The following is a 55,654-nucleotide window of genomic DNA, read 5'->3' as shown; positions in this document are numbered from 1 at the left end:
GCGCGGAGCTCGTCGAAGCGGACGCCGGACGACCTGCGCCGCTCGTCGGCGGACAGGAGAGCGTCGACGAGCGCGACGTCCTCTCCACGGGCGCGCTGGGACGCGCGCACACGGTCGGGGTCCTCACGGAGCAGGCGAAGGTCAATCACGCGGTCAAGGCTACCGGTGCGGCGTGAGCGCTCACGACTCACTATTCCCCGCGGTGGCGATTCGCGGCTTACGGGCGGGTGTGAGGCAATTGCCGAACGAGTCAAGGGAAAGTGTCTCACTCCCTGGGACGAGGCAGGCCCCGCTCGGCGCGTTGACCCGACTTCCTTGCGTGGGGGGCGACTTGGGCCGTCGTTGTCCACAGGGAATGCAGGCTGGGGGAAAGTTATCCACAGGGTGTGCGAAAGATCTGTGGACACTGGAATTGATCATTCCGAGAGCGGGTCGAGTGGTGCGGAATTCCCGTTCCGTACCGACTGCACCCCCACTTTCGAGTGGAAATGGGTCACCCTAAAGGCTTGATCGAGGGAAACAGATGGACTAAGGGTGACGTGTGCCGCCCTGGCCGCGCGTGCGGCCTGTAGGGCGATTTGTCGACCGGACGGCCCATCGATGTCGACTTGTCCCCAGGTCGAGAAGCCAACCTGTGGATAACGCCTGTGGATAACGAAGATATGCAGAACGGATCTAGAAACGGCCGTCCTGGCAGCGTGCCACCCAGTCCGCCGCCGCGACGAACTCGCTTTCCGAGGTTCCGGGCAGCGGCGCGGGGATGTCCGCCGCCACCGCGTCCGCGCGCGGGTACGAGCCGAGGAACCGCACATCGCGGCAGATCCGCTTCAGCCCCATCAGCGCCTCGGCCATCCGCCGGTCGGTGATGTGGCCGGCGGCGTCGATGCAGAAGCAGTAGTTGCCGATGCCGGCGCCGGTCGGCCGGGACTGCAGCACCATGAGGTTGATGCCGCGGGTCGCGAACTCCCCGAGCAGGTCGCGCAGCCCTCCCGGATGGTCGTCGCGCTGCCAGAGCACGACGGAGGTCTTGTCCGCCCCGGTCGGCGCCGGGGGCCGGGCCGGACGGCCCACCAGCACGAACCGCGTCTGCGCGTTCTCCGCGTCGTGGATCTCCGTCTCCAGGGCCTCCAGGCCGTACCGGGCGGCCGCGAACTCGCCCGCGAAGGCGGCGTCGTAGCGGCCCTCCTGGACGAGACGCGCACCGTCGGCGTTGGAGGCGGCCGACTCCCAGACGACGTCCGGGAGATGGGCCTTCAGCCAGTTGCGCACCTGCGGCTGGGCGGCCGGGTGGGCGGTGACCGTCTTGATGTCCGCGAGCTTCGTGCCGGGACGGACCAGCAGCGCGAAGGTGATCGACAGCAGGACCTCGCGGTAGATCATCAGCGGCGTGCCCGCGACGAGCTCGTCGAGGGTCGTGGTGATCCCGCCCTCCACGGAGTTCTCGATCGGCACGAACGCGGCCTCGGCCTCGCCGGTGCGCACCGCGTCCAGCGCGGACTGCACGGACACATAGGGGACCAACTGCCGGGTGGCCGTTTCGGGAAGCGTGCGCAGGGCGACCTCCGTGAAGGTGCCCTCGGGGCCGAGATAGGCGTAGCTCGCTGGCATGACCTCACCCTAATGGGCCTTGCGGGATCGGGTGGACCCGTCTCTCACACCGACCCCTCAGGCGAGTGAACCCGCGTAACCCCGCACCGGCCACGGCGGTTCGCGGGGATCCTCACGCCTCCAGCAGCCGCTGACCTACGTACTCGCCCTCGGCGGCCCCGCCGGGCACGGCGAACAGCCCGCTGGTCTCGTGCCGGATGTACTTCGACAGCGCGTCCCCGCGGTCCAGCTTGCGCTGCACGGTGACGAAACCGCGGAGCGGATCGGCCTGCCAGCAGACGAAGAGCAGGCCCGCGTCCGGGGTGCCGTCCCGGTCGATGCCATCGTGGTACGAGAACGGGCGTCGCAGCATCGCCGCGCCACCGTTCTGGTCGGGCCGGGTGATGCGCGCGTGCGCGTTGAGGGGGACCACCAGATCGCCGTTGGCGTCGGTCTTCTCCAGGTCCATCTCGGTCGTCTCGGAGCCCCCGGTCAGCGGCGCTCCATCGGACTTGCGGCGCCCGATGACCTGCTCCTGCGCTGGGACCGACAGCTTCTCCCAGTCGTCGAGGAGCATCCGGATCCGGCGTACGACGGCGTAGGAGCCGTGGGCCATCCAGGCCGGGTCGTTCGACCCCGAGGCCGGCACGAAGATCCGCTTCTCGAAGTCGGGCTCGGCAGGCTTGGGATTGCGCGTGCCGTCCATCTGACCCATCAGGTTGCGGGCCGTCATGGGGTGGGCGGTCGCGCCCGGCGTGCGGTTGAAGCCGTTCATCTGCCAGCGCACACGGGCCGCGCTGCCCGCGTCCTTCTGGATCGCGCGCAGGGCGTGGAAGGCGACGAGGGCGTCGTTCGCACCGATCTGCACCCACAGGTCGCCGTCGCTGCGGGACCGGTCGAGCTGGTCGGAGGAGAAGGCGGGCAGGGGATCCAGGGAGACAGGACGCTGCTTCTCCAGACCGGTGCGGGTGAAGAAGCTGTGGCCGAAGCCGAAAGTGATCGTCAGCGAGGACGGGCCGGCGTCGCGGGCCACGTCGGTGTCGTCGTGCGGGGCGGATTCTCCCGCCATCAGCCGCTGCGCCGTCTGCGACCAGCGGCGCATCAGCGCGGCGGCCTCCTTGCGGCCCGCGCCCGCCATGAGGTCGAAGGCGACGAGATGGCCCCGGGCCTGGAGCCCCTGGGTGATGCCGGGCTGGTGTTTCACGTGAAACAGCGCCTGCTCCGACCCGATCGAGGACAGCGGGGCCGCCTGTGCCGGCGCGGCGGCATAGCCGGCGGCGCCGCCCGCGGCACCGAGCACGAGCCCGGTGGCGCCGGCGGTGCCGAGCAGCTTGCGCCGGGTCAGGCCTTCGGCGGAGGGCTCGGCGGAGGGCGACTTCTCGGCGGACGCCTTGGTCGCGGGGGCGGGGGTCACCGGGCTGGTCTGTTCGGGCATGGTGGGGTTCAGCCGATCTGCGCGTTCTTGGAGACGGTCACCTGGTCGATGTCGGAGGTCCGGACGGTGACGGCGACCTGCCATTCGCCGCCCACAGGGATCTGCACTCCGTCGGCCGACCAATGGCCGGTGGTGATGTGGTCGGGGGTGACGGGCAGCGGCCCGATGCTCTTGGCTTCGAGGGTGAAGGCGACCTTCACCTCGGGGACGTCGTAGGCGCGGCCGTCGGGGCGGGTGACGTAGACGTGCATCTCGTTGGCGCCGATCCGCGCCGGGTCGATGTCGACGCTGACGACGCCCTTGCCGTTGGCGCCGCCGGTGTCGAAGGACATGTCCAGGGTGACGGCTCCCGCGGCGTCCGACGACGCGACGGCGGCCGTGGCGGCCTTGGCGTCCAGCTCGGTACGGCCGGGCTCGGTGGACGTCAGGGCGGTGGTCACGGCGAGCAGCACCACGGCGACGCCGGCCTCGGCCAGCACCGAGCGGCGCAGCCCGGAACGGTTCGGGTCGGCGTCCCGCAGCCGCTTCTGCCGCGCGGCGTCGACGGCGGCACGCTGCCGCGCGAGCTGCGCGGCCCGCCGGGCATCGGCCGTGCCGGCGTCGCCCGAGCCGGAATCACCCGCACCCGAACCGGACTCCGCCTCGCTCGGGGACGCCTTCGCCGCACCCGTGCTCGACCCTGCCCGCTCGGCCGCCCCTGCCCCCGGGTCAGACCCGGTCCGCTCGGCCGCACCGGCCGCCCCGGCCTCCTCGCTCGACGCCTTCCCGGCGGCCTCGGCCTCGAGGGAGGCGGCCTCGGTCAGCTCGGCCGGCTGTTCCTCTGCCGCCGGCCTCTCGCGCCCGGGAGAGTCCGTGCGCCCGGCAGCCGCCGCCCCCGCCCGCTCCTCGAGCGCCGCCGCCCCCGCGGTCTCCTCAGCCGTCGCCGCCTCCTGCTGCCGTGAGGCCGACGGTTCGGCCAGCCGGGCCGTCCAGCGGCGGGAGATCCAGGCGATGCCGACGAGCAGGGCCACGAGGCCGATCTTGACGAGCAGGAGCTGCCCGTAGCGGGTCTCGGTGAAGGCCGACCAGGAGCCGAGCTGGCGCCACGACTGGTAGACGCCCGTCGCGAGGAGGGCGGTCACGCTGCCGAAGGCGACCTTCGAGAACCGGCGGACGGCCGACGGCTCCACCGGGTTCTCCGCCCGGTACAGCGCCGTGAGCAGTGCGCACAGTCCGCCCAGCCAGGCGGCGACGGCCAGCAGGTGGACGATGTCCACCGGCATCGCGATGCCCGGCTGGAGCCCGGTGGAGGCGTGCTCGGCCATCGCCCAGCTCGCCGCGAGCCCGCCGGAGACGACGGTCCCGCCGATCGCGAGCCCGAAGGTCAGGTCCCGCTTCTCGTCGTCCTCGCGCTTGTCGTAGGCGCCGAACAGGACGGCGATGAAGAGCGCGGCCGCCGCGAGCAGCAGCAGCCGGGAGACGAGGGCGGCGCCGGTCTTGGTCTGGAGGACCTGCCCGAGCAGGTCGAGGTCGAAGACGTCGCCGAGCTTGCCGGACCCGGTGTAGGAGCCGCGCAGGAGCAGCAGGAACAGGGTGGCCGAGGTGAGCGCGAGCCAGCCGGAGACGACGAGCCGCTGCAGAGCGCGCACCCCGGTGCCGGCCGGCCAGCAGGCCAGCACGAACGCGGCCCCGCCCACCATGACGATGAACCCGGCGTAGGACGCGTACCGTCCGAACCCGTACAGCCCGCCGACGACCCCGCCGCCGGCCTCCTGCGCGGACGCCGGGACGCTGGTCGCGGAGGGGGCGCCGATGGAGAAGGTGTAGGCGCCGGCGACGGGATGGCTGTCGGCGGACACCACCTGGTAGGTCACGGTGTACGTGCCGTCGGGCAGCCCCGGGTGCAACCGCACGGCGTACGTGGTGCCGCTGACGTTGGTCGGCTCGCCGGTGTCGACGCGTGTGCCCTTGGGGTCGAGCACGCGCAGCGAGGCGCCGCTCAACGCGACCTGTTCGGAGAAGGTGAGCGACACCTGGGTGGGCGCCTTGTCGACCACCGTCCCCTGCGCGGGGTCGCTGCCGGTCAGCGCGGCGTGCGCGGAGGCCGGCCCGGCGGCGGCGAGGAGCGCGCCGGCGACGGCCAGGAGCAGCAGCACCAGCGTCCGGAGTCGGGGAGCGGTGGTCTGGTGGGTCAAGGCGGTCCTTCCCTCAGGGGCGCTCAGGGGCCCTCGGAGCCCTTCAGTGCCCGGTCTTCGGGGTGTAGGTGGCGGATTCCACCGGCATCGCGACCTCGACGGTCCCGGACTCGGCGAAGTGCAGTTTCAGGCTCACCTTCTCGCCCTGCCTCGGCTTGCGCTTCAGCTTCTCGAACATCAGGTGGTTCCCGCCGCTGGCGAGCACCACTTGCCCGTGGGCGGGGACGTCGAGCGAGTCGACCTCCTGCATGGCGCCGTCGACCGTCTCGTGGACGGTGACGCTGCCGGCGACGTCACTGGTGACGGAGGTCAGCTCGTCCTTGGCGCCGCCCTCGTTGGTGATCGTGAGGAAGCCGGCCGCCATGCTGTCGGAGACCGGCTGCGGCATGTAGGCGGCGCTCACGGACAGTTCGGCGGCGGACGCGCCGGAGCCGCAGCCCGCGAGGACCAGGGCGCCGGTCAGAGCCGAGACGGCGACGGTGGCGGTGGCGAACCGTTTCACGGGGTCTGCCCCTTGATGATCTTGGGCAGGTCCTTGGCGTACTGGTCGACGGTGACGCCCTCGCGGTAGAGAAGGTACCCGCCGTTCGTCTTCGGGGAGAAGGCGATGACCTGGGTGCCGTGCGTCGACACCGTCTTGCCGTTCTTGTCCTTGTGCGGCGGCTCGATGGTGATGCCGAGGGTGCGCGCGGCGGCCTGGATGCCGGCGAAGTCGCCGGTGAGGCCGACGGTCTGCGGGTCGATGCCCTTGAGCCAGGAGCCGAGCGCGGCGGGGGTGTCCCGCTGGGGGTCCGTGGTGACGAACACGATGCGCAGCTGGTCCTGTTCCGCCTTGGGCAGCTGCTTCTTCGCGACGGCGATGTTGCTCATGGTCAGCGGGCAGACGTCGGGGCAGTGGGTGTAGCCGAAGTACACCAGTGTCGGGCGCCCGGCGGTCTCCTTGCGGAGGTCGTACTTCTTGCCCTGGGTGTCGGTCAGGACCAGGTTCGGCTTGGTGAAGGGCTGGTCGAGGACGGTCGCGGCCTGCTGGGGACCTTCCTGTGAGACGACGGCGGCCGGGCCGGCGTCGTCCTTGTCGCTTCCGCAGGCGGAGAGGGTCAGGGTGGCCGCGGCGAGCAGAGCGGCCGCGGCGAGCTTCTTCTTGCGCATGGGGAGAAGTCCTGGGTGTGGTGGAGTCCGGCGCGTGCCGGGCCGCGCCGGCCCGGCACGCGCCGCGGACGGCCTGGCGTCAGGAGGCGGAGGAGTCGCCGCGGCGACGGCCGGCGAGCACGCCGTACGCCACACCGGCGGCGCCGACGACGATGCCGACGACGCCGAGGACGCGGGCGGTGGTGTCGCTGCCGCCGGATGAGTCGGAGGCCTCGGTGGCGGCGGCGGCCGGCTTGGCGTCGTCGGCGTCGTCGGAGGAGTCAGCGGCGGCCGCGCCGTGGGAGTGGCCGTCGGCGGCCTCGGACAGGGTGAGCGCCGGGGCCGGGGTGTCGGGCTCCTCCTTGCCCTTCTCCTGGACCTCGATCCAGCGCACGACCTCCTTGTTGGAGTACGTCTGGATCGCCTTGAAGACGACCTGGTCGGCCTTCTCGGGCAGCGCGCCCATGGAAACAGGGAACTGCTGGAGGCGGCCGGGCTCGATGCCCTTGCCGTCCGCGGTCCAGGTGACCTTGGAGACGACCTCGGAGATCTGCCGGCCGTGCAGGTCGAGCGGCTTGGCGAGCTTGCTCTTGGTGACGGCGATCTTCCAGCCCGGCACGTCCTGCGGCAGCACCGAGGCGAGCGGGGCGTCGGTCGGGAAGTTGACCTCCAGCTTGACCGTCGAGGCGTTGTCGCGCTCATTGGGGACGCGGAAGTTGACGACGGCGTATCCGCCCTTGGCGGCGGTGCCCTCCGGCTGCACGGTGACGTGCGCGAAGGCGGGCGACGACAGGGCGAACACGGCGACGGCGGAGCCGGCGGCGACGGCGGCGAGACGAGAAGCCTTCATGACAGCGAAGCACTCCACTCTGAGTGAGAGGTGACGGTGGTGGGACGTGAGCACGCGAGTGTGCGCACGCGCGCGTGCCGCGACGACGGCGGCCGCCCCCCGTGTGGTGGAGTGCTGGTCGCGTCGCGTCAGGCAGCGAGGACGAGAGCGGCGGCGGCCGGCGGGCCGCGCCTGATCACCGTGTGCTGGAGTGCGTCGGCGGGCGGCTTGGGAAGCGTGGACGCAGTGGGGCGCGGGGGGCGGGGGCCTTCCTGCGGCGCGGCGCCCAGTCCCGCGTACAGGGCGCGTGCCAGGGCGAACGCCCCGCGCAGGGACCGTATGAGCGCCCCTTCGGCGACGCCCTGCGCCGACAGTTCCGTCAGGCGCAGCAGGGCGGTGTCGCCCCGCCGCAGCATCCAGCCCGCGGCGACGGCCGCGAGGAGGTGCGCGAGCATCATCGGCAGGGACGGCAGCAGCGACGTCGTCGAACCGGCGGTGGACAGGGCGTCCGCGGTGTGATGCGCGGAGCTCATGCCCATGCCGCCGCTCATGACCGTGCCGCCGCTGTCGGGGCCGGCACCCGCGCCGCCGGCCGGGCGGACCCGCGCCTCGACGAGGATCCTCAGCGCCTGGGAGGGCGTGATCGCCGCTGCGGTGCTCCCGCACACCAGGCGGGCGGCCTGTTCGACCAGCGCGGCGTCGGAGACGGTCCTCGACGTGGACGCGACGGCCGTCGTCCCGTGCTGGCCCAGTCCGAACAGCGCGTGCAGCACGGTCTGGCCGAGGGCGAGCAGCGCGGCGATGCCCGGCAGTGAGCGCTCGCGCCCGGCGAGCGGCGCCACGACGAGGAGGACCCCCAGGAACCCCGCGCCCAGCGTCCACAGCGGGACCGTCGCGCAGGAGGCCATGGTGTGACCGGCCGCGGCCAGCACGACGCAGACCGCGGCGAACATCGCGGCCCGCAGCAGCCGGAGATCGTCTCCGGAGCGCGTCGTGCGCAGGGGGCGGTGGAACATGGCGGGCTCATCATCGCACTGGCCTCACCGCGGCCACACGGCAGGTCCACAAGGTCCCGGTCACGCGGAAGATCACCCTCTGGTGTGACAGCCGCCCCCTGTTCCCCCGGGCCCCCACATACACCGGATCCGGCGGCCCGCGCGCCCACCGTATGGGCGGCATCACGCGGGATCCGCGCTTACTCAGCGCCCATGGCGGCAATACGTAGGGGTATGTCGAGCCGCGGCCGGGAGGCTGGAGCATGAGCATCTGGTGGTCACTCCATCTGCGGCGCGAGGCCGCGAGCGTGCCGCTCGCCCGGCGCCTGCTGCTCGGCACCATGGAGACGGCGGGCGTCGATCCCGACGTCTCCTACGACCTTTCCGTCGCGCTGAGCGAAGCCTGCGCCAACGCGGTCGAGCACGGCGGGGACACCGCTCACGGCGACTGTTCGCAGGCGTACAGCGTGACCGCCTACCTCGACGGCGAGAAGTGCCGCATCGAGGTCGCCGACTCCGGTCCCGGCTTCACCCCCGAACGCCCCGCCCCTCCCCTCGCCGCGGTGCCCACCGCTGCCCCGGCACCGGCGCCCGCTCCTGCCCCCGTGCCGGTGAGCGTCGACGCCGAGCAGGGCCGCGGCCTCTACCTCATCCGGGAGCTCGCCGACCACGTCCACATCGGCAACAAGCCGGGCCGGGCCGGAGCCGTGGTGAGCTTCGACAAGATCCTCAAGTGGCGGAAGGACGCACCGCTGATGGCGGTCTGAGGGGTGCGCGGGGAGATCGTCCGGGCGCGGGGAGCCACTCACAGGCGTCCCACAGCGGCGGCCCATGCACCTGACGGGCAGCGCTTCTACGTTGCGTGTTCTATGACGGGAAACCACAAGGACAAGACCCTCATCCGGCGCCGCGCCCTCGTCGTCCTCCTGAGGCGCTGGCGATGACCAGCCGTGAGGACGAGACGCTCGCGCAGGCCGCGGTGGCCGCGCTCACCGGACAGCTGGCCCTGGCCCCCAAGCCCGGGCTGCCCGACCCGCGCGACCTCGCCGCCGGCGCGACCCGGCGGGACCACCGCGGGCTGCGCTGGTCGGCCAAGGCGCTCGCCCCCGGCCTCGCGGCCATGGCTGCCGCCGCCCGCCGCACCGGCGAGCCCTCGCCCGGGCTGCGCGCCGAGCTGGGCGCGATCGGGCGGTGCGCCGAGCACTCGGTGGGGCTGACCGGCGGCGGGCACCGGGGCGCGCTGTGGACGCTCGGCCTGCTGGTCGCGGCGGCCGCCCTCGATCCACGCGCGCGGGGGGACGAGGTGGCCGCGACGGCGAAGCGGATCGCCGCCCATCCCGACCGGGGCGCTCCGCGTCGCCCGTCGCGGGGGTCGACGGTGTCGGCGAAGTACGGGGCGGCGGGGGCGCGGGGGGAGGCTCGGGCCGGCTTTCCGCATGTGAGGCGGGCGGTGGGCGCGCTCGGGGCGGCTCGGTCGGCCGGGGCGACGGAGACGCAGGCCCGTCTGAACGCTCTGCTGACGGTGATGTCCACGCTGCAGGACACGGAGCTGCTGCATGTCGCGGGACCGGTGGGCCTACGGCATGTGCAGGCGGGCGCTCGGGGCGTGCTGGAGGCGGGCGGTGCGGCTACGAGGGAGGGCTGGGAGGCGCTGGCGGTGTTCGACGCGGATCTGGTGGCGCGGGGATGGAGTCCGCGGGGGAGTGCGGGGCTGCTGGCCGGCGCGCTGTTCGTGGACGCGCTGCCGGTCGGTGCGCGGGGGGTGTGACGCGACCCGGCGCGCGTGGGTATGGCGGCTGCTGCGAGGCGGCTCCGGCGGGGTGCTGCCGTTACACCCGAGCAGCGGCGTAGGAGCTTCTTCGGTTGTTTCACGTGAAACGCTCAGCTGCGGTCCTCCCCCGTCCTCCCCCAGCGGCACGACCGCCCCGACTCCGAGCGGAAGTCAGCAGCGAGGCGTCACCACGCTCGCCGGTGTCAGCCCCCGCGTGCGGCTCACCTCGCCCGCCCTCGCCGCGTGGCGGGACGCCGGGCCCATGGCGTAGGACGCCGCCAGCATGGCCGTCCCCAGCAGGAGCCAGCCCGGGGTGCCCCATTCGACGAGGAGCCAGGTCAGGAGGAGCGGACCCAGGGTGCGGGCGACGGTGACTCCGGTGCCGAAGAGACCCTGGTACTCGCCGACTCGGTCGGCGGGGGCCAGGTCGAAGGAGAGCTGCCAGGACCCCGCCGACTGCCCCATCTCCGCCACGACCTGCAGCAAGGCCCCCAGCACCAGCACGCCCGCCGCGACCCACGGCGAGGTTCCCGCCGACAGGGCGAACACCGCGCACGCCGCGCACATCACCCACCCCGAGCGGCGCAACACGCGTGTGGCGCTGTCCAGGCCGGTCACCCCGCGCGCCGCCCGCACCTGGAAGAGCGTCACCACGGCGGTGTTGAGCACGAACAGCGCGGAGACCAGCCACGCCGGCGCCCCGGTCCGCGACGTGATCCACAGCGGCAGCACGAGACTGAGCAGCGGAAGCCGCAGCAGCAGCACGGTGTTGAGGAGCGCGACCACCGCGTACGGCCGGTCCCGCAGCACACCGCCGAGCCGCCCACGCCCCTCGGTCGCAGAGGCGATGGAGGCCGCAGACACGGCGGACACGGCAGACTCCGCCGAGGACGGTACCCGGGGCAGCCCGAGCAACAGCAGTGCGCACACCAGGAAGCTCACCGCGTCCACCACGAACACCGCGACGTACGCCGACCTGCTCCCGGCGTGCAGGGCGAGCCCGCCGAGGCCTGCCCCGACCGCCAGACCGGCGTTGAGCGTCGCCTGCAACCGCGCCAGCAGCCCGGTCCGCTCCCTGGCGGGCACCAGCCCGGCCAGCAGCGCCTGCCGCGCCGCCGCGAGCCCGGACTGCGCCGCTGCGTACCCGCACGCCACCAGCACGAACGGCAGGAAGTCCCGCACGAGCGTGAAGGACGCCACCGCCAGCCCGGTCGCCAGCGCCAGCAGCACCGCCGTGCCGCGCGGCCCGCGCCGGTCGGCGAGCCGTCCGAGCGGCACCCCGGCCAGCGAGCCGACCGCCCACCCCACGGTCAGCCCGAGTCCCACGCGCGCGGGAGCGAGTCCGGCGATCTGCGTGAAGTAGAGGGCCGACGTCGTGTAGTAGGCGCCGTCCCCGACCGAGTTGCTCAACTGGGCCAGGGCGAGAAGGCGTTGCGGGGGAGGAGTCCTCATGCCGACGACGCTAGAAGCCGGGTGGACCTGTCGACAGCACCAATCCGACGACGTCTCAGTGGTCCAATCAGGGCCGCCGGCGCGCCGCGCCCAATCGGCCGTCTCGCGTCAGCCCCCGCCCAGCACCCTCGCCAGTACCTCCAGCGCCTCCGGATAGACCCGCTCGCGGGGCGTCCCGTAGCCGACCACCAGCCCCTGCGGGCGGCCCGCGCCGTGTGCGGTGTGCCAGTGCTCGCCGAGCCGGCCGACCGCCAGGCCCTCCGCCTCCGCGCGCGCCAGCACCTCCGCCTCGTCGTCGACCTCCACCAGCGCGTGCAGCCCCGCTGCCACCCCGCGCACGCCCCGGTGAGCACCGAGCCGGTCCAGGAGCAGGTCCCGGCGGCGCCGGTAGCGCAGCCGGGAGGCACGAATGTGGCGGTCGTAGGCGTGGCCGGCGATGAGGTCGGCGAGGGCGAGCTGGCCGATGGACTCGGTGTGGTGGTCGCTGTGCAGCTTGGCGTCGGCGACCGCGTCGACCAGCGCCGGCGGCAGCACCATCCAGCCGAGCCGCAACGCGGGCCCGAGGGTCTTGGAGGCGGTGCCGAGGTAGACGACCTGACCCGGCGCCATCCCCTGGAGCGCCCCGACGGGCTGGCGGTCGTAACGGAACTCGCCGTCGTAGTCGTCCTCGACGATCAGCGCGCCGCACGCGCGTGCCCAGTCCGTCAGAGCCCGTCGGCGCGCCGGATGCAGGGTGACACCCGTCGGGTACTGGTGCGCGGGTGTCACGACGACGGCCCGCACGCCCGCTCCCAGCTCCTCCGTGCGCACCCCGAGGTCGTCGACCGAAGCCGCGGTCACCTCCCCGCCGTTGTGCCGCACGACCTCGCGGTGGAAGGGCAGCCCGGGGTCCTCCATGGCCACCGGCCCGCCCCCCAGCACGCGCGTGAGCAGCGCGAGGCCCTGCACGGACCCGGAAGTGATCACGATCCGTTCCGGCGGCGCGATCACCCCCCGCGTCCGCCCCAGATACTCCGACAGCGCGGTACGCAGCTCCGCCCGCCCGCGCGGTTCGCCGTAGTCGTACGCCGTCGACGGCGCCGCGGCGATCGCCCGGCGCAGGGAACGCAGCCAGACCGCCGCCGGGAACGTCCCGACGTCCGGGCTGCCGGGCCGCAGGTCGAAACGCGGCGCACCCGCGTGCGCGGCCGCGCCGGACGGCTCGGCGGGGCGGTGGGGCAGGGCGGCGACGCGGGTGCCCGAGCCCTGCCGGGCGATCAGGTAGCCCTCGGCGACGAGCTGGTCGTAGGCGGCCTTCACCGTGTTGCGCGAGATGCCGGTCTCGGCCGCGAGCAGCCGGGTGGCCGGCAGCCGCGTCCCGGGTGCCAGCCTTCCGTCGCGCACGGCGTCGCGCAGGGCCCGTTCGAGCCCGGCGCGACGCCCTTCGGCGGGGTCCGCCTCCAGGTGCAGGTCCACACCGGCGCCCCCGAGGGCGAGCGGAACCGCACCGTCGGCGTGATCAGCCATGGATCACGTCCGAAAGGGCTCAGCCCTGGGACCCCTGGAGCGCGGCCATCCACGCTTCGACCTCGTCCGACCTGCGGGGCAGCCCGGCGGACAGGTTGCGGTTGCCGTCCTGCGTGACCAGGATGTCGTCCTCGATGCGCACGCCGATGCCCCGGTACTCCTGCGGGACGGTCAGGTCGTCGGCCTGGAAGTACAGCCCCGGCTCGACGGTCAGCACCATGCCCGGCTCCAGCGTCCCGTCGACGTAGGACTCCACGCGGGCGGCGGCGCAGTCGTGGACGTCCATGCCGAGCATGTGCCCGGTGCCGTGCAGCGTCCAGCGCCGCTGGAGGCCGAGCTCCAGCACCCGCTCCACCGGCCCCTCGACGAGCCCCCACTCCACGAGCCGCTCGGCCAGCACCCGCTGCGCCGCGTCGTGGAAGTCGCGGTACTTTCCGCCCGGCCGCACCGCCGCGATGCCGGCCTCCTGGGCGTCGTACACCGCGTCGTAGATCTTCTTCTGGATGTCGCTGAACCGCCCGTCGACGGGCAGCGTGCGCGTGACGTCGGCGGTGTAGTACGTGTGCGTCTCCACGCCCGCGTCCAGCAGCAGCAGGTCGCCCGGGCGCACGGGCCCGTCGTTGCGCACCCAGTGCAGCGTGCAGGCGTGCGGACCGGCCGCGGCGATGGTGCCGTAGCCGACGTCGTTGCCCTCCACGCGCGCGCGGAGGAAGAACGTGCCCTCGATGTAGCGCTCGGAGGTGGCCTTCGCCTTGTCCAGGACACGCACGACGTCCTCGAAGCCGCGCACGGTGGAGTCGACGGCCTTCTGGAGCTCGCCGATCTCGAACTCGTCCTTGACCAGGCGGGCCTCGGAGAGGAAGACGCGCAGCTCCTCGTCGCGCTCGCCGGTGACCTTGTCGGTCAGCGCCGCCTCGATGCCCGCGTCGTAGCCGCGCACGACGCGCACCGGGCCGCTCGCCTCGCGCAGCGCCTCGGCCAGCTCGCGCACGTCGGAGGCGGGGAGGCCGTACAGCTGCTCCGCCTCGGCGAGGGAGTGACGGCGGCCGACCCACAGCTCGCCCTGGCCGGAGAGCCAGAACTCGCCGTTCTCGCGGTCGGAGCGCGGCAGCAGGTAGATCGTCGCGGTGTGGCCCTCGCCCCGGGGCTCCATGACCAGGACGCCGTCCTCGGTCTGGTTGCCCGTGAGGTAGGCGTACTCCACGGACGCCCGGAAGGGGTACTCCGTGTCGTTCGAGCGGGTCTTGAGGTTGCCCGCGGGGATCACCAGGCGCTCGCCGGGGAAGCGCGCGGAGAGCGCGGCCCGGCGGGCGGCGGTCTCGGCGGCCTGGGCGATCGGCTCCAGTCCGTGCAGCTCGGTGTCGGCCCAGCCGGACTTCATGTTCTCGGCGAGCTCGTCGGACACCCCCGGGTACAGGCCGTTCTTGCGCTGCTTGACGGGCTCCTCGGACTCAGCTTCCGGGGTCTCCGGGGTGAGCTCATCGGCCACGGTCATCCTCCTAGGTAAGGCACTGGACCCCGTCCATCGTACGGTCGTACGGAAGGGGGCCCAGGAGGAGGAAGACCTCGGCCGCCGTCAGTCGAACCGAGCCGCCAGCACCACCACGTCCTCCGCGCTGTCCTGGTCGGCCGCGCCGTCCGGCAGCACCGTGCGCAGCACGTGGTCGGCGATCGCGCCGGGGTCGTGGCGCAGCGCCCGGGGCACCCCGGCCGCCGCGGCGTGCAGCCGGGAGAAGGCGCGGTCGACGCAGTCGCCGGTGCGGTGCAGCAGACCGTCGCTGTAGAGCAGGACCGTCTCGCCGGCTGCGGCCTCCACCTCGACGCTGGGCGCCTCCCAGCAGGCGAGCATGCCGAGCGGGGCGGACACGGACGTCTCGACGAACTCGGTGCGCCGCTCGCCGACCAGCAGCGGCGGGCAGTGTCCGGCTCCGGCCAGGGTGATCTTGCGCAGCGCGGGCTCGCAGTAGGCGAACAGGGCGGTGGCGGAGCGGGCGGGCTCGGTCAGCCGCAGCAGCAGCTCCAGGTCGGACAGGACGGCGACGGGGTCCTCGCCCTCCATCACGGCGTACGCCCGCAGCGAGGCGCGCAGCCGGCCCATCGCGGCGACGGCGCTGGGCCCGGAGCCGGTGACCGAGCCGACCGCCAGGCCGAGGGCCGCGTCGGGCAGCGGCAGCGCGTCGTACCAGTCGCCGCCCCCGCGCGGCCCGGTGCGGTGCCGCGCGGCGAGCTGCACGCCGGCCACCCTCGGCAGCCGGGAGGGCAGCAGCTCCTCGGTCATCGTGGCCATGGACGCGCGCGTGCGCTCGACCTCCAGGAGCCGGGCGAGGTGCTCGGCGGCGTGCCGCACGTACAGGCCGACCAGGTGGCGTCTGCGCTCGTCCGGCTCGGCGGGCTCGTCGTAGAGCCAGACCGCGGCGCCCAGCCGGCCGGCGCGTTCGCCGGCGAGCGGCAGGGCGTAGCTGGCGGCGTAGCCGAGGCGGGCGGCCACCTCGCGGTGGCGGGGGTCGAGGCCGTCCTCGGCGAACAGGTCGGGCTGGGCGATGTCGCCGTCGCCGCCGGGCAGTCCGTCGAGGATGCGCCCGTACGCCGTGGAACTGCGCGGGACGGTCTCGATGTGCCCGAGGTCCGCGCGGCCGAGGCCCAGGCCGATCGTGGTGTCCGGGCCGAGCCCGTCGGCGGGCTCCAGCACGACCAGACCGCGCCGGGCGCCCACGAGGGCGGACCCGGCGCGCAGCAGTTCCTGGAGGGCGTCCGCGAGGCAGTCGGTGCGGGCCAGACGCTCGGTGAGTTCGTGGAGGGTGGTCAGATCCGAGACCCAGCCGGCCAGACGGTCCTGGAGGAGCGCTCCCGCGGCGGGCGGGGCCAGTGGGGCGGGCGGGGCTGCGGGCGCGGGCGCGACAGTGTGTGCGGGCGGGGGAACCGTTGAATCGATTCCGGCCACTTTCGAAGGGTGGGGGGCGTTCATGGCGTCCGGCTCTCGGACCGGTGCGTATTGCTGGGAAGCATCGCAAACCCCCATGTCGTTCTGCGCCGCTAGCAGTGTCTCCACATGTACACGCACTCGAGAGGGGATGTCCAGCATTGTCCTGCTGGGATCGCCGGTGTCAGTGGGGTCGGCGACTTCGTCGGGCACGCTTCCTCCGGCTCCCTTGCGAAACAACGAAGTTGGCTTGAAACTGCCTGAGGTGACGGGTGACTGCGGTCGACTGGGCTTGCTCGACGGAGCGTCACAGCGGTCGTGATGGGTACGTACTCGGTAAGGACCAGAGGTCGTCGGGAGCCACCCGGAACCTGGTGACCGACCCGGGCGTCTTAGCCACCGACGACCGTGCCCCATCCTCCCGTGGCGGAGGCGGAGAGCAGTACGCGGAGCGCAAAAACGCCAGACTTCGCCACCCCTACGCCAGGCCCATGTTCACGATGGGCGCAGTATGGATGCCAGTGGCCGCGGAAGCAGCCGATGTTCGGCCCCCAGGGGTTCCCCTTGTCCACGACAGGGGTGTGATGCGCCAACAGGTACGCACAGTGAAGTGATCGACACACGATGTGATGTGGCCCACGGTGTTGCCAGCGGTGCAACGGAAAGGAACGAGCGCTCATGCGCGAGATCCTCGGAAGGCGACGCAGGCTCCTGTCCCAGCGCAGCGACGGGGGGCCTGAGGCGATCGACGCGGCCCTTACCTTCGCGACGGAATGGCAGTGGCCCGTGCTCCCGGGCGTGACGGCGGACCCGCAGGCGGCGTCCCGCTGCGGCTGCCCCGACCCCAAGTGCCCGGTCCCCGGCGCTCACCCCTTCGACCCCGGCCTCCTGGCGGCCACCACCGACGCGCGCATGGTGCGCTGGTGGTGGACGGACCGGCCGGCCGCCCCGATCGTCCTGGCCACCGGCGGCAGCGCGCCCTGCGCGGTCAGCCTGCCCGCCCTCGCGGCCTCCCGCGCGCTCGCCGCGCTCGACCGCGACGGCATGCGACTCGGCCCGGTCGTCGCCTCGCCCACCCGCTGGGCGATCCTCGTCCGCCCCTACGGCATGGAGCAGTTGGGCGAGCTGCTGTACGCCAAGGACCACGTGCCCGGTTCGCTGCGCTTCCACGGCGACGGCGGCTACCTCGCCCTGCCCCCGTCCGAGACCGGCCAGGGGGAGATCCGCTGGGAGCGGGCCCCGCTGCCCGGCTCGGCCACTCCGTGGGTGCCCGACGTGGAGGCCGTGGTGGACGCGGTCGTCGACGCCCTCACTCGTACGGGTGTGAGCGCGCCCGAGTTGTGAGGGTGTCGGGCGCGCGCCGGACGGAACGGACGCGTTCGCTCGTTATCTTCCGCTTCATGAGCTTGCGTCTCTTCGCCCTCGGGGGCGCTGTGGTGTGCGCGATCGTGCTTCCCCTGGCCATGGCGTCCGCGGGGTCCGTGGACGATGAAGGGGAGTTCGCGGTGAGTCCGCTGCCCCTGGCCGACGACCCTGTGACCGACGGCCGAGCGGGCGGCGGCGCCGTGGGCGCGGCGGGCGGGGGCCGCTCGGGCGTGGCCGGTGCGCACGGTACGCGTGACGCGCACAGTACCGACGACGCGCGGCCGCCCGTCGTCACGCCCTCCGCGTCCCCGCGTCTGCTGGGCCTCGGGCTGGCGACCGGCGCCCGCTGCGGTCCGGAGCTCAGCTCCCCTGAGGGTGTCGAGGCGCAGACCTGTGTGCTGACCCAGGGCGAGGACACGTGGGCGCGCACCTACTACCGCAACTCCACGGGCCGTGCCCTGAACGCCGTACTGAGCTTCATGGGTCCGCACGGGCACACGGTGCAGATGCGCTGCGCGGTGGGCGCGGACGACGAGCCGGGCGCCTGCGAGACGCCCCGTGAGCGCGCGCAGGGCGACGCGGGGGCGTACACGGCGGTCGCGGAGTTCTCGGGCGCAACGGGCGCAACGGGTGCAGCGGACGGCGCGGGTGCCGGCGGATCCACGGCGGGCGCAGGGGGCGCGGCGAGCGCCGGAGCCGCGGGCAGCGCCGGAGGCGGGCCGCTGTTGTTGCGGTCCGGCAGCAACTCCGAGGCTTTCACCGGCAGTTGATGCTCGGCCGTCGGTGCGAGAACGGCACCGGGCATGGAAAGACCCGGTTGCTGGCGACGGGGGATGCACCAGCAACCGGGCTACTCGAACGGTAACAAGAGATCGGCTCCAAGCAAATTCGATCTCCTGTTTTCCTCGGCTTTCCGGACACCGAGCGAACGGCGCATCCGTCGCCGACTCACCTTTTTCACAAGGCAGTTGTGAGGCGGGCCACGCGGGCCGCCCGGTCCGGGGCATTGACCCGTCGGTCAGCCGGACCGGGCCTTGGAGCTGCGCCTCAGCTGAGCGTGACCTGCCGGTTGGTCAGTCCGCCGCGGGCGCGACGCTCCTCGGGGGTGAGCGGCGCGTCGGTGGCCAGGGCGGCGGCGAGCCGCTCGGCGAACTCGGCGGCCGGCTTCTCCACGTCGTCCGCCGAGACGCCGCTCGGCAGGTCCCAGACCGGCACTGTCAGGCCGTGCGCACGGAACGAGCCCACCAGACGCGTGCCCTCCCCGAGGTTCGAACGGCCCGCCGCGTGCAGCCGCGCGAGGGCGTCCAGAAGCTGCTCCTCCGGGTGCGGCATGACCCACCGCAGGTGGTTCTTCTCCGGGGTCTCGCACCAGTACGCGGCGTCCACGCCGGTGAGCTTCACGGTCGGGATCGCCGCCGCGTTGGCCCGCTCCAGGGAGGCCGCCACCTCCGGGGCCGCGTTCTCCGAGTCCGGCACCCAGAACTCGAAACCGCTGTGCACAACTGGCTCGAAGGCGCCTTCGGCGTCCAGCAGGTCCTGCATCCGCGGACCGTCGGCGGGGGCGCGACGGGCCTGGATCGGCGTGCCCGGCTCCGCCTCCAGGGCGCGCTGAAGGGTGTCGGCCATGTCACGGCTGATGTCGCCGGACGCCGTGTCGTTCTGCAGACCGAGCAGGACCGAGCCGTCGTCGCGGCGCAGGGCGGGCCAGGCCATCGGCAGCACCGTGGCGAGGGTGACCGAGGGGACGCCCTCGGGCAGGCCGCCCTTCAGCGGCAGCTCGACCGTGGCGGCGGGGACCAGTTCGCGCAGCGCCACCCAGTCGCACTCGCCCGGCAGGCCCTCGAAGGGGCGCTGCACCAGCTCGGTCGCGGCGTGCGCGGCGGCCCGGCCGTGGCAGGCCTTGTAGCGCCGGCCGCTGCCGCAGGGGCAGGGCTCCCGCGCGCCGACGACCGGGATCTCGCCGTCGGTGAGCTGCGGCCGCCTGGCCGTCGTCTGGTGTCGCTTCTTGGCCATCTGGGTGTCTCCCGGGTACGGCTCGTCTGGTACGGGCGGGAGCCTAGCCGTTCGTACGGGGAGTCAGGGGGACCTGTGGACACTGACGGACGGGCCGGGGCCGGGGCGCCACCGCCGCGCCTCCGGCGAAACCGCCCCGCCCGCCGGTCCCTTCAGCCGGACCTTCAGTCCCGTGAGCCGGAACCCGGTCCGTCAGCCCGACCCTCAGTCCAAGTCGTCGAACGCGTCCGCGAAGTCCAGGCCCGGGATCGTCGACACCGCCGGGGCCGCGACCCGTGAGGCGAAGTCGTCGCGCCGGCAGCCGGCGTCGGGATCGTGGACGTCGGCGTGGACCACCACCCAGACGGTGACCTCGCCGCGGGCGTCGTCCCGCACGCCCCAGTCGTCCGACAGCGCCGTGATGATGTTGAGCCCCCGACCGCCGTGCGCGGTGACCGAGGGGGTGGCCGGGGCCGGGCGGGTCGGGCCGCCGCCGTCGGTGACCTCGACGACCAGCCGGCCGGCGGGATCCACGCACCACGCGGCACGCACGTCACCGTCTCCCGCCAGGGCGTCGCCCAGCGGCCGGCCGTGTTTGCACGCGTTGCTCAACAGTTCGGAAAGGATCAGCAGCGCGTCGTCGATGACCGCTTCGGCGACCCCGCCGCTGCGCAGTTGGTCGCGCATGCGGTGCCGCGCCTTGCCCACGCCCGCAGGGCCATGGGGTACGGCCATGCTCGACGACGTGGGCACCTCCTGTGCCACCACCAACGCCACCCCCGAGACCTCCTTCGCCCCACGCCACGGTGTGGATGCCCCATTGGCCTGTACCGGAAACCGGCCAATCCACGTCCAGGGACGCATTCACAACGATCGAATACGGACCGAACGCGCCGGAGCACACCCCGTGACGGGACGGTCCTCGTGTGGCTTGATTTCTTCGGTGTGGCCGGAAATGGAGGATGCTGCAGGGGGACGGCGCGGTCAAGAGGTGTGGATGCGACTTCTGTGACTTCTGTGATTCCGTATGGATCTTTCGCCTTACGGAATGGTTCTGTCCGCCCGGCCGATTCGACGCCGCCGGATCAGCGGCCCAGGCGCTGGAGCACCGCGCGGGGGCGGTTGGTGATGATGGCGTCGACGCCGAGTCCGACGCAGCGGTCGACGTCCTCCACCTCGTTCACCGTCCACACGTGCACCTGGTGACCGGCCCGCTTCCACCGCTCGATGTACGCGGGGTGAGCGCGCACGACCCGGATCGAGGGGCCCACGATCCCCACCCCGGCCGGCAGCCGCCCGTCCCGCAGGCGGGGCGAGACGAACTGCGTCAGGTAGACCGTCGGCAGTGTCGGCGCGGCGGCGTGCACGCGGTGCAGCGAGCGCGCGGAGAAGCTCATGATCCGCACCGTCGAGTCGGCGGCCGTGGCGGGCGCGTTGAGTCCGAACCTCCTCAGCAGCTCCAGCAGCCGCTCCTCCACCTGCCCCGCCCAGCGCGTCGGGTGCTTCGTCTCGATCGCCAGCTCCACCCGGCGTCCCGCGTCGGCGACGAGTTCCAGCAGGCGCTCCAGGGTGAGGACGGAGGTCGCCTCGCGGTCCTCGGGCCGCACCTCCCAGTCGGGCTCCTCGTCGCGCGTGGTCCACGCCTCCCGCGCCTCCCCCGTCTTCCAGGAGCCGAAGTCCAGGGCGGCGAGGTCGGCGAGCTCCAGCGCGGAGACGGCGCCGCGGCCGTTGGACGTACGGTTGACACGTCGGTCGTGCACACAGACGAGATGGCCGTCCGCGGTGAGCCGTACGTCGCACTCGAGGGCGTCCGCGCCGTCCTCGATCGCCTTCCGGTACGCGGCGAGGGTGTGCTCGGGGGCTTCCTCGGAGGCCCCGCGGTGGGCGACGACTTGAATATGGTGCTGCCGTGCTTGGGTCACCGCGTCATGGTGCCACCGGCGCGGGGTGCGCGTCCGGCCGGTGGGAAAGCCGAATGCCCGGCCGTCGGACCGGTCGTCTGAGAACCGTCTGAATGTTCCGGAGAAGTGACCGGAATACTGGAAAATGTCCTATGTAAAGAATGGCCATGGACCCACAGCCACCGCTTATGGTGCTCTGACGGCCCGTGGGAAAAGCTGAGATGTACAAAAGCACATGCACAGCTGCAGCGCGCCGGGTCGTCGACACGCGCGAACGAGCGTGATCGAAGTGCGACCGAGGACAACAGCCGTGGATCGAGGAGAAGAGCTGTGAGCACCGAGAACGAGGGCACCAACGAGGGCGCCACGGTCCCCCCGGCCCCGTCCGCACCTCCCGTGCCGGTGGAATCTCCCTCGGCCTCCCCCACATCGCAGACGCCCCCGGCCGACGCGGGCGCCCCGACCACCCCGATGCCGTCCACGCCCCCGCCCCCGGCAGCGGCGCCGGCGGGTCCCTACGCCAACGGCGCCCCGTACGGCGCCGCGCCCGCACCCGGTTCCGGCGGCGCACCCGAGGGCGACTGGCCTCCGCCCGCCGCCCCGCAGGGCGCGGGCCCCCAGCACTCCGCGCCGCACGGCGCACCCGCTCACGGCGCGCCCCAGTACCCCGCCCCGCAGCCCGCCACCGCGGCCGAGGGCGGCTGGCCTCCCCCGCCGCCGGCCACGACCGCGTCGTACGACGGCGGCTTCGGCTCCGGCGGCGACGGCGGGTGGGGTTCCTCCTACCAGCAGCCCGAGCCCAAGGCCCGCCGCGGGCGGGGCGGACTCGTCGCGGCGGTGCTGGTGGCCGCGCTGGCCGCCGGCGGCCTCGGCGGCGGTCTCGGCTACACCCTGGCCAAGAACGACGACAGCTCCGGCTCCACCACGGTCTCCGCCTCCGACAGCGGCGGGTCCATCAAGCGCGACCCCGGCACGGTCGCGGCCGTTGCCGCCAAGGCCCTGCCGAGCACGGTCACCATCGAGGCCGAGTCCAGCAACGGCGAGGGCGGCACGGGCACCGGCTTCGTCTTCGACACCCAGGGCCACATCGTCACCAACAACCACGTCGTGGCGGAGGCGGTCGACGGCGGCAAGGTGACCGCCACCTTCCCGACCGGCAAGAAGTACGACGCCGAGGTCGTCGGACACGCCAAGGGCTACGACGTCGCGGTGATCAAGCTCAAGAACGCGCCCTCGGACCTCAAGCCGCTGACCCTCGGCGACTCCGACAAGGTGGCCGTCGGCGACTCGACGATCGCGATCGGCGCGCCCTTCGGCCTCTCCAACACGGTGACCACCGGCATCATCAGCGCCAAGAACCGCCCGGTGGCCTCGTCCGACGGCTCCGGCAGCTCCTCCTCCTACATGAGCGCCCTGCAGACCGACGCCTCGATCAACCCGGGCAACTCCGGCGGTCCGCTGCTGGACGCCCAGGGCAACGTCATCGGCATCAACTCCGCGATCCAGTCCACCGGCAGCGGCGGCCTGGGCGGCGCCGGCCAGTCCGGCTCGATCGGCCTCGGCTTCGCCATCCCGATCAACCAGGCCAAGTACGTCGCCAAGCAGCTGATCAAGACGGGTGAGCCGGTGTACGCCAAGATCGGCGCGTCCGTCTCCCTGGAGGAGTCGACCGACGGCGCGAAGATCACCGACCAGGGCGCGGGCGGCGCGGCCGCGGTCGAGGCCGGCGGTCCCGCAGCCAAGGCGGGCCTCAAGCCTGGTGACGTCATCACCAAGCTCGACGACACGGTGATCGACAGCGGCCCGACCCTCATCGGCGAGATCTGGACCCACGAGCCCGGCGACAAGGTGACGATCACCTACGAGCGGGGCGGCAAGACCCAGACGGTCGACCTCACCCTCGGCTCCCGCAAGGGCGACAACTGACCACGAGGCCATGCCGCGAGACGCGGCAATGAGTGAGGCGGTCTGCCGGATCCAGGATTCCGGCAGACCGCCTCACTCGTCGCGAGCCACCGGATCAGAGGAGCGCGCCGTCGGTGATCTTTGTGGCCATGCCGTTCTTGATCACGACCTCGGCTTCCACGCCGTTCTTGGAGGCCTTCTCCAGGTCGGCCTCCTCGCACGGGGCGTCCACCTTCGAGCCGGCGGTGCCGCAGATCTGGCCACCGCCCAGAATCACCGTGTCCTCGGCGAGGAAGAACGCCTGCTGCTCACCGCCGGAGCCCTTGGCCGCAGGACCGTCGACCAGGTACTTGCCGGGTGCCACGTACCGCACGATGCCGTACCAGGTGCCGCTGACGCCCTTGCCCTTGTCGATGCCCTCCACGACGGTCTCGCCGGAGTCGGACGTGCTCCCGGACCCGGACTTGCTGCTGCCGCCGGACGTCTTCCCGGACCCCGAGGTGCTGCCACTGCCGGACGTGCTGCTGCCGCCGGACGTCTTCCCGGAACCGGAGGGAGACGCGGAGGTGCCGCTGACGCCGGTGGCACCGGACTTGCTCGCCGCCGCGGACGTGGCGGCCTTGCTGGAGGAGCTGTCGGCGGCGTCGTCGCCCTGGTTGCACGCCGTCATCAGCAGGGTGGAACCCAGGAGCGCGGCGGAGACGAGGAAGGCCTTGCGACGGTTGCGGATCATGGGTCAAGTCCCCCGAATGGTCGATCGGTTGGGGCTGAGGTGTGCTCAGTCCCTCAGTGCGTCTTCGATCATTAGAGGGGTCCGGGAACCGAACGGATGCCTCGATCTCTGAGTCAGGACAACATCGGCACAGTCCCGTTACAAGATCAACTGCAGGTCACGGACTCCGGGGGCGGACCACGTGTGGACCACACCCCCCGAGCAGTGCCCGCGCCCGGTAGTCTGTACCCGCTCCACCCCAGGTGGGCAGGGGCGCAGGTGGGTTGCCCGAGCGGCCTAAGGGAACGGTCTTGAAAACCGTCGTGGCAGCGATGTCACCGTGGGTTCAAATCCCACACCCACCGCAGATGAACGGCCCCCGACCAGGTAGTACGGTCGGGGGCCGTCGCCTTGTCCGGTGCCCGTCCGGCACCGCCGTTCCCCGTGGTTTCCCGCCCTGTCGGGCACGGATGGGGCACGGGCGGGCACGCCCTGCGGACTGGTGATCGCCGCAATCGAGGTCGCCGCAGCTGCCGCGTCGGGGCCTCGCCCCGCCGGCCTGTGCGGCAGTCGAACTGTGGGTGTTCGCGCGAAAGTTGGCGAGATATGACGGCGCGGGGGCCGCGTCGGGCGGGTGGGTGCCATGATCACTCAGCCGCTGCGCACCTCGGGCATGCCGTCCGGCACTGCCGGGCCGTGGCGTGGCGGCGTGACCAACGGAAGGGGACCGGCATGCGCAAACTCGTTCACTACATCGCCACCACTCTCGACGGCTTCATCGCGGGCCCGGACGGCGGGGACCCCACCGGTCCCGACGGCTTCTGGCCCATCACCGAGGACTACATACAGCACCTCGTGGCCGAGTATCCGGAGACGCTCCCCGTCCAGGCCCGGCAGGCCCTGTCCGTCACGGCGGAGGGCACGCACTTCGACACCGTGCTCGAAGGGAGGCGCAGCTATGAGATCGGTCTTGCGGCGGGCATCACCGACGCCTACCCCCACCTGCGTCACCTGGTGTTCTCCCGGACCCTGACCGAGAGCCCGGACCCGGCCGTCGAACTGGTGGCAGACGACCCGGTGGCGACCGTGCGCGCACTCAAGCAGCAGGACGGCAAGGACATCTGGCTCCTGGGCGGTGCCGAACTCGCGGGCTCCCTGTACGCCGAGATCGACGCGCTCATCCTCAAGGTCGGGCCGCTGACCATCGGTGACGGGATACCGCTGTTCTCCCGCAAGGCCGCTTTCGACCCCCGCTCCTGGACACTCGCCGACCACGCCGTCCTCAAGAGCGGCGCGGTGTTCCTCTCCTACACGCGCGCCGACAGCTGAACGCCCCGGACCGGTACGCCTCGCCGGGTACGGGTTCGCTCCGCTGAGGCTGTCAGGATCCCAGGGCGGGGCCGTCGTCTGTGCGGTCGCCGCCGTCGGTCCGCGGGCACAGGATGGAAGTGATGCCCTGCAAGCGGCCCGGCGCCCTCGGTGCCGGGGTCCAGCCGCGGAAGGAGGTGTGGCGGTATGCCCAAGTTCATGGACGTCCACCACGGGATGAAGGACATCACGGCCGACCGGCTGAGGGAGGCACATCAGGACGACCTCGCCATAGAGGGGCAGGAAGGCGTCCACTTCGAGAAGGCCTGGGCGGACCCGGAGTCCGGGACGGTCTACTGCCTGTCCGAGGCTCCCTCGGCCGAAGCGGTGCAGCGCATTCACGAACGCACCGGACACCCGGCCGACGAGATCCACCCCGTTCCCCTCACCGTGTGAACCGCGCCCCCGCCTGCGAAGAGCCTCAGGCGGGGGACACCGTCACCTCTCGCCGCCCGTCATCCGGGCCGCCGAAGTCACCGTGGCCTGGGCCTCCTGGGGGGACAGGCCCGTGCGCACCGCCGCCGTGATCAGGGGTTCGCTCAGGGCCGGGCCCAGGCCTGACTCGTAGGCGCGGCAGGCTGCCCAGAAGAGGCGGGTGTTGCGCTGGCCCTCGTGGGCGGTGAGGACGAAGTTGATCAGGCCGTCGCCCCGTGCGTCGCCCTGCTGGGAAGCGGCGTGGGTGCGGGGCGGGGGCAGGAGGAGGCGCAGGAGAGGGCGGGGGCAGGGCGCCGGCGGGAGGTGGGCCGTGCCGGGTGCCGTGGTGTAGACGCCGTGGGCGGTGTGGGAGCCGGGGCCCACCAGGTAGCCGCCGGCGCCGCGGATGTCGATGCCGGGGGCCAGGCGGCCGGCCGAGTTGGGGACGGCGACGTCCGGTGGGCCGGTGAGCCAGAGGTGGCGGCCGCCGGACGGGGTGCGTACGACGACCGTGGGCGGGATCGTGAACAGGTGGCGCAGCGCCAGCTCCCGCAGGGCCGACGTGGCGTCCGTGCCGGACTTCGTGTCGAGGTCGACGCCGATGAGGTGGTGCGGGGGCAGGCCGCAGGCGATGCCGTAGCCCGTGGCCCATGGGGCGCGGGCGAAGAGGTCACGGACGCGGGCCGGGTCGGTGGAGGCGTCGTGGACGCCGTGGCCGGGGCGACCGCACTCGCCGTGGCAGGGCGGGGCCGTCGGGTCGTCGCCGCGGTGCGGGGAGCGCAGGGCCGGGAGCTTCGTCCGGGACAGGGGGATGACGGCCAGGCCGCGTTCGGCGGCCGACAGGGCGTGGGCGAGGGCCAGGGTGCTGGCCTGCCGGGGGTACCGGTCGGTGGTGGCCATGCGTTCATTTTCGTATGTGTGTTCGAACAAGGCAAGAGGGTTCGCGCTGCGACGCGCCGAGGGTGAAAGCGGCGAGACGAAAGCGGGGTGGCTTGCGCCGGAACGGTTCTTCGCTTGACCGGACCGGCGATCCTGCGTCCGGGTTGCCGGGGATTGTGAGCTTGGTGAGTAGATGAGCGCCAATGGTGGTTTATCGACTTGTCCTCACGCTTGCGTGCTAATCGAGGTCCCAGGGAGGCTGCCGACGGGATTCTCTGGGCAACTCTGGCCATGCGACGCCGTCGCCGCACCGGTCGGCCGACGCACCGCTCACGATCTGCCGCGCAGCCCCTGTCCTGGAGGAACCTCATGGCAAGCACCCGCACCGCCCGCCTCATCGCCGCCGTCTCCGCTCGCAGAACGCCGTCGGCCCGGGCGTCGCGCACCAGAGCAACTCCGCACAGATCAGGGGCTCCGCCGCCACAGCCGTCAGTCAGGGCGACAGGAGTGCCGGGGTAGGGGATGTGGGGGGTCACGCGTCTGCGCGGCGATGCTTCGGCGTCGCCGCGCAGACGCGCGTGCGGGACGTGAACAACCTTGACACGGCAACGTATCTGACGGACAGTCAGAAACCTCCGCGGCACGGTTCTGCGACGCGAGGGGGCGGTGGCGAGGATGAGTGACGGGGCGGACGGTCTCCAGGCTCGGCTGAAGGCGTACGAGGGCCGGCCCGCCGCGGTCGCCGGCGTCGGCCGGGACCCCGTCAACCTGCCCATGATCCGGCACTGGTGCGAGGCGATGGGCGACGCCAACCCCGCGTACACGGGGCCGGAGGCCGTCGCGCCGGCCACCATGCTCCAGGCGTGGATCATGAGCGGGCTGGGGGGCGACGAACCTGTCGGCAAGAGCAGTTCGGGCCGGGCGCGGGAGTACGAGGAGCTGCTGGCCCTCCTCGACGAGGCCGGCTGCACCGCCGTCGTCGCCACCGACTGCGAGCAGGAGTACGTCCGCCCCCTGCGGCCGGGCGACGAGGTCGCCTTCGACACGGTGATCGAGTCGGTCTCCGCCCGCAAGACGACCGCCCTCGGCGCGGGGCACTTCGTGACCACCCGGACGGACGTGCGCGTCGACGGTGAACTGGTCGGCACGCACCGCTTCCGCATCCTCAAGTACGCGCCGGCGCAACGGAAACCGAGGGAACGCCGCCCTCGCCCGGTGATCAACCGGGACAACGCCGGCTTCTGGGAAGGCGTCCGCGAGCATCGCCTCCTCATCCAGCGCTGCACCGCCTGCGACACCCTGCGCTTCCCCTGGCTGCCCGGCTGCAACGCCTGCGGCGGGCAGGAATGGGACACCGTCGAGGCGAGCGGCGACGGCTCCGTCTTCTCCTACGTCGTGATGCACCACCCGCCCTTCCCGGCCTTCGACCCGCCCTACGCGGTCGGCCTGATCGAACTCGCCGAGGGTGTGCGGATCGTCAGCGACGTGGTCGGCGTGCCCTGTGACAAGGTGCGCGTCGGGATGCCCGTAAGGCTCGAATTCAGGCGCTACGACGAGGAGTTGGTGCTGCCGGTCTTCGAGGCGGTGGCGATGTGAGGCCCGGGGACGAGCTGGGGCCGCTGGAAGTGCCCGTCACCCGCACGCTGATCGTCGCCGGGGCGGTCGCCTCGCGCGACTTCCAGGACGTGCACCACGACCCGGAGGCCGCCCGCGAGAAGGGCTCCCCCGACGTCTTCATGAACATCCTCACCACCAACGGCCTGGTCGGCCGCTTCATCACCGACCACTTCGGTCCGACGGCGGTGCTGCGCAGGGTCGCCATCCGGCTCGGGGCGCCCAACTACCCGGGGGACACGATGGTGTTGCGGGGCACGGTGGAGGAGGTCGACGGCCGCACGGCGGTGGTGCGGGTCCTGGGCGAGAACGGCCACGGGCGGCACGTCACCGGCACGGTCACCGTCACCGTCCCCGGCGGCGGGGACGAGCGGCCGGCCGGAGGCGTCGTATGAGCGTCCGCACGCGGGACCTCCTGGGCGGGCGGGCCGCCGTCGCCGGCATCGGGGCGACCGAGTTCTCCAAGGACTCAGGGCGCAGCGAGCTGCGGCTGGCGGTGGAGGCGGTGCGGGCGGCGCTGGACGACGCCGGCCTCACGGCGGCGGACGTGGACGGCCTGGTGACGTTCACCATGGACACCAGCCCGGAGATCACCGTGGCCCAGGCGTGCGGTATGGGCGAACTGTCCTTCTTCTCCCGCGTCCACTACGGCGGCGGCGCGGCCTGCGCGACCGTCCTGCAGGCCGCGCTCGCCGTCGCCGCCGGGGTCGCCGACGTCGTTGTCTGCTACCGCGCCTTCAACGAGCGCTCGGGCCGCCGTTTCGGCTCGGGCGTACGGCAGAGGGAGCCGTCGGCGGAGGGCACGGCGCTCGGGTGGACGCTGCCGTTCGGGCTGCTCACCCCCGCCTCCTGGGTGGCGATGGCGGCGCAACGCTACCTGCACGCGTACGGGCTGACCCCGGAGGCGTTCGGGCACGTGGCCGTCACCGCGCGCCGCCACGCGGCGGCGAATCCGGCGGCGTACTTCCACGGCAGGCCGATCACCCTGGCCGAGCACGCGGCCTCCCGCTGGATCGTCGAGCCGCTGCGGCTGCTGGACTGCTGCCAGGAGACCGACGGCGGGCAGGCGCTGGTCGTCACCTCGGTGGAGCGCGCCCGGGACCTGCGGCATCCGCCCGCCGTCGTGGCCGCTGCGGCCCAGGGCGCGGGCCGGGCGCAGGAGCAGATGACCAGTTTCTACCGCGACGACCTGACCGGCCTGCCGGAGATGGGCGTGGTCGCCCGCCAGCTGTGGCGGACCTCGGGCCTCGCGCCCGCCGACATCGACGTGGGGATTCTGTACGACCACTTCACGCCGTTCGTGCTGGCGCAGCTGGAGGAGTTCGGGTTCTGCCCGCCCGGCGAGGCCGCCGCCTTCGTGGCCGAGGACCGCCTCCCGCTCAACACCCATGGGGGACAGCTCGGCGAGGCGTACCTCCACGGTATGAACGGCATAGCGGAGGCTGTACGCCAGTTGCGGGGCACGTCGGTGAACCAGGTGCCGGGCGCGGCACGCACCCTGGTGACGGCGGGCACGGGTGTGCCGACCTCGGGCCTGGTGCTCGTCGCCGACGACTGAGCAGCCGGGCGACTGAGCAGCCGGACGGCTGGGTGGTTGGGCGGCGAGCAAGCGCGAGGACTGCCACCCGGCCGGGCGGCACTGAAGCGTGAGGACGGCTGACCGGCCGCGCCGTGCACGACCGCGCCCCCTCGGGGACGCCCCGCCGCCCGTCCACCTTCAGGAGGTCGAACCGGCTCCACCCCTACAACCTGAGAGGGACCCGGCTTCGGCACCTGCGGCCGATCCGCCGGGCGGGGCGCGAACCTAGCGTGGAGGCATGACCACACCCGTCTGCACCAGCGCGTCCAACATGAGGCGGCCCGCGCCGTACCCGTCGTTCGCGTCGTACGTCAGGGCCCGTCAGCCGGTGCTGCTGCGCACCGCCCGGTCGCTGACCGCGAACCCGAGCGACGCGGAGGACCTGCTGCAGACCGCGCTGGCCAAGACGTACGTCGCGTGGGAGCGGATCGAGGACCACCGGGCGGTCGACGGGTACGTCCGCCGGGCCCTGGTCAACACGCGCACGTCGCAGTGGCGCAAGCGCAGGGTCGACGAGTTCGCGTGCGACGAGCTGCCCGAGCCGGAGCCGCTGCCGGGCGGGACCGATCCGGCCGAGCAGCAGGCGCTGCACGACGCGATGTGGCGGGCGATCATGCGGCTGCCGGCGCGGCAGCGGGCGATGGTAGTCCTCAGGTACTACGAGGATCTGAGCGAGGCGCAGACGGCGGAGGTGCTCGGCGTCTCGGTCGGCACGGTGAAGTCGGCGGTGTCCCGGGCTCTGGGCAAGCTCCGGGAGGACCCTGAGCTGGACGTTGTTCGATAGCGTGCTGAACTGGGCATTCGGGACGCGCTTCAACGGATCCTGAGCGATCCGGGCACCGATCCCTGACGAGTCCTGATCGATCATCGCCCCCCTAGTGACATACCGCGCGGTATGTGCGCAGAATCAGCGCAACCGTTACCACCGCGTAGGCAATGTCGCCGCACCTGGGAGGACGCCGTGCTGAGCACCATGCAGGATGTACCGCTGCTGATCTCGAGGATCCTGACTCACGGATCCACGATCCACGGCACATCGCAGGTGACCACCTGGACCGGCGAGGGTGAACCGCACCGCCGCTCCTTCGCCGAGATCGGCGCCCGGGCCGCCCAGCTCGCGCACGCCCTGCGCGACGACCTCGGGGTGACCGGCGACGAACGGGTGGCGACGCTCGCCTGGAACAACGCCGAACACGTCGAGGCCTACTTCGCGATCCCCTCGATGGGCGCCGTCCTCCACACCCTGAACCTGCGTCTGCCCGCCGAGCAGCTCACCTGGATCGTCAACCACGCCGCGGACAGGGTCGTGATCGCCAACGGCTCGCTGCTGCCGCTGCTGGCCCCGCTGCTCCCGCACCTCAAGACGGTCGAGCACGTGGTCGTCACCGGCCCCGGCGACCGCTCCCTCCTCGCCGGCGCGAGCGTCCGGGTGCACGAGTACGAGGACCTGATCGCCGGCAAGCCCACCGCCTACGACTGGCCCGAGCTGGACGAACGCCAGGCCGCCGCCATGTGCTACACCTCCGGCACCACGGGCGACCCCAAGGGCGTGGTCTACAGCCACCGCTCCATCTACCTGCACTCCATGCAGGTGAACATGGCCCAGTCGATGGGCCTCACCGACCAGGACACCTCGCTCGTCGTGGTCCCCCAGTTCCACGTCAACGCCTGGGGCCTGCCGCACGCCACCTTCATGACCGGCGTCAACATGCTGATGCCGGACCGCTTCCTCCAGCCCGGCCCGCTCGCCGAGATGATCGAGAGCGAGAAGCCGACCCACGCGGCCGCCGTCCCCACCATCTGGCAGGGTCTGCTGGCCGAGCTCACCGCCAAGCCGCGCGACGTCTCCTCCCTCACCCAGGTCACCATCGGCGGCTCCGCGTGTCCGCCCTCCCTGATGACGGCCTTCGACAACCTGGGCATGCGGGTCTGCCACGCCTGGGGCATGACGGAGACCTCCCCGCTCGGCACCATCGCCCGTCCGCCGGCCGCCGCGGTCGGCACCGACGAGGAGTTCGCCTACCGCCTCACCCAGGGCCGCTTCCCGGCCGGCGTCGAGGCCCGCCTCACCGGCCCCGGCGGCGAACGCCTCGCCTGGGACGGCGAGTCCGCGGGCGAGCTGGAGGTGCGCGGCCCGTGGATCGCCGGCGCCTACTACAACGGCCCCGACGCCGAACCCCTGCGTCCCGCCGACAAGTTCAGCGAGGACGGCTGGCTCAAGACCGGCGACGTCGGCATCATCTCCCCCGAGGGCTTCCTCACCCTCACCGACCGCGCCAAGGACGTCATCAAGTCCGGCGGCGAGTGGATCTCGTCGGTGGACCTGGAGAACGCGCTGATGTCCCACCCGGACGTCGCCGAGGCCGCCGTGGTCGCGGTCCCCGACGCCAAGTGGGGCGAGCGCCCGCTGGCCACCGTCGTCCTCAGGGAGGGCGCCGCCGCCGACTTCGAGAGCCTGCGCGCCTTCCTCGCCGAGGAGGGCAAGATCGCCAAGTGGCAGCTCCCGGAGCGCTGGACGATCGTCGAGACGGTCCCGAAGACCAGCGTGGGCAAGTTCGACAAGAAGAAGATTCGTGAAGCACACAGGTCGGGGGAGCTGGACGTCACCACTCTCAGCTGACCTCAACAGCAGTCAGGAGCCCCCGACCCGGTAAGTCGGGGGCTCCTGTCGTGCGCTTGCCCGAGCCGGGACGGTGACAAGCGCTCCGCGGCGGTCGGTTGACGCGGTCGGACCAGCCGGCCGGGAGCTCGCCGGGGCGACGGAGACGATTTCGCGAAGATCACCCTCTTCGAGTACGTCGGCGCCGACGACGATTCCGGGTGGGACGCGCTGCCCGCCTGGCCGAGTTGCTCAGCTTCCTTGAGGTGGACCAGCGCCGCCGGGTTCGCGGTCTGCGTGCGGGGCGGGTGCAGGGCGGCGGCGACCGGCGTCGGCGCCGCGCGGGGCCAGGCGCGTGTCCGGGCGTGCGAGGCCGCACGCGTGTGTGGGCTGTGCCGGGCCGGACACGCATCCGTCGCGCGCCGCAGGGGCGGCGGTGGACCGACGGGACCGCCCCGCACCCCTTCGGAGGGCGGGGCGGCGGGCGTCAGTTGGTGCCGATGCGGGCCAGCAGGTCGACGATCCGGTCCTGGACCTCCGTGCTGGTGGACCGTTCCGCGAGGAACAGCACCGTCTCGCCGGACGCCAGCCGCGGCAGGTCGGCCTGGTCGACGGCGGCGGTGTAGACGACCAGCGGGGTGCGGTTGAGCTGCTGGTTCGCCCGGAGCCAGTCGACGATCCCGGCCCGCCCGCGGTGCACCTGCATCAGGTCCATCACCACCAGGTTCGGCCGCAGCTGCGAGGCCAGCGTGACCGCGTCCGCGTCGCTCGCCGCCCGGGCCACCTGCATCCCGCGCCGCTCCAGCGTCGAGGTCAGCGCCAGCGCGATCTCCGCGTGCTCCTCGATGAGCAGCACCCGCGGCGGATGCTGTTCGCTGTCACGCGGGGCGAGCGCCTTCAGCAGCACGGCGGGATCGGCGCCGTACGCCGCCTCGCGCGTCGCCTGTCCGAGACCGGCCGTCACCAGCACCGGCACCTCGGCAGCCACCGCCGCCTGACGCAGCGACTGCAGCGCGGTGCGCGTGATGGGTCCGGTCAGCGGGTCGACGAACAGCGCGGCCGGGAAGGCGGCGATCTGCGCGTCGACCTCCTCGCGGGAGTGCACGATCACCGGGCGGTACCCGCGGTCGCTGAGCGCCTGCTGGGTGCTGACGTCCGGGGCCGGCCAGACCAGCAGCCGACGCGGGTTGTCCAGGGGCTCCGGCGGCAGTTCGTCGTCCAGCGGCTGCGGACGCGGCGGGTCCGCCACCTCGACGGCCCCGCCCGGCCCGTCGAGCGGCTCGGGCCCCTCGGCGGCGTTCTCGTCCGGTGCGCCTATGGCGTACGACCGTCCGATCCCCTCGGTCCCGGGCGCGAGCCGCGTCTGCCCGGCCATCGACTGCCCGGGCAGCGGCTGGCCCCCGAGGGACGGCTGCGGGGCGGGCGCGGCCTGCGGAGCGGCCGCCGGCGCCTGGGGCACGGGGGCCTGCGCCACGGCGGGCTGCTCGTTCTGCGGGTGCGGACGTGCCGTCTGCTCCGGTCGCGCGGCCGGGTCGGGCGGCGTGCCCAGCTTGCGGCGGCGGCCGGAACCGCCCGGCGCGTTCGGCGCGGGCGTGCCCGAGGGCTGGAGCGGCTGCGGCGCCTGACGCGCCGCAGCCTGCTGGACCTGGGCGGCCTGCCGGGTGAACGGCACGCCCTGGCCGAGCGTCCGCACGCTGATCGCGCGTCCCTGCGTGGAGTTGGGGTCCTCGGGCCGGGCGGCGGTCTCCGCCGGCAGCGGCTGCGCGACCCGCGGCTGGGCCACGGCGGCCTCGGGCGGCAACGGGGTGCCGGTGCTCGGAGTGGTCGTCGGCGCGGGCTCGCTCGCAGGAGCGGGGGCCGGTGCCTGGGCGGGAGCTGACTGGGCCGGGGCCGTCTGCGTCGGGAGCGGCTGCCCCGGGGCGGCGGGCTGTCCGGCTGCGGCGGCGGGCTGGCCGGCGGTCGGCTGCCCAGGTGCGGCCGGTTGCGCGGGAGCCGGCCGGCCCGGATCGGCCTGACCTGCCGCGCCCTGCGCGGGTACGGCGACCCCCGGCTGCCGCCCGTTCGGATCCGGCTGGACCTGTGCGACGGGCTGCCCCGCGGCCGGCGCCGCCGCCCCGCCGATCTCCTGCGCCTGAGCCTGCGCGGGTACGGCACCGGGCGGCACAGCGCCGGGCGCCTCGGCGGCCTCCGCCGCCGGCTGACCCACGGCACGCCTACGACGCCCCGTGGGCGCGCTCGTCGGATGCGGCTGGGGAGGCGTGTGGTCGTCGGCCTGGTCGAGCGGGGCGGCGTCATGGCGTGCGTGGTCGAGCAGGGCGTCCTCGGACGTGCCCTGCGCCGGAACCTGAGCCGGCGTCGGCTGCTGGACCGCCTGAGCGGGCGCCGGAACCTGCTGTCCCGCTACGGGAACCGGGATCGGCCCCGGCTGCCCGGGCGCGGGGACCCGCACCGACTGCCCCGGGACGGGAACCTGCTGACCCGGCACCGGAACCTGCTGACCCGGGACGGGAATCTGCTGGCCCGCCGCAGGAACCGGAACCACAGGAACCGGAACCGGCATGGGCATAGGCATCGGCATGGGCGCCGGCTGCACGTCGGTCCCCGGCACCTGTCCCACGGCCTGGACTCCCGCACCGCCGCCGGCTCCCGCAACGGCTCCTGCGGCGCCCTCAACCCCGGCGGCGGCCTCGTCCTCGGCCGGCCGGTCAGCCTCGGCCGGCGGCAGGGCGAACACCGTGCGGGGCGCGGCCTCCTGCGCGGCGGCGCGCTCGTTCGCGGCGGCCAGGGCGCGCCGACGGCGTCCGGTCGGCTGCGCGCCGCCCTCGCCGTCCGCCGCCTCGCCCGGCGCGGACGCTCCCGCCACCGCCGGCAGGGCGGGCGGCAGCGCGTGCTGTTCCTCGCCGGCGCGCCGGGCCCGGCGTCCGGCGGGCGCGGGCACGCCCTGCGGCGGAACGGTGCCGCCCAGACCCGTGCCCGAGGCCGCGGTCCCCGCCGCGTGCTCGGCGGCCGTGACGACCGCGCCCTCCGAGACACCCGAACCCGCGCCCGGGGCGGCGTTCTCCGCGTCTCCGCCCGCGGGCTCGGCGGGCCGTCCGCGGCGCCGCCCGGTGCCCCCGGAGGCGTCCGTCTGCTCCTCCGGCGTCTCAGCCTGCGGCTCCTCGGCGGCCGGCCCGCGCCGGCGCCGCCGTCCGGTCGGCGTGGCGGCCTCCGCCTCGCCGCCGTCCGCGGCCGCGCCGGGAAGGTCGCTCTCCAGGAAGGCGTCGACGGAGGACCGCCGGGCCCGCCGCCGCCCCGCGCCTGACCCCGGCGCGCCCGCGGCCATGCCGTCGGGGGCCACCGCCTCCAGCGCTCCCGCACCCGCCGCCATGTCGTCGTGCCCCGCCTGGGCGGGCAGCGCGAGCGCGGAGCCCACGGGGGCGGCCGGGGCGGCGACGACCGCGCCGGCCCCGCCGCCCAACGGGACTTCGAGGACGTAGGCGTTGCCGCTCATGCCCGGCACTTCGTGGGTCTGGAGCACACCGCCGTGCGCCCGCACGATCCCGCGCACGATCGGCTCGTGCACCGGGTCGCCGCCCGCGTACGGCCCGCGCACCTCGATCCGGACGACCTCGCCGCGCTGGGCGGCCGCCACGACGACCGTGTTGTCCATGTAACCGCCCGTCGAGACGGGCGCGTTGCCGGTGGCGTCGACGCCGGCGACGTCGGCCACCAGGTGCGCGAGCGCGGTCGCGAGGAGCCGCGCGTCGACCTCGGCCTCGATGGGCGGCGCGTGCACGGCGAACTGCACCCGCCCCGGCCCGACGAGTTCGACGGCCCCGTCGACACCCGCGGCGACCACCGCGTCGAGCATCACCTTCGTACGGCTGATCCCCTCGCCGGCGGCGTCGAGCCGCTGGTAGCCGAGGACGTTGTCGATGAGGGTGGTGATGCGCGCGTACCCGGCCGACAGGTGGTGCAGCACCTGGTTGGCCTCGGGCCACAGCTGCCCTGCGTCGTCGGCGGCGAGCGCGGACAGCTCACGGCGCAGCTCGTCCAGCGGCCCGCGCAGCGAACGGCCGAGCAGGGTGAGGAGTTGCTCGTGCCGGGCGGCGAGGGCCTCGTAGCGGTCCTTCTCCCGCTCGCCCAGCGCGGCGTAGCGCTCCTCGCCGGCGGCGAGCTCCTCCTCGTGCTTGTCGCGCAGCTCCTCCAGCTCGGCGACGTGCTGCTGGCGCAGCGCGGTGAGGTCGGAGGCGTGCTCCTCGGAGAGCTTCTCCAGCGCCTCCTCGTGCCGCTTCTCGACGGCGGCCTTCTCCTCGGCGAGCGAGTCGAACGGCCGGCGGTCGGTGAAGGTCATGACGGCGCCGACGAGCTGGTCGCCGTCGCGCACCGGCGCGGTCGTCAGGTCGACGGAGACCTTGTCCCCGCTCTTGGACCACAGCACCTGGCCGCGCACCCGGTGCTTGCGCCCGGAGCGCAGGGTGTCGGCGAGCGGCGACTCGTCGTACGGGAACGGCGTGCCGTCGGTGCGCGAGTGCAGGACGAGGGCGTGCAGCTCCTTGCCGCCGAGGTCGCTCGCCCGGTAGCCGAGGATCTGCGCGGCGGCGGGGTTGACGAGCACGATCCGCCCGTCGGTGTCGGTGCCGACGACGCCCTCGGCGGCGGCCCGAAGGATCATCTCGGTCTGCCGCTGCGAGCGCGCGAGTTCGGCCTCGGTGTCGACGGTGCCCGACAGGTCGCGTACGACGAGCATCAGCAGCTCGTCGCCGGCGTAGCCCTGGTTGTCGTAGGCCTGCTGGGCGTTCTCCAGGTTGGCGCTCGTGACCTCGACGGGGAACTCGGTGCCGTCGGTGCGCCGGGCGACCATCCGGGTCGGCTTGGTGCGTCCGCGCGGATCCATGTGGTCGGGGCGTCGCATGGAGCCGGGGATGAGCTTGGAGTCGAACTGCGGAAGCAGATCGAGCAGCCCCCGTCCGACGAGGGCGGTCCCGGGCGCCTCGAATGCCTCCAGCGCGATGGTGTTCGCGTTGACGACGGTCCCGTTCGCGTTGACCAGCACCAACGCGTCGGGAAGGGCGTCCAGTATGGCTGCGAGGCGAGCAGCGCCTCGGGATGGCCTGCTGCTCACGAGTCGCTTCCTCCCTGTTACCGCACCTTGCCGACCGCTCGGGCCATCTTGCCAACCGTCCCGCAGCGTGTCACGCGAGGGAGTCTAAGGGCTCGGGTCGGGCTGCCGGTGCCGGATGCGAGGGAGCTCGCACGACGAAGTGACGGAGAACGTGTGACCGCCCCCGACGACTCCGCGTGACCTCCTCGCGACGTCCACACCCCGCCCCGCCCTCCGTTACGGAACCCGACCGCCCGCCCCGCCGGCCATCGCGGGCGTCTGCCCGCCCACCGCGGGCAGCAGCGGTACGAAGCGGTCCCACCGCTCGATGCGGCAGCCGTCGGCGCGGTCGAACGTCGCGTCGACGGGACGGCCGGCCCAGCGGCCGGTGACACGGGCGGTGGCGGGGCCGCCGTACCGCATGGTGCACACGCTGTCGTCCGGGACGGGGGCGAAGGTGTCCGTCCCCCACCGGGCGTTCTGCTCCAGCGCCCGGCACGCCTCCGAGGCGTCCGGGTGAGTACCGCCCGCGGGACGGCAGTACAGCTCGAACGTCCCGTCCGCTCCCTCGCCCGCGTCGCGCACAGTGACGGTGAGGTGATCCCCGAACACCCGGTCCTCGTCAGGCGGAGGCGGCGGCACAAGGGGCCCGGCGGTGGCGGCGAAGGCGGCGGACGAGGTGACGGAGACGGCGAGGGCGAGGGCGGTGACGGCGAGGCGCCGGAGCGGCGCGCGCTGTGACACGACTCGTGAGGTGACCTGCGACATGACCTGACCAACGCGACCGGCGCGCGGACGTTGCGCCGCCCAATGGCTTTGCCCTGCGACCCGCCTGCCTAGTACCGTGGAGGCCGATTGGTGACACGACGCTCGACTGTGTCATCATCTGCACGCACCACTCGCACGCGAGCGAGCGGTTGTGCTGGAGGCGTCGCCTAGTCCGGTCTATGGCGCCGCACTGCTAATGCGGTTTGGGCTTTACGGCCCATCGAGGGTTCAAATCCCTCCGCCTCCGCTCGTCCTGAAGCCCCGGTCCCCGTGACCGGGGCTTCGTCGTTACCCCGCCATCCAGGCGTTTTCGCAGGTCACAAGGGGTGTGCGAATCGGATTTCACATGGCGGCGGCAGTCATGTAATGTTCTTCCTGTCGCCGCGAGCGGGCCGAAAGGACCGAGAGCGAAGACAAAAACTGAAAACACACAAGCACTCGTAGCTTAACGGATAGAGCATCTGACTACGGATCAGAAGGTTGCAGGTTCGAATCCTGCCGAGTGCACACAGGTCAAAGCCCCCTCGGGATCATCCCGGAGGGGGCTTTGTCGTGCCGTACAGCAGCGAAGTACAGCAACGGTTGATGTCAGGTCTTGATGTCAGCCCGCTTCGCTGCCGCCCATCGCTGCCGACAACTTGCCGAGTGCGGCGCGCACCTCTTCCTCGCTCGCTTCCGCGTAGACCTCCATCGTCATCGCGATCTGCGAGTGACGGAGGATCCGCTGAGCCACCTTCGGGTGGACCTTGAGGGCGACGAGCAGCGAGCTGCACGTGTGCCGGGTGTTGCGCAGCGGGATCACACGGAGGCCGGCGCGGCGGGCACGCAGGGCGAACATGCGTGTCAGGTTCCCCGGCTCGATGGGCGTCCCGTACTTCGTGGTGAAGACCAGACCGCGGGTGTCCTGCCAGAGTTCCCCCGCCGCCTTCCGATCCCCGGTCTGCTGGGCGTGGCGCATGCGCAGCGTCTTGAGGCAGAACGCGGGCAGGGGAAGGAAGTCGTCCGACTCCTCGGTTTTCGTCTCCCGGTGGAGGATCTGACGGCCCGCAGCCGTCTCAAGCCGCTGACGGCCGAGTGATCAGGCCGGATGACCTCAGCGACTTCCCCGCCCGCAGTCCGCAGCGAGGGGGTTGTGAGTGTCTATCCGCATGACAACGCAGGTGAACAACGGCGGACAAGCGCGGACGCCTGCGTGCCATCAACCGAGATAGGGCCGCTCACGTTGCTCCAGGAAGTGCCGGATTCGTAGCCGCTGCGTATGGTGCATGGGCAGTTGATCAATCTCCTCGGCCTGGACGAACCTCAGCTCCGTGGATTCATCCGAGATCGCAAGCTGGCCCCCGACCACACGGACGGTGAAGCAGACGTTGAACTGTCGACGCACCTCGCCGTCCGTATAGGCGATGACGTGGCGTGGATCCGTGTAGGTCCCGACGAGCCCCGTGACTTCCACGTCCAGGCCCGTTTCCTCCTTCACCTCGCGGACGGCGGTTCCTGGCAGGGAGTCGGTCATCTCCATGCCGCCGCCGGGCAGCGCCCATAGATCGTTGTATCGCCGGCGCTGCAGGAGGATGCGGCCCTCGTCGTCCGTGACCACCGCGGACGCGGCGACGACCAGACTGCTGGGCTTGGGGGCGTCTGGGTCGTCGTAGTACTCAGTGCGTGCCATGATCACTTCTCTCGTACTGGCGTCGCGGTCGCCCACACGGCGCCGAAACTGTCGGCGTAGGTGTCGAACATGCCGCCTTTCCCGTTTCGGCGCAGGTGCCAGACAGGGGCGCTGTAGGCGTTCACGCCCCAGACGCGTTGACCAGAGCCTGATCGTCAGCCCGGTAGATCGAGTTGTGAGGCGTCGTGCCGTGGCCGAACTTCTCTTCGTCGCCGTGCTGTTGGACGTTGGGAGTGTCCGCGTCGCCGACTGTGCAGCGGCGTACACCAACACGTCGATCTGCTCGCGTGCCTGGGTCAGCATGTTCACAAAGGTGGAGACAGGGATGTCCGCCCGCTGGTCGTAGAGGGCCACAAGTTCCGGACTGACCGCACGAGCGGGGCGTGCCTGCCTGAGCGATGGCCATGTGGATCGGTCGGTGACGGTCATACCGGTCGTGATGCGGTCTCGGGAGGGTGCTACCGGACGACCCCGGCTGCTGGGGTTGCTGTACTTCGTTGCTGTACAGCAGGCTCGGACGATGTCCCGATCAGTAGGCGCACACACTGCCGACCCGTGCCCTCAGTGCCTCGTCGAAGCGGTACGTCCGGGCTGGCCGATGACTGTTGAGGGGCGCCATGTGGTCGGCTACCTCTGCGACCACTGTCTGAACGAGTGGGCTCGTCCTGTCGCGGAGGACCTGGACGTCCACGACGTCGTCCGAGTAGACCTTCCCAGCGCCACGTTCTACGGCGAGGTCTGGCAGGTTGAAGGCGACCGGGTCCAGGTCCGCGGAACGGGCGGGGACTGGTTGCTGTGGGTCGAACGCTGGAGAGTCGTCATCTACTGAAGATTCTCCCGACGAGGGGTTGCTCACCAGTCCCGCCACCGGTCCGTGAGCTCGAACCGACCGAGCCCGTGTCTGGCGGTCAGGGCCGCGACGTCGACCCCCTGCTCGATGAGCGCCTCATCGATGTAGGCGCACAACTGCTCGCGCTCATCGGTTTCGAAGGCGCACTCGTCGTGAGTCTCGTTCACGGCGTTCAGGGCCAGGACGACGCGCTCCACTGCGGCGAAGATCCGTGCGTCGTCTCCTTCAGCGAGCGTGGGCAACTCGGCCTCGAAGACGTCGAGGACGGCATCGGTCTCCAGCAAGAGCTCTTCGGGGAACAGCTCGACCACGCACGCGCAGTCGGGATCCAGGGCGCCGGCGGCAAGCTCCGCGGCCTCCTCGGCTATGCCCCTGCGCCAGTTCGTCGTCGGTCTCTCAGCCATGGAGCGGACCGTACAGCGCACGTCTGACAGCAAGACCCGCTTTCACGAGGAGACCTCAGCTTGGGAAACTCAAGGCGTCTAAGGCTTGCTCCAGGCCTGACCTGCGGCAGCACGACACAGACGCGCGGTGGACGGCTGATTGGTTCCCCGCTGTTCCCCGCACGATCTGGCACGCGCCTGGCAGGAGTCATTCATCGTCGCACCGCTCCAAGACCAGTAGGGCGGTGAGGTGAGTCCGGCCGTGGGTCAGGGTCCAGCCGTCCACCGGGGAGGTCACGAACACGCCCCGCCGATGATAGGCCGCCTCCGTCCCCGCCTCCCGGTCCGTCGTCACCCGCCCGATCAGCCCCAGTGCGTCAGCGAGTTCGCCGCCAACGCCACCGGGCACCGCCAGCCATGGCCAGCTCTGATCTTCCTCAAGATCCTTTACGGGGCTTCTCCGAAGTCATACGTTCATTTCGACCACCGAGGCACACACCGCCTCATACAAGTGAACATGAAACACGGGGACTTGAGCATGACCATCAGTACCAGGCCGCGCAGCACGTTCCACCGCACCAGTGCCATGATCGTCGCCGCGGTGACCGCCGGCGCCCTCTTCGCCACCGCCGCCGGCGCCCATGCCGCGGAGCCGGCGCCGCAGGCCGCTGTCAGCGCCGCTGTGGCCGTCGACGACTCGGGCCTCACGCCCGCGGAGAAGGAGCAGGGCGCGGCGCTTTCGGAGAGCGTGTCCGCACTCGGCGTGACCGAGGAGCAGTTCGCCGCCGCGCTGGACATAGCGCTGACCCGCCCCGCCCCGGACGCGGAGGCCTTCCGCACCCGTCTGGCCGCGCTGCCGACGAAGCCCACCGCCCAGCAGTTGGTGCAGGCCGCCTACCCCGGCGACGCCGAGGCCCAGGCCGCGCTGCTGCCCGTCTTCGCCAACGCGGAGGTGCGCGACACCGTCCTCGCCCAGCTCACCGGCGGCAGCAAGGGGGGCCACCCGGGCGCCGCCTTCGGGTGGTGGGACAAGACCAAGTTCGTCGTCAAGTGCGGTGCGGCCATCGCGGCCGTCCTGATCAGCTTCGCGCCGGCCGGTTCCAGCATCAAGGTGGTCCGGGCCGTGGCGCTGTTCAAGAGGTACGGCGCGAAGAAGACCGCGAACATCATCTGGCGCTTCGTGAACGGCAAGCGTGTCGGTTCCGCGGAGCGTGAGGCAGTGAAGGCGTTCATCGGGATCTCGGCCATCTCCCAGGCCTGCCACAAGTGAGGTGACGGCATGACGATCGAGCACGTGGCGGTGATCGCCCTCGCGGTCGAGGTGGTGATCATGGTGCTGGCCCGGTTCGGCACCGAGCGGCGTCACTGGAACCACCACAAGCGGCGCGGTCCCGTGCCGCTGAGGAAGGACGACATCACGCTCGTGTCGGCGGCGCTGTACGCGCTCGCCGCCGTCGCCATGGCCGTCGGCGCTCTGATGGCGCGGGTGGAGTTGTCCCTGTCCGCGGTCGGGACGTTCGCGCTGTTCGGCGTCCTGCTCCCGGCGTTCGCCGCCAACTCCGTCCTGGTGATGGCGACGCGCGGACGCCCCGAGACCGTCACGTGGTGGCAGCGCGGGATCGCCTGCGCGATCGCCGCGGGCGGCGGGCTCGTGTCCGTCGGCCTCGTCGGCTGACATCCGTCTCGGCGTGTCGAAGCCCCCTCCGGGTCCTCCCGGAGGGGGCTTCGTCGTGTGCGAGCGCAGTGGCCCGGCGGCTTCCCGTCAGGAGGACTCGTCGGCCTGGTCGCGCAGTTCGTCGCGGTAGGCGTTGGCCAGGTTCGTCGTGCGGGTGAAGAAGTCGGTGAGGACGGCGATCTCCTCGGGGGCGTAGTCGGCGAAGAGGGCGTTCAGGCGGGCGTAGTACGGCTCGTAGAGGGCCTGGACGCGTGCCGCCGCGTCGGGCCGGGGGGCCACACGGACGCGGCGGCGGTCCCGGGGGTCCGGGCGGCGGGTGACGTAGCCGGCGCGTTCGAGGCGGTTGAGGATGCCGGTGACCGCGCCGGTCGTGACATGGACCCGGGTCGCGAGGTCGCCCGCGGTGAGGAGGTCCTCGCCGGCCTGGAAGACGTAGCCGAGGCAGGTGAGGTCGCTCACGTTCAGGCCCAGGCGCTGGGCCATCTCCTGCTGGCCGACCAGGTGGGCCGCGATGAGGTCGTCCATCGCGGCCAGCGCCTGGGCTGGGGTCGCGGCGGGGCGAGGGGGCTGGGCGGCTGTCATCGCGGGGGTTCGCTTCCTCTCCGGTTCCGGTGGTGCTGGCTCCTTGTTATCCGCTTTCGGTTTCTCTTACCTTGTAAGAAGTTAAGTACTGCAACTTCTTAGAGCGTGAGGGTTCTATGTCTCTGTACGACGAAGGGCACACGATCGCGGGCTGGACCGGGGTCGCCGTCACGGCCGTCGGCGGCTCGGTGGCGGGTGTCGGGGTGTGCGTCTCCTCCGGCGCGCTGGTCTCGGTCGGGCTGGTGATCGTCGCCCTGGCCGCGCTGGTCACCTGGGTGTTGCACCTGACGGGGTGGGGCAAGCCGCCGGGGGTGCGGCCACGGGAGGAGTGGGGGATGCGGGTGCGCGACCCGCACGCCCGGGGCGGCCACCCGGAGTGCCTGGGGTGCCGCCTCGCCGGGCGTGGGCGTGCGCCCGGAAGGGCGGGGGCTTTGTCAGTGGCAGGGCCTACGGTGGTGAGCGATGGCACAGGCATGGAAGTGCGCGGGGCTGCGGTGGTCGCAGCGGGGGCCCGAGCTGGTGTGGGACGGGGGGCGTCGTAGCCCGCTGTCCTGGGGGAAGCGGGTGGCCTTCGGGGTCGTGGAGGGGGGTGTGCGGGAGTGTGCAGGGGCGCGAGGGCATTCGTGTCCGGTGCGGGCGCAGGTGCCGGGGCGGAGCACGGGGGGCCGGTGCGAGGAGTGCGCGCGGCTGGACCGGGCGCACTCGGTGGCCGCCGACGGCATCGCCGACGACCCCCGGCCGTACCGGGTGTATCTCGCATGGTTCGGGCCCGGCATGGTCAAGGTCGGGATCACCGCGGTCGAGCGGGGTTCGGCCCGGCTGCTGGAGCAGGGTGCGGTCTGCTTCAGCTGGCTCGGCGCCGGCCCGCTGATGGCCGCCCGGCGCACGGAGGAACTGCTGCGGGCCGCCCTGCGCGTCCCGGACCGGATCCCGTACGCCGAGAAGCGTGCCGTACGAGCCGAGTTGCCGCTGAGGCCGGAGGAAAGAGCCGCGGAGATCAGCGCGTTGCACGCACAGGCCGTCGAACTGGCTTCCTGGCCCGAGTCGTTGCGGCGGGAACCCTTCCTCCCCGTGGACCATGTCCGCGCGTTCGGGCTCGACGGCACACCGGCACCGCTGGGGCAGGTGAGCGAACTGGTCCCCGGCGGCATGCTGAACGGCGAACTCCTGGCGGCCGCGGGCCCCGACCTCCACCTGGGGACGCCCGCCGGAGCGGTCGTGCTCGACACCCGGCTGATGCGGGGGTGGCAGCTCGTCCCGGTGGAGGGAAGTCCCGAAGTCGGACTGCCTGTGAAGGAGTTCACCAGGTCGAGCCTCCAAGACGGCTTGTTCTGAGGGAGTGACAGCCCGCGCAAAGGGCCTTCATCGGGGAGGCCATGACTTCCGGCGCCCACCCAGGGGGAGGAAAGGGGACACAGGCGTGCCTTCCGCCCCGCGCCGGCGGCTCGGCTGAGAGCCGGCTGTGCGTTTCTCAGGGAAATCACAGACAGCCGAAAGCGTGCTCTCAGAGCCCCTCGAGATCGTGTGCCGTATGACCACGACCTCGCCCCAGGGGCGCACCGAACTGCTGAGGCCGGACGGGAGCCCCGTCCGAGTGCTTGTGGTGGACGACGAGTTGTCGATCACCGAGCTGCTGTCCATGGCCCTGCGCTACGAGGGCTGGCAGATCCGCAGCGCCGGCGACGGCACCGGCGCCGTCCAGGCCGCCCGGGAGTTCCGGCCGGACGCGGTCGTCCTCGACATGATGCTGCCCGACATGGACGGTCTGACCGTGCTGGGCCGGCTGCGGCGTGAGCTGCCGGACGTCCCGGTGCTGTTCCTGACCGCCAAGGACGCGGTCGAGGACCGGATCGCGGGCCTCACCGCGGGCGGCGACGACTACGTCACCAAGCCGTTCTCCCTCGAAGAGGTCGTGGCGCGGCTGCGCGGGCTCATCCGCCGTTCCGGCGCCGCCGACCGCCGCTCCGACTCCATGCTCGTCGTCGGGGACCTCACCCTCGACGAGGACAGCCACGAGGTCTCCCGCGCCGGCGCGGACATCCACCTGACCGCCACCGAGTTCGAGCTGCTGCGCTTCCTGATGCGCAACCCGCGGCGCGTGCTCAGCAAGGCGCAGATCCTGGACCGCGTGTGGTCGTACGACTTCGGCGGGCAGGCCAACGTGGTCGAGCTGTACATCTCCTACCTGCGGCGCAAGATAGACGCGGGACGCGAGCCGATGATCCACACCCGGCGTGGCGCGGGATACCTGATCAAGCCCGCCGCGTCATGAGCGGGCGGCGGCGACCGCGCAAGCAGAGGACGGCGAAGAGACGGACCGGGCAGCCGCGCACCCTGCGGACGCGGCTCGTCGTCGTCTCCGTCACCCTGATCGCCGTGGTCTGCGCGGTCATCGGCACCGTCACCACGATCGTGCTGCGGGACCATCTCTACGGCCAGCTCAACGGGCGGCTCGCCGAGGCCGCGGCACGGGTGGCGCCGCGCGGCTTCGGGGGGCTGCCCGGCCGGCTCACGGACACCGCCGGCACGCCCACGCAGCAGGTCAGGCCGAAGGTGACCGACCTCTCCGACTTCGTCACCAAGGGACCGCAGCTCCCCGGAACGATCGCGGCCAAGGTCGTCGACGGCTCCGTCACCGAGGCCAAGCGGGGTGTGGCGCCCGCCAACGCCTTCACCATGACCGCCGCGAACCTCGACGCGGACCAGGTCAAGGCGCTCAGCTCCGTCTCCCGGGACGGAAAGCCGCACACGGCGGAACTCCCTGGCCTCGGCTCGTACCGCGTCAGGTACGCGTGGAACGACGACTCCGGCTACTACGTCGCCATCCCCACCAAGGACGTCGACAACACCATCAACACCCTGATCCTCGTCGAGATCAGCCTCACCGCCGCCGGACTCATCGCGGCCGGCCTCGCGGGCACCGTCATGGTCGGCGTGGCCACCCGCCCCCTCCGCAAGGTCGCCGCCACCGCCACCCGCGTCTCCGAACTGCCCCTGCACACTGGCGAGGTCAACCTCAGTGAGCGGGTCCCGGAGTCGGAGACCGATCCGCACACCGAGGTCGGGCAGGTCGGCGCGGCGCTCAACCGGATGCTGAACCACGTCCACGGCGCGCTGCACGCGCGTCAGGAGAGCGAGACGCGGGTGAGGCAGTTCGTCGCGGACGCCAGCCACGAACTGCGCACCCCGCTCGCCTCCATCCGCGGCTACGCCGAACTCACCCGCCGCGGACGCGAGCAGGTCGGCCCCGACACCCGGCACGCGCTGGGCCGCATCGAGTCCGAGGCCGGACGCATGACCCTCCTCGTCGAGGACCTCCTCCTGCTGGCCCGCCTCGACGCGGGCCGCCCGCTGCAGTTCGAGCAGACCGACCTCGTCCCCCTCGTCATCGACACCGTCAGCGACGCCCGTGCAGCGGGCCGCGAGCACATCTGGCGGCTCGACCTGCCCGACGAGCCGGCCATGGTGTCGGCGGACTCCGCCCGCCTTCAGCAGGTGCTGGTCAACCTCCTCGCCAACGCCCGCACGCACACCCCGCCCGGCACGACCGTCACCGCACGCGTGCGGCGGCGCGGTCCCTGGCTGTGCGTGGACGTCCAGGACGACGGCCAGGGCATCCCGCCGGACCTTCTCCCGCACGTCTTCGAACGGTTCGCCCGCGGCGACTCCTCACGCTCGCGCGCCTCCGGCTCGACCGGTCTGGGCCTCGCCATCGTGCAGGCCGTGGCGGCCGCGCACGGCGGCGCCGTGACCGTCGACAGCGTGCCCGGCCGGACCGTCTTCACCCTGCACCTGCCCGCCCTCGGCCCCGCCCTGCCCCAGCCGGCGCCCGAAACGAACTGGCAACTGGACTCACAGGACCAGCACAGGGCCGGCACACGGGTGCGACAGGGCGCCTGACGAAAGTCGTCCCCATGCGAACCGACCCTTCTCCCGGCACCCTGCCGGCGCGGGAGCACCTCCCGGCCGCCACCGCCGGTACGCCTGTCCTGGACGTAGTGATCCCCGTCTACAACGAGGAGAAGGACCTCCAGCCGTGCGTCCGGAGACTGCACGACCACCTGACGCGGACGTTCCCCTACTCCTTCCGCATCACGATCGCGGACAACGCGTCCACGGACGCCACACCCGACGTGGCGCGACTGCTGGAGACGCGGATCCCCGAGGTGAGGTCCTTCCGGCTGGCGCAGAAGGGCCGCGGCCGTGCGCTGCGGACCGTCTGGTCCGCCTCGGACGCCCCGATCCTCGCGTACATGGACGTCGACCTGTCCACCGACCTCAACGCGCTGCTGCCGCTGGTGGCGCCGCTCATCTCCGGCCACTCCGACCTGGCGATCGGCTCCCGGCTCTCCCGCAGCTCACGCGTGGTGCGCGGCGCGAAGCGGGAGTTCATCTCCCGCTCCTACAACCTGATCCTGCGCGGCTCGCTCCAGGCCCGCTTCTCCGACGCCCAGTGCGGCTTCAAGGCGATCCGCCGTGACGTCGCCCGGATCCTGCTCCCCCTGGTGGAAGACACCGGCTGGTTCTTCGACACTGAGATGCTGGTGCTCGCCGAGCGGGCCGGACTGCGTATCCACGAGGTGCCGGTCGACTGGGTCGACGACCCGGACTCCACGGTGCACATCGTCAAGACGGCGACCGACGACCTGAAGGGGGTATGGCGCGTAGGGAAGGCCCTGGCCACCGGTTCGCTCCCCCTGGACCGGCTGACCAGGCCGTTCGGCGACGACCCCCGCGACCGCGACATCATGGACGTACCCAAGGGCCTGACCCGCCAGCTCGTCGGCTTCTGCGTCGTCGGCGGCCTCTCCACGCTGTTCTACCTGCTGCTCTACAGCGGCTTCCGGCTGTTCGCCGGCTCCCAGACCGCGAACGCGCTCGCCCTGCTGGTGTCGGCGATCGCCAACACGGCCGCCAACCGCCGGCTCACCTTCGGAGTGCGCGGCCCGGGCGGCGCCGTCCGCCACCAGGCGCAGGGGCTGGTCGTCTTCGGCATCGGCCTCGCGCTGACCAGCGGTTCGCTCCTCGCCCTGAACGCGGCGACCTCCGACCCCGCGCACTCCACCGAACTGGCGGTCCTGGTCGCCGCCAACCTCGCGGCGACGGTCCTGCGCTTCCTGCTCCTCCGCGCGTGGGTGTTCGCCGACCGGCGGGGGGACGACGCCCAGCCGACGCCGGCCGCGGGTTCCGTCCGGCACGACGACCCGTACGACCCGCGTGGCTCGCACGGCCCGCGGGGCCCGTACGACCCCGCCACCCGGTTCCGCCCCGGCGAAGCCGCGGACGGCACCCGGGGAGATGCCGCTGACGCCACCATGCGACTCCAGCCGGTACGCCCCCACGACACCGACCCGGGGGACGCCCGATGACCACGCACCTCGACCCGACGACGACCGCGACCACCGCCTGGAGTCCGCCGGAGACGCCCGCGGGGGAGAACGCCGCGGACGCCGGACGCGAACCGCTCGTCCCGGCCCCCGAGTCGGGTGAGCCGAAGCAGCCCTTCGTGCGCAGACTGTGGCGCGGCCGCCCCGAGGACCCCCGCTGGGCCCGCCCCGCCTTCCTCGGCCTGCTGGCCGCCACGCTCGTCCTCTACCTCTACGGCCTCAGCGCCTCCGGTTACGCCAACTCGTTCTACTCCGCGGCCGTGCAGGCCGGCAGCCAGTCCTGGAAGGCCTTCTTCTTCGGCTCCCTGGACGCGGCGAACGCCATCACCGTCGACAAGCCGCCGGCCTCCCTGTGGCCGATGGCGCTGTCCGTGAGGATCTTCGGCCTGAGCTCCTGGGCGATCCTGGCCCCCGAGGTCCTCATGGGCGTCGGCACGGTCGCCGTGGTGTACGCGGCGGTGCGCCGCCGGTTCAGCGCCGCGGCCGGCCTGATCGCGGGCGCCGTGCTCGCGCTCACCCCCGTGGCCGCGCTGATGTTCCGGTTCAACAACCCGGACGCGATGCTCGCCCTGCTGATGGCCGTGGCCTGCTACTTCGTGATCCGCGCCCTGGAGGACGGCCGGACGAAGTGGCTGATGTGGGCCGGGGCCGCGATCGGCTTCGCGTTCCTCGCCAAGACCCTCCAGGCCTTCCTGATCCTGCCGCCGCTGGCGGTCGTGTACGCGGTCTGCGCGCCGGTGAGCGTGAGGAAGCGGTTCGGACAGCTGGCCGCGGCGACGGGCGCGCTGGTGCTGTCCGGCGGCTGGTGGGTCGCGATCGTCGAGCTGTGGCCCGCCTCCTCCCGCCCGTACATCGGCGGCTCGCAGAACAACTCGTTCCTGGAGCTGACCTTCGGTTACAACGGTCTCGGCCGCCTCAACGGCGAGGAGACCGGCAGCGTCGGCGGCGGTGGCGGCGGCAACGGCGGCGGCAACTGGGGCGAGACCGGATGGGACCGGCTGTTCGGCTCCGGCATCGGCGGCCAGATCTCCTGGCTGATCCCGGCCGCGCTGATCCTGCTCGTCGCGGGCCTGGTGGCCACGGGCAGGGCCCGGCGGACGTCCGTCACCCGCGGTTCGTTCCTGGTGTGGGGCGGCGCGCTGCTGATCACGATGGTGGTCTTCAGCTACATGCAGGGGATCTTCCACGAGTACTACACCGTCGCCCTCGCCCCCTACGTCGCGCCGCTGATCGGCATGGGCGCGGTCACGCTGTGGGAGCTTCGGGGCAGGGCGTGGGCGTCGCTGAGCCTGGCGGGCGCGACGACGGCCACCGCGGTGTGGGGTTACGTCCTGCTCAACCGCTCCTCCGACTACCTGCCCTGGTTGAAGTGGCTCGTGCTGGTGGGCGGCCTGACCGCGGCGCTCGGCCTGATCTTCGTCAGCAGGCTGGGGCGCGGGCTGGCCCTGGGCGTCGCCGGCCTCGGCGTCGCCGCGGCGCTGGCGGGTCCGACGGCGTACACGCTGACCACGGTGAACGAGGGCCACACCGGCTCGATCGTCACCGCCGGCCCGGCGGTAGCGGGCGGTCGCGGCGGCCCGGGCGGCGGGGGCTTCCCCGGCGGCGGGCGCGGGATGGGCGGGTTCCCCGGCGGGGGCCAGAACGGCCAGAACCAGCAGGGGCAGCAGAACGGGCAGCAGGGCCAGCAGGGTCAGCAGAACGGCAACGGCTTCCCCGGCGGCGGCTTCGGCGGCTTCGGCGGCGCAATGCCGGGCCAGCAGAACCAGCAGAACGGCTCGCAGAACCAGCAGAACGGCACCGGCGGCCGTATGGGCGGTATGGGCGGTGGCGGTATGGGCGGCCTGATCAACGGCGCCAGCGTCTCCGACGAGGCGAAGAAGCTGCTGGAGACCGACGCGGGCGACCACACCTGGGTCGCGGCGGCCATCGGCGCCCAGAACGCCGCGAGTTACCAGCTCTCCACCGGCGACCCGGTGATGGCTATCGGCGGCTTCAACGGCACCGACCCGTCCCCGACACTGGCCCAGTTCAAGCAGTACGTGACCGACGGAAAGATCCACTACTTCATCTCCGGCGGCTCAGGCGGCGGCATGCGCGGCAGCGGCAGCGACAACGGCACGTCCGCCCAGATCACCGCATGGGTGCAGGCCAACTTCAAGCAGGTCACGGTGGGTTCGGCCACCTTCTACGACCTGACGCAGAAGGCGAGCGGCTGACCCCGCGGGAAACGCGCACGACACGGCGAAGGGCGGTGGCCTCAGGTCACCGCCCTTCCCCGTGCCCGGAAACCCCGGAAACCCCGGCGCCCTAATACCGCGTTGTACACCGTACGAGAGCCGTTCTACGGTGTACAACATGACCACGTCTCCCCAGGAAACCGCCCCGCCCCCCGAGACCACGACCACCGGTCACCCCCAGCGCTGGCTGATCCTCGGCGTCATCTGCCTCGCGCAGCTCACCGTGCTGCTCGACAACACCATCCTCAACGTGGCGATCCCCTCGCTCACCCGCGAGATGGACGCGACCACCGCCGACGTGCAGTGGATGATGAACGCCTACTCCCTGGTCCAGTCCGGCCTGCTGCTCACGGCGGGCAACGCCGCCGACCGCTACGGCCGCAAGCTGATGCTGATGTCGGGCCTCGCCGTCTTCGGCCTGGGCTCGCTGGCGGCCGGGCTGTCGCAGAGCCCGGCCCAGCTGATCGCGGCCCGCGCCGGCATGGGCGTCGGCGGCGCGCTGCTGATGACGACGACCCTGGCCGTCGTCGTGCAGATCTTCGACGACCAGGAGCGGGTGAAGGCCATCGCGCTGTGGTCGACGGTCAGTTCGCTCGGTTTCGCGGCCGGGCCGCTGATCGGCGGGGTGATGCTGAACCACTTCTGGTGGGGCGCGATCTTCCTGATCAACATCCCGGTCGCCCTGCTCGGCCTGATCGCGGTCGCCGCGCTGGTACCGGAGTCCAGGCACAAGGCCGGCGACCGGCCCGACCTGGTCGGCGCGGTGCTGTCGACCGTCGGGATGACGGCCGTCGTGTACGCCATCATCACCGGCCCCGAGCACGGCTGGACCTCGGCGCGGGTGCTGGTCCCGGCGGCGGCCGGGACGGTCGTACTGGGTCTCTTCGTGCTGTGGGAGCTGCGCACCGAGCACCCGATGCTGGACATGCACTTCTTCCGCGACCAGAGGTTCGTCGGCGCGGTCGCGGGCGCGATCCTGGTGGCGTTCGGCATGACGGGCTCGCTGTTCCTGCTCACCCAGCACCTGCAGTTCGTGCTCGGCTACGAGCCGCTGGACGCCGGGCTGCGGACCGCGCCGCTGGCGCTGACGGTCGTCGTCCTCAACTTCACCGGCGTCGGGGCGAAACTCGTGCTGAGGGCCGGCACGCCGGCCGCCATCGCGCTCGGCATGACGCTGGTGTCGGCCGGGCTGGCGGCGATCGCGCTGCTCGGCGGGCACGGGTACGGCGGGACGCTGCTCGGGCTGGTCGTCATGGGCGCGGGCGTGGCGCTGTCGATGCCGGCGATGGCCAACGCCATCATGAGCGCGATCCCGCCGGAGAAGGCGGGCGTCGGGGCGGGGATCAACGGCACGCTCGCCGAGTTCGGCAACGGGCTCGGCGTCGCGGTCCTGGGCGCCGTGCTCAACTCCCGCTTCGCGTCCCTGGTGGCGGTGTCCGCGGCGTCGCTGCCGGCGGCGCTGGCCGCGGCGGACGGGGCGGGGGAGCGGGAGCGGATCGCCGACGCGTTCGCCTCCGGGCTGGAGACCAGCCAGTTGGTGGGGGCGGTCGCCGTCCTCCTGGGCGGTCTGGTCGCGGCGGCGCTGCTGCGCCGGGCGGAGCGGGCGGCTCCGCCGGAGTGACAGGGGTGGGACCAGGGGATACGGGGCGGAGGTGCCGTTCGCGGCACGCCCTAGCATTCTCCCCAGGAACAGCGACGTCGGAAGGTTGCCCCCATGGCGAAGGCCGATGCCGGGAAGGCGGCGCGGACCAGTGTCTGGCTGGAGGGCAAGGCGCACCGGCGTCGCGGCGGCGGGCAGCCCTCCGGACTGGACCGGGACCGCATCATCGAGGCCACCGTGCGGCTGCTGGACGCCGAGGGACTGGACAAGTTCTCCATGCGGCGGCTGGCGTCCGAGCTGAACGTGACGGCGATGTCGGTGTACTGGTACGTCGACACCAAGGACGACCTCCTCGAACTCGCCCTGGACGCGGCCTTCGGCGAGATGGAGCTGCCCGACCCGGACGCCGCGGGCGAGGACTGGCGCGGGCAGCTGCGCACGCTGGCCACCAGATACCGCACGCTGCTGGTCCGCCACCCCTGGCTGTCCCCGCTGGCCGGGCGGTACCTGAACATCGGGCCGAACTCCCTGGCGTTCTCCCGGACGGTCCAGCAGGTCGTCCGCGGCACCGGACTCGCCGCCCACCGCATCACCGGCGCGATCTCGGCCGTCTTCCAGTTCGTGTACGGCTACGGCACGATCGAGAGCCACTTCCTCGGCCGGGCGGCGGACACCGGCATGAGCGCGGACGAGTACTTCCACAACGCCATGGCATCGGTGAGCCGGGCGCCGGAGGCGGCCGAGATGGTGGAGCAGTCGAAGGACATCATGGCGGCCCGGGGCGGCGACACGGTCGCGGAGATGCTGGACCGCGACTTCACCTTCGCCCTGGACCTGTTGGTCGCGGGCATCGAGGCGATGGTGGACCGAGACTGAGGGCCGCGACTGAGGGCTCCGCCCCCGCTACTGCTCCGGCGCCAGTCGTGCCGGGAAGCCTCCGGTGGCGACCGGTCCCCACTTCTGCGGAGTGACCCGGATGATCGACTTGCCCTGCTTGACCATCGCCGCCTTGTACTCGTCCCAGTCCGGGTGCTCGCCGGAGATGTTGCGGAAGTACTCCACCAGCGGCTCGACGGAGTCCGGCGAGTCGATGACCTCGGCGGTGCCGTCGATCTGGACCCAGGGTCCGTTCCATTCGTCGCTGAGCACGATCAGGCTCACCCGCTCGTCCCGCTTGGCGTTGCGCGTCTTGGCCCGCTCCGGGTACGTGGAGACGACGATCCGGCCCGAGTCGTCGACGCCGCAGGTCAGCGGCGACCCCTGGGGGCTGCCGTCGGCCCGCCTGGTCAGCAGGATCGCGCGGTGCCGGGGACGTACGAAGTCCAGCAGCTCGTCGAGGGTGACGGAGGTGTTGGTCGCGATGTTCGGTACCATGCCGTCAGCGTAGGCGCAGCGGGGGCCGGGAGCCTGACCCTGTCGGTCCTACGCCTGCGGCAGCGACGCGCCCTGGACGGCCTGCACGTCCAGCTCCACCTTCAGGGTGGTGCCGATGGCCGCGATGCCGGCCTGGAGGATCTGGTTGTAGTTCATGGCGAAGTCCTCGCGGTCGAGGTCGGCGGTGGCGCGGAAGGCCGCGCGGGTGCCGCCCCACGGGTCGGCGCCGGTGCCGAGGTAGGCGAGGTCGAGGTCGACGGGGCGGACGATCCCGCGCAGGGTGAGGTCGCCGTGGACCGTCCAGCGGTCGGGACCGGCGGCCGTCAGCCCGGTCGAGCGGTAGGTGATCTCCGGGTACGTCTCCACGTCCAGGAAGTCGGCGGAGCGCAGGTGGGTGTCGCGCATGCTGTTGCCGGTGTCGATGGAGGCGGCCCGGATCACGGCCTCCACGCGGGACTCGGTGACGTCGTGCGGGGCGATCTCCACCCGCGCCGAGAAGTCGGTGAACCGGCCGCGCACGCTGGAGATCCCCAGGTGCTGGGCGACCGCGCCGACCGCGGAGTGCGCCGGGTCGACGGTCCACGGGCCGGGCGGCGGCAGTTCGGCCCCGCCCTGCCGGGCGAGCGTCACCGTGCCCACCTCGGCCCGTCCGCTCGCCGTGACGAGGGCGCTGGAGGCGACGGGCGCGTACCCGACCGCGGTCACGATCACCGTGTACGCCCCGGGGGCCAGCGCCGTCGTGTCCCGTACGACGCCCTCGGGGTCGGCCTCGGCGCGCAGCACCTGCGTGCCCGCCATGTCGGTCACCGTGACGATCGCGTGCGACACGGCCCATCCGTCCCTGGTGCGGATCCTGGCGGTCAGTCCCATCTCGGGCAACTCCTCCTGAAGGAACGGCCCGTGGCGGGGGATCGCCCCGCCACGGGCCGTGTGTCCTGCTCGTTCCGGTCGTTCTGGTCGGTCCCGAAGGGGGACGGACCCGTTACTCGCCCGGGTGGGCGAGCTCGATGTCGTGGTCGTCGACGCCCGGGCCGCTCAAGGTGAGCGAGGTGGCCGCCGGCGGGTAACCGGTCGCGATGACCGTGTACTCGCCGCCGTCGAGGTCGGTGAAGGCGTACGCACCGTCGTCGCCGGTGGTGGCCGTGCCGGCCACGTTGCCCGCCGCGTCGACGAGGGTGACGCGCGCGTCCGCCAGCGGACCGTGCGGCGCCCGCACGACGCCCCGGAGCCGTGCCCCGGCGTCGAGGACGACCTCCGTACGGGTCACCCCGGTGACGCCGATCTCGACGGGCAGGGCGCGCGGCCGGAATCCGGCGGCGTTCACCGCGACGGTCACGGCGCCCGGCACCAGCTCGGCGAAGGAGAAGTCGCCCTGCTCACCGGTGGTGCCGGTGGCCAGCAGGTCCCCGCGCACGTCGGTCACGATCACCATCGCCGACTCGACCGGCTCCCCGGTCACCGCGGCCCGCACGACACCGCGCAGTCCGCTGGTGCCGCTGAGCACGATGTCGTACGCGACCGGGTCGCCGTTCACGACGACGGTGGACGCCTGCGGCTGGAACCCGTCGGCGGAGGCGATCAGGACGTACGAGCCCGCGCCCGGCGCGTCCAGCGCGTAGGAGCCGTCGGCCTGGGCGACCGACCTGCCGAGCTGCCGGCCCGCGAGGGAGATCAGCGTGACGGCGGCCCGGGGGACGGGCGTGTTCTCCGCGCCGCGGACGTGACCGTGGACGGGGATGGTCGCACCGGTGCCGGCGGTGTCCTCGGCAGCGCCGGCGACGGCCGGGATCGGCTCGGTGGCGTTCGCCGTGCCGTCGCTCTCGCCGTCGGCGACGGCCCAGCTCGGGACCTTCTCCTCGGCGACGGACCCGGCCGGGGTCTCGACGGCGGTGTCGGTCTGCGCGGTGTCGGTCTGCGCGGG

Annotated in this window: 48 protein-coding genes, 3 tRNA genes and 2 pseudogenes (2 of these 53 running past the window's edge); 26 read left to right on the top strand and 27 right to left on the bottom strand. The window is 72.5% G+C overall.

The features are described 5' to 3' along the window. The 8 genes from serS to ACFYXA_RS24885 all read right to left on the bottom strand — a co-directional run. On the bottom strand, positions 1-149 hold the 5' portion of the coding sequence (gene serS / locus ACFYXA_RS24920; RefSeq protein ID WP_351094291.1) for a serine--tRNA ligase. 1,129 nt of this gene lie to the left of the window's left edge; 149 of the gene's 1,278 nt are visible here — the first part of the coding sequence; the start codon lies at positions 147-149; its stop codon lies off the left edge, out of view. A gap of 526 nt (positions 150-675) precedes the next feature. Further along, positions 676-1,608 carry a prephenate dehydratase gene (pheA, locus tag ACFYXA_RS24915; protein WP_389036475.1) on the bottom strand — a complete coding sequence of 311 codons (933 nt, stop codon included), beginning with the start codon at positions 1,606-1,608 and terminating at the stop codon, positions 676-678. A 112-nt stretch (positions 1,609-1,720) separates the two neighbouring features. Beyond that, positions 1,721-3,022, bottom strand: a complete 1,302-nt coding sequence (gene efeB, locus ACFYXA_RS24910) for an iron uptake transporter deferrochelatase/peroxidase subunit (RefSeq protein WP_389036472.1) — start codon at positions 3,020-3,022, stop codon at positions 1,721-1,723. Between the two features lie 8 nt (positions 3,023-3,030). Beyond that, positions 3,031-5,196 carry a copper resistance CopC/CopD family protein gene (locus ACFYXA_RS24905; RefSeq protein WP_389036469.1) on the bottom strand — a complete coding sequence of 722 codons (2,166 nt, stop codon included), beginning with the start codon at positions 5,194-5,196 and terminating at the stop codon, positions 3,031-3,033. A 43-nt stretch (positions 5,197-5,239) separates the two neighbouring features. Beyond that, the gene (locus tag ACFYXA_RS24900; RefSeq protein ID WP_352251951.1) at positions 5,240-5,698 is read right to left on the bottom strand and encodes a copper chaperone PCu(A)C; all 459 of its coding nucleotides are present in this window, start codon (positions 5,696-5,698) and stop codon (positions 5,240-5,242) included. Continuing rightward, a complete protein-coding gene (locus ACFYXA_RS24895) occupies positions 5,695-6,345 on the bottom strand; it encodes an SCO family protein (protein ID WP_352251953.1) in 651 nt (216 codons plus the stop codon). The genes ACFYXA_RS24900 and ACFYXA_RS24895 overlap by 4 nt, the downstream gene beginning before the upstream one ends. Positions 6,346-6,424: 79 nt before the next feature. Then, positions 6,425-7,174 carry a YcnI family protein gene (locus tag ACFYXA_RS24890; protein WP_389036465.1) on the bottom strand — a complete coding sequence of 250 codons (750 nt, stop codon included), beginning with the start codon at positions 7,172-7,174 and terminating at the stop codon, positions 6,425-6,427. Between the two features lie 128 nt (positions 7,175-7,302). Then, on the bottom strand, positions 7,303-8,169 hold the full coding sequence (locus ACFYXA_RS24885; RefSeq protein WP_389036462.1) for a hypothetical protein: 867 nt from the start codon (positions 8,167-8,169) through the stop codon (positions 7,303-7,305). 242 nt (positions 8,170-8,411) lie between these two features. Here ACFYXA_RS24885 and ACFYXA_RS24880 point away from each other — a divergent pair, with 242 nt between their 5' ends. After that, positions 8,412-8,915, top strand: coding sequence for an ATP-binding protein (locus ACFYXA_RS24880; RefSeq protein ID WP_352251959.1), 504 nt, complete (start codon positions 8,412-8,414; stop codon positions 8,913-8,915). 173 nt (positions 8,916-9,088) lie between these two features. Continuing rightward, entirely contained in the window at positions 9,089-9,916 is an 828-nt protein-coding gene (locus tag ACFYXA_RS24875; protein ID WP_389036459.1) for a triphosphoribosyl-dephospho-CoA synthase, read from the top strand. Positions 9,917-10,090: 174 nt separating this feature from the next. Here ACFYXA_RS24875 and ACFYXA_RS24870 read toward each other — a convergent pair whose 3' ends face one another. From ACFYXA_RS24870 to ACFYXA_RS24855, 4 genes are all read right to left on the bottom strand, one after another. After that, positions 10,091-11,371: an MFS transporter gene (locus ACFYXA_RS24870; RefSeq protein WP_389036455.1), complete on the bottom strand. Its 1,281-nt coding sequence runs from the start codon at positions 11,369-11,371 to the stop codon at positions 10,091-10,093. Positions 11,372-11,479: 108 nt separating this feature from the next. After that, entirely contained in the window at positions 11,480-12,877 is a 1,398-nt protein-coding gene (locus ACFYXA_RS24865) for a PLP-dependent aminotransferase family protein (protein ID WP_389036452.1), read from the bottom strand. A gap of 19 nt (positions 12,878-12,896) precedes the next feature. Next, positions 12,897-14,366: an aminopeptidase P family protein gene (locus ACFYXA_RS24860; protein WP_389036449.1), complete on the bottom strand. Its 1,470-nt coding sequence runs from the start codon at positions 14,364-14,366 to the stop codon at positions 12,897-12,899. 87 nt (positions 14,367-14,453) lie between these two features. Then, positions 14,454-15,959 (bottom strand): PP2C family protein-serine/threonine phosphatase, encoded by a 1,506-nt coding sequence (locus ACFYXA_RS24855; RefSeq protein ID WP_352252001.1) that lies wholly within the window; start codon positions 15,957-15,959, stop codon positions 14,454-14,456. A 516-nt stretch (positions 15,960-16,475) separates the two neighbouring features. Here ACFYXA_RS24855 and ACFYXA_RS24850 point away from each other — a divergent pair. Together ACFYXA_RS24850 and ACFYXA_RS24845 are read left to right on the top strand one after the other, a co-directional pair. Beyond that, the gene (locus ACFYXA_RS24850) at positions 16,476-17,141 is read left to right on the top strand and encodes a bifunctional DNA primase/polymerase (protein ID WP_351094312.1); all 666 of its coding nucleotides are present in this window, start codon (positions 16,476-16,478) and stop codon (positions 17,139-17,141) included. Positions 17,142-17,197: 56 nt separating this feature from the next. Next, a complete protein-coding gene (locus tag ACFYXA_RS24845) occupies positions 17,198-17,932 on the top strand; it encodes a hypothetical protein (RefSeq protein ID WP_389036445.1) in 735 nt (244 codons plus the stop codon). 277 nt (positions 17,933-18,209) lie between these two features. On the opposite strand, the gene ACFYXA_RS24840 is transcribed toward ACFYXA_RS24845, so the two are convergent. The 3 genes from ACFYXA_RS24840 to ACFYXA_RS24830 all read right to left on the bottom strand — a co-directional run bounded on the left by ACFYXA_RS24840 (position 18,210) and on the right by ACFYXA_RS24830 (position 21,076). Beyond that, positions 18,210-19,175, bottom strand: coding sequence for a DUF5926 family protein (locus tag ACFYXA_RS24840; protein WP_130439291.1), 966 nt, complete (start codon positions 19,173-19,175; stop codon positions 18,210-18,212). Between the two features lie 204 nt (positions 19,176-19,379). Continuing rightward, positions 19,380-20,018 (bottom strand): ATP-binding protein, encoded by a 639-nt coding sequence (locus tag ACFYXA_RS24835; protein ID WP_351094316.1) that lies wholly within the window; start codon positions 20,016-20,018, stop codon positions 19,380-19,382. A 221-nt stretch (positions 20,019-20,239) separates the two neighbouring features. After that, positions 20,240-21,076, bottom strand: coding sequence for a glycerophosphodiester phosphodiesterase family protein (locus tag ACFYXA_RS24830; protein WP_389036441.1), 837 nt, complete (start codon positions 21,074-21,076; stop codon positions 20,240-20,242). Between the two features lie 309 nt (positions 21,077-21,385). Here ACFYXA_RS24830 and ACFYXA_RS24825 point away from each other — a divergent pair, with 309 nt between their 5' ends. Further along, positions 21,386-22,981, top strand: coding sequence for a trypsin-like peptidase domain-containing protein (locus ACFYXA_RS24825; RefSeq protein ID WP_389036438.1), 1,596 nt, complete (start codon positions 21,386-21,388; stop codon positions 22,979-22,981). A gap of 94 nt (positions 22,982-23,075) precedes the next feature. Here the strand turns inward: ACFYXA_RS24825 and ACFYXA_RS24820 are convergent, their stop codons facing one another. Continuing rightward, positions 23,076-23,693 (bottom strand): hypothetical protein, encoded by a 618-nt coding sequence (locus ACFYXA_RS24820; RefSeq protein ID WP_389036435.1) that lies wholly within the window; start codon positions 23,691-23,693, stop codon positions 23,076-23,078. Between the two features lie 257 nt (positions 23,694-23,950). Between ACFYXA_RS24820 and ACFYXA_RS24815 the strand changes: the two genes are divergently transcribed. The 3 genes from ACFYXA_RS24815 to ACFYXA_RS24805 all read left to right on the top strand — a co-directional run bounded on the left by ACFYXA_RS24815 (position 23,951) and on the right by ACFYXA_RS24805 (position 25,436). Then, positions 23,951-24,037, top strand: a tRNA-Ser gene (locus ACFYXA_RS24815). Between the two features lie 367 nt (positions 24,038-24,404). Continuing rightward, positions 24,405-25,001 (top strand): dihydrofolate reductase family protein, encoded by a 597-nt coding sequence (locus ACFYXA_RS24810; RefSeq protein ID WP_389036432.1) that lies wholly within the window; start codon positions 24,405-24,407, stop codon positions 24,999-25,001. Between the two features lie 186 nt (positions 25,002-25,187). Next, on the top strand, positions 25,188-25,436 hold the full coding sequence (locus ACFYXA_RS24805) for an SCO4226 family nickel-binding protein (RefSeq protein WP_130439304.1): 249 nt from the start codon (positions 25,188-25,190) through the stop codon (positions 25,434-25,436). 42 nt (positions 25,437-25,478) lie between these two features. Here the strand turns inward: ACFYXA_RS24805 and ACFYXA_RS24800 are convergent, their stop codons facing one another. Further along, on the bottom strand, positions 25,479-26,354 hold the full coding sequence (locus ACFYXA_RS24800) for a bifunctional DNA primase/polymerase (protein WP_389036429.1): 876 nt from the start codon (positions 26,352-26,354) through the stop codon (positions 25,479-25,481). A 654-nt stretch (positions 26,355-27,008) separates the two neighbouring features. On the opposite strand from ACFYXA_RS24800, the gene ACFYXA_RS24795 reads away from it, so the two are divergent. The 5 genes from ACFYXA_RS24795 (at position 27,009) to ACFYXA_RS24775 (ending at position 32,146) form a co-directional block, all read left to right on the top strand. Then, on the top strand, positions 27,009-27,929 hold the full coding sequence (locus tag ACFYXA_RS24795; protein ID WP_389036426.1) for a bifunctional MaoC family dehydratase N-terminal/OB-fold nucleic acid binding domain-containing protein: 921 nt from the start codon (positions 27,009-27,011) through the stop codon (positions 27,927-27,929). Beyond that, complete coding sequence (locus ACFYXA_RS24790; protein WP_389036423.1) at positions 27,926-28,342, top strand: MaoC/PaaZ C-terminal domain-containing protein; 417 nt, start codon at positions 27,926-27,928, stop codon at positions 28,340-28,342. The genes ACFYXA_RS24795 and ACFYXA_RS24790 overlap by 4 nt, the downstream gene beginning before the upstream one ends. Further along, positions 28,339-29,505 (top strand): lipid-transfer protein, encoded by a 1,167-nt coding sequence (locus ACFYXA_RS24785; RefSeq protein ID WP_389036420.1) that lies wholly within the window; start codon positions 28,339-28,341, stop codon positions 29,503-29,505. Before ACFYXA_RS24790 ends, ACFYXA_RS24785 begins: the two co-directional genes overlap by 4 nt. 259 nt (positions 29,506-29,764) lie before the next feature. Continuing rightward, positions 29,765-30,310, top strand: a complete 546-nt coding sequence (locus tag ACFYXA_RS24780; RefSeq protein WP_352251992.1) for a SigE family RNA polymerase sigma factor — start codon at positions 29,765-29,767, stop codon at positions 30,308-30,310. Between the two features lie 177 nt (positions 30,311-30,487). After that, positions 30,488-32,146: a long-chain fatty acid--CoA ligase gene (locus tag ACFYXA_RS24775; RefSeq protein ID WP_352251994.1), complete on the top strand. Its 1,659-nt coding sequence runs from the start codon at positions 30,488-30,490 to the stop codon at positions 32,144-32,146. Positions 32,147-32,612: 466 nt separating this feature from the next. Here ACFYXA_RS24775 and ACFYXA_RS24770 read toward each other — a convergent pair whose 3' ends face one another. Beyond that, a complete protein-coding gene (locus ACFYXA_RS24770; protein ID WP_389036416.1) occupies positions 32,613-37,229 on the bottom strand; it encodes a PAS domain-containing protein in 4,617 nt (1,538 codons plus the stop codon). Between the two features lie 216 nt (positions 37,230-37,445). Then, positions 37,446-37,976: an SSI family serine proteinase inhibitor gene (locus tag ACFYXA_RS24765; RefSeq protein ID WP_352252182.1), complete on the bottom strand. Its 531-nt coding sequence runs from the start codon at positions 37,974-37,976 to the stop codon at positions 37,446-37,448. Positions 37,977-38,132: 156 nt separating this feature from the next. Here ACFYXA_RS24765 and ACFYXA_RS24760 point away from each other — a divergent pair. Together ACFYXA_RS24760 and ACFYXA_RS24755 are read left to right on the top strand one after the other, a co-directional pair. Beyond that, positions 38,133-38,223 (top strand) — tRNA-Ser (locus ACFYXA_RS24760). A gap of 187 nt (positions 38,224-38,410) precedes the next feature. Then, positions 38,411-38,483, top strand: a tRNA-Arg gene (locus ACFYXA_RS24755). A 94-nt stretch (positions 38,484-38,577) separates the two neighbouring features. Here ACFYXA_RS24755 and ACFYXA_RS24750 read toward each other — a convergent pair. The 3 genes and pseudogenes from ACFYXA_RS24750 to ACFYXA_RS24740 form a co-directional block, all read right to left on the bottom strand. Further along, positions 38,578-39,024, bottom strand: a pseudogene (locus ACFYXA_RS24750) (tyrosine-type recombinase/integrase); the annotation flags it as partial. Between the two features lie 150 nt (positions 39,025-39,174). Further along, positions 39,175-39,645 carry an NUDIX domain-containing protein gene (locus ACFYXA_RS24745; protein ID WP_352252184.1) on the bottom strand — a complete coding sequence of 157 codons (471 nt, stop codon included), beginning with the start codon at positions 39,643-39,645 and terminating at the stop codon, positions 39,175-39,177. Between the two features lie 2 nt (positions 39,646-39,647). Further along, a pseudogene (locus ACFYXA_RS24740) lies at positions 39,648-40,050 on the bottom strand (XRE family transcriptional regulator); the annotation flags it as partial. 193 nt (positions 40,051-40,243) lie between these two features. On the opposite strand from ACFYXA_RS24740, the gene ACFYXA_RS24735 reads away from it, so the two are divergent. Next, the gene (locus tag ACFYXA_RS24735; RefSeq protein ID WP_352252186.1) at positions 40,244-40,474 is read left to right on the top strand and encodes a hypothetical protein; all 231 of its coding nucleotides are present in this window, start codon (positions 40,244-40,246) and stop codon (positions 40,472-40,474) included. A 23-nt stretch (positions 40,475-40,497) separates the two neighbouring features. Here the strand turns inward: ACFYXA_RS24735 and ACFYXA_RS24730 are convergent, their stop codons facing one another. Next, entirely contained in the window at positions 40,498-40,899 is a 402-nt protein-coding gene (locus ACFYXA_RS24730) for a hypothetical protein (RefSeq protein WP_389036412.1), read from the bottom strand. 517 nt (positions 40,900-41,416) lie between these two features. Between ACFYXA_RS24730 and ACFYXA_RS24725 the strand changes: the two genes are divergently transcribed. Together ACFYXA_RS24725 and ACFYXA_RS24720 are read left to right on the top strand one after the other, a co-directional pair. Beyond that, positions 41,417-42,148 (top strand): hypothetical protein, encoded by a 732-nt coding sequence (locus ACFYXA_RS24725; RefSeq protein WP_389036409.1) that lies wholly within the window; start codon positions 41,417-41,419, stop codon positions 42,146-42,148. A gap of 9 nt (positions 42,149-42,157) precedes the next feature. Continuing rightward, the gene (locus ACFYXA_RS24720; protein WP_389036407.1) at positions 42,158-42,553 is read left to right on the top strand and encodes a hypothetical protein; all 396 of its coding nucleotides are present in this window, start codon (positions 42,158-42,160) and stop codon (positions 42,551-42,553) included. Positions 42,554-42,640: 87 nt separating this feature from the next. On the opposite strand, the gene ACFYXA_RS24715 is transcribed toward ACFYXA_RS24720, so the two are convergent. Beyond that, positions 42,641-43,135, bottom strand: coding sequence for a MarR family winged helix-turn-helix transcriptional regulator (locus ACFYXA_RS24715; protein ID WP_389036404.1), 495 nt, complete (start codon positions 43,133-43,135; stop codon positions 42,641-42,643). Between the two features lie 116 nt (positions 43,136-43,251). On the opposite strand from ACFYXA_RS24715, the gene ACFYXA_RS24710 reads away from it, so the two are divergent. The 8 genes from ACFYXA_RS24710 (at position 43,252) to ACFYXA_RS24675 (ending at position 53,235) form a co-directional block, all read left to right on the top strand. Continuing rightward, positions 43,252-43,677, top strand: a complete 426-nt coding sequence (locus ACFYXA_RS24710) for an HGxxPAAW family protein (RefSeq protein WP_389036401.1) — start codon at positions 43,252-43,254, stop codon at positions 43,675-43,677. After that, positions 43,598-44,470: a DUF2797 domain-containing protein gene (locus tag ACFYXA_RS24705; protein WP_389036398.1), complete on the top strand. Its 873-nt coding sequence runs from the start codon at positions 43,598-43,600 to the stop codon at positions 44,468-44,470. Before ACFYXA_RS24710 ends, ACFYXA_RS24705 begins: the two co-directional genes overlap by 80 nt. Before the next feature lie 196 nt (positions 44,471-44,666). Continuing rightward, the gene (locus ACFYXA_RS24700; protein WP_389036395.1) at positions 44,667-45,407 is read left to right on the top strand and encodes a response regulator transcription factor; all 741 of its coding nucleotides are present in this window, start codon (positions 44,667-44,669) and stop codon (positions 45,405-45,407) included. Further along, the gene (locus ACFYXA_RS24695) at positions 45,404-47,035 is read left to right on the top strand and encodes an ATP-binding protein (protein WP_389036392.1); all 1,632 of its coding nucleotides are present in this window, start codon (positions 45,404-45,406) and stop codon (positions 47,033-47,035) included. The genes ACFYXA_RS24700 and ACFYXA_RS24695 overlap by 4 nt, the downstream gene beginning before the upstream one ends. Before the next feature lie 14 nt (positions 47,036-47,049). Continuing rightward, on the top strand, positions 47,050-48,504 hold the full coding sequence (locus ACFYXA_RS24690) for a glycosyltransferase (protein ID WP_389036389.1): 1,455 nt from the start codon (positions 47,050-47,052) through the stop codon (positions 48,502-48,504). Continuing rightward, complete coding sequence (locus ACFYXA_RS24685; RefSeq protein WP_352252204.1) at positions 48,501-50,738, top strand: glycosyltransferase family 39 protein; 2,238 nt, start codon at positions 48,501-48,503, stop codon at positions 50,736-50,738. Before ACFYXA_RS24690 ends, ACFYXA_RS24685 begins: the two co-directional genes overlap by 4 nt. 139 nt (positions 50,739-50,877) lie before the next feature. After that, on the top strand, positions 50,878-52,380 hold the full coding sequence (locus ACFYXA_RS24680) for an MFS transporter (RefSeq protein ID WP_389036386.1): 1,503 nt from the start codon (positions 50,878-50,880) through the stop codon (positions 52,378-52,380). A gap of 93 nt (positions 52,381-52,473) precedes the next feature. Further along, the gene (locus ACFYXA_RS24675; protein WP_389036383.1) at positions 52,474-53,235 is read left to right on the top strand and encodes a TetR/AcrR family transcriptional regulator; all 762 of its coding nucleotides are present in this window, start codon (positions 52,474-52,476) and stop codon (positions 53,233-53,235) included. Between the two features lie 27 nt (positions 53,236-53,262). On the opposite strand, the gene ACFYXA_RS24670 is transcribed toward ACFYXA_RS24675, so the two are convergent. From ACFYXA_RS24670 to ACFYXA_RS24660, 3 genes are all read right to left on the bottom strand, one after another. Then, positions 53,263-53,733 carry a PPOX class F420-dependent oxidoreductase gene (locus ACFYXA_RS24670; protein ID WP_389036380.1) on the bottom strand — a complete coding sequence of 157 codons (471 nt, stop codon included), beginning with the start codon at positions 53,731-53,733 and terminating at the stop codon, positions 53,263-53,265. Positions 53,734-53,781: 48 nt separating this feature from the next. Next, positions 53,782-54,603, bottom strand: coding sequence for a YceI family protein (locus ACFYXA_RS24665; protein WP_389036377.1), 822 nt, complete (start codon positions 54,601-54,603; stop codon positions 53,782-53,784). 112 nt (positions 54,604-54,715) lie between these two features. Next, positions 54,716-55,654, bottom strand: the 3' portion of a protein-coding gene (locus tag ACFYXA_RS24660; protein ID WP_389036374.1) for an MFS transporter. The gene runs 1,614 nt beyond the window's last position; only the last 939 of its 2,553 coding nucleotides appear in the window; the start codon falls outside the window, past its right edge — the gene reads right to left on this strand; its stop codon occupies positions 54,716-54,718.

Source organism: Streptomyces sp. NPDC002566 (assembly GCF_042889585.1).
GTDB lineage: Bacteria > Actinomycetota > Actinomycetes > Streptomycetales > Streptomycetaceae > Streptomyces.
Note: the sequence above shows the minus strand (reverse complement) of the source record. Positions and strands in the feature narration are given on the sequence as shown.

What these genes read in the sequence shown, in the direction of transcription:
- ACFYXA_RS24705 (WP_389036398.1), top strand. Translation starts at nt 43,598, where the DNA reads ATGGCACAGGCATGGAAGTGCGCGGGGCTGCGGTGGTCGCAGCGGGGG.
- ACFYXA_RS24865 (WP_389036452.1), bottom strand. Translation starts at nt 12,877, where the DNA reads ATGGCTGATCACGCCGACGGTGCGGTTCCGCTCGCCCTCGGGGGCGCC.
- pheA (WP_389036475.1), bottom strand. Translation starts at nt 1,608, where the DNA reads ATGCCAGCGAGCTACGCCTATCTCGGCCCCGAGGGCACCTTCACGGAG.
- ACFYXA_RS24800 (WP_389036429.1), bottom strand. Translation starts at nt 26,354, where the DNA reads ATGGCCACCACCGACCGGTACCCCCGGCAGGCCAGCACCCTGGCCCTC.
- ACFYXA_RS24710 (WP_389036401.1), top strand. Translation starts at nt 43,252, where the DNA reads ATGTCTCTGTACGACGAAGGGCACACGATCGCGGGCTGGACCGGGGTC.
- ACFYXA_RS24805 (WP_130439304.1), top strand. Translation starts at nt 25,188, where the DNA reads ATGCCCAAGTTCATGGACGTCCACCACGGGATGAAGGACATCACGGCC.
- ACFYXA_RS24850 (WP_351094312.1), top strand. Translation starts at nt 16,476, where the DNA reads ATGCGCGAGATCCTCGGAAGGCGACGCAGGCTCCTGTCCCAGCGCAGC.
- ACFYXA_RS24880 (WP_352251959.1), top strand. Translation starts at nt 8,412, where the DNA reads ATGAGCATCTGGTGGTCACTCCATCTGCGGCGCGAGGCCGCGAGCGTG.
- ACFYXA_RS24810 (WP_389036432.1), top strand. Translation starts at nt 24,405, where the DNA reads ATGCGCAAACTCGTTCACTACATCGCCACCACTCTCGACGGCTTCATC.
- ACFYXA_RS24890 (WP_389036465.1), bottom strand. Translation starts at nt 7,174, where the DNA reads ATGAAGGCTTCTCGTCTCGCCGCCGTCGCCGCCGGCTCCGCCGTCGCC.
- ACFYXA_RS24735 (WP_352252186.1), top strand. Translation starts at nt 40,244, where the DNA reads ATGACTGTTGAGGGGCGCCATGTGGTCGGCTACCTCTGCGACCACTGT.
- ACFYXA_RS24715 (WP_389036404.1), bottom strand. Translation starts at nt 43,135, where the DNA reads ATGACAGCCGCCCAGCCCCCTCGCCCCGCCGCGACCCCAGCCCAGGCG.
- ACFYXA_RS24855 (WP_352252001.1), bottom strand. Translation starts at nt 15,959, where the DNA reads ATGCTGGACATCCCCTCTCGAGTGCGTGTACATGTGGAGACACTGCTA.
- ACFYXA_RS24670 (WP_389036380.1), bottom strand. Translation starts at nt 53,733, where the DNA reads ATGGTACCGAACATCGCGACCAACACCTCCGTCACCCTCGACGAGCTG.
- ACFYXA_RS24780 (WP_352251992.1), top strand. Translation starts at nt 29,765, where the DNA reads ATGACCACACCCGTCTGCACCAGCGCGTCCAACATGAGGCGGCCCGCG.
- ACFYXA_RS24845 (WP_389036445.1), top strand. Translation starts at nt 17,198, where the DNA reads ATGAGCTTGCGTCTCTTCGCCCTCGGGGGCGCTGTGGTGTGCGCGATC.
- efeB (WP_389036472.1), bottom strand. Translation starts at nt 3,022, where the DNA reads ATGCCCGAACAGACCAGCCCGGTGACCCCCGCCCCCGCGACCAAGGCG.
- ACFYXA_RS24665 (WP_389036377.1), bottom strand. Translation starts at nt 54,603, where the DNA reads ATGGGACTGACCGCCAGGATCCGCACCAGGGACGGATGGGCCGTGTCG.
- ACFYXA_RS24835 (WP_351094316.1), bottom strand. Translation starts at nt 20,018, where the DNA reads ATGCGTCCCTGGACGTGGATTGGCCGGTTTCCGGTACAGGCCAATGGG.
- ACFYXA_RS24690 (WP_389036389.1), top strand. Translation starts at nt 47,050, where the DNA reads ATGCGAACCGACCCTTCTCCCGGCACCCTGCCGGCGCGGGAGCACCTC.
- ACFYXA_RS24680 (WP_389036386.1), top strand. Translation starts at nt 50,878, where the DNA reads ATGACCACGTCTCCCCAGGAAACCGCCCCGCCCCCCGAGACCACGACC.
- ACFYXA_RS24765 (WP_352252182.1), bottom strand. Translation starts at nt 37,976, where the DNA reads ATGTCGCAGGTCACCTCACGAGTCGTGTCACAGCGCGCGCCGCTCCGG.
- ACFYXA_RS24695 (WP_389036392.1), top strand. Translation starts at nt 45,404, where the DNA reads ATGAGCGGGCGGCGGCGACCGCGCAAGCAGAGGACGGCGAAGAGACGG.
- ACFYXA_RS24675 (WP_389036383.1), top strand. Translation starts at nt 52,474, where the DNA reads ATGGCGAAGGCCGATGCCGGGAAGGCGGCGCGGACCAGTGTCTGGCTG.
- ACFYXA_RS24795 (WP_389036426.1), top strand. Translation starts at nt 27,009, where the DNA reads ATGAGTGACGGGGCGGACGGTCTCCAGGCTCGGCTGAAGGCGTACGAG.
- ACFYXA_RS24820 (WP_389036435.1), bottom strand. Translation starts at nt 23,693, where the DNA reads ATGATCCGCAACCGTCGCAAGGCCTTCCTCGTCTCCGCCGCGCTCCTG.
- ACFYXA_RS24725 (WP_389036409.1), top strand. Translation starts at nt 41,417, where the DNA reads ATGACCATCAGTACCAGGCCGCGCAGCACGTTCCACCGCACCAGTGCC.
- ACFYXA_RS24785 (WP_389036420.1), top strand. Translation starts at nt 28,339, where the DNA reads ATGAGCGTCCGCACGCGGGACCTCCTGGGCGGGCGGGCCGCCGTCGCC.
- ACFYXA_RS24730 (WP_389036412.1), bottom strand. Translation starts at nt 40,899, where the DNA reads ATGGCTGAGAGACCGACGACGAACTGGCGCAGGGGCATAGCCGAGGAG.
- ACFYXA_RS24870 (WP_389036455.1), bottom strand. Translation starts at nt 11,371, where the DNA reads ATGAGGACTCCTCCCCCGCAACGCCTTCTCGCCCTGGCCCAGTTGAGC.
- ACFYXA_RS24745 (WP_352252184.1), bottom strand. Translation starts at nt 39,645, where the DNA reads ATGGCACGCACTGAGTACTACGACGACCCAGACGCCCCCAAGCCCAGC.
- ACFYXA_RS24895 (WP_352251953.1), bottom strand. Translation starts at nt 6,345, where the DNA reads ATGCGCAAGAAGAAGCTCGCCGCGGCCGCTCTGCTCGCCGCGGCCACC.
- ACFYXA_RS24840 (WP_130439291.1), bottom strand. Translation starts at nt 19,175, where the DNA reads ATGGCCAAGAAGCGACACCAGACGACGGCCAGGCGGCCGCAGCTCACC.
- ACFYXA_RS24685 (WP_352252204.1), top strand. Translation starts at nt 48,501, where the DNA reads ATGACCACGCACCTCGACCCGACGACGACCGCGACCACCGCCTGGAGT.
- ACFYXA_RS24700 (WP_389036395.1), top strand. Translation starts at nt 44,667, where the DNA reads ATGACCACGACCTCGCCCCAGGGGCGCACCGAACTGCTGAGGCCGGAC.
- ACFYXA_RS24875 (WP_389036459.1), top strand. Translation starts at nt 9,089, where the DNA reads ATGACCAGCCGTGAGGACGAGACGCTCGCGCAGGCCGCGGTGGCCGCG.
- ACFYXA_RS24720 (WP_389036407.1), top strand. Translation starts at nt 42,158, where the DNA reads ATGACGATCGAGCACGTGGCGGTGATCGCCCTCGCGGTCGAGGTGGTG.
- ACFYXA_RS24885 (WP_389036462.1), bottom strand. Translation starts at nt 8,169, where the DNA reads ATGTTCCACCGCCCCCTGCGCACGACGCGCTCCGGAGACGATCTCCGG.